The 54768-nt window shown below is 73.4% G+C and carries 58 protein-coding genes (2 of these 58 running past the window's edge); 32 read left to right on the top strand and 26 right to left on the bottom strand.

Annotated features, from left to right (window positions below):
* Positions 1–180: the start of a carboxymuconolactone decarboxylase family protein gene (locus tag MUK52_RS11940; protein WP_114053816.1), read on the bottom strand. Its footprint begins 336 nt before the window's first position; 180 of the gene's 516 nt are visible here — the first part of the coding sequence; the start codon lies at positions 178–180; its stop codon lies beyond the left edge, outside the window.
* 46 nt (positions 181–226) lie between these two features.
* Between MUK52_RS11940 and pdxR the strand changes: the two genes are divergently transcribed.
* On the top strand, positions 227–1636 hold the full coding sequence (gene pdxR / locus MUK52_RS11935; protein WP_284575935.1) for a MocR-like pyridoxine biosynthesis transcription factor PdxR: 1410 nt from the start codon (positions 227–229) through the stop codon (positions 1634–1636).
* 75 nt (positions 1637–1711) lie between these two features.
* Positions 1712–2239, top strand: coding sequence for a MepB family protein (locus tag MUK52_RS11930; protein WP_284575934.1), 528 nt, complete (start codon positions 1712–1714; stop codon positions 2237–2239).
* On the opposite strand, the gene MUK52_RS11925 is transcribed toward MUK52_RS11930, so the two are convergent.
* The gene (locus tag MUK52_RS11925) at positions 2224–3072 is read right to left on the bottom strand and encodes a DMT family protein (protein WP_284581696.1); all 849 of its coding nucleotides are present in this window, start codon (positions 3070–3072) and stop codon (positions 2224–2226) included. The genes MUK52_RS11930 and MUK52_RS11925 overlap by 16 nt on opposite strands.
* Positions 3073–3171: 99 nt before the next feature.
* On the opposite strand from MUK52_RS11925, the gene MUK52_RS11920 reads away from it, so the two are divergent.
* The gene (locus MUK52_RS11920; RefSeq protein WP_114053820.1) at positions 3172–3489 is read left to right on the top strand and encodes a hypothetical protein; all 318 of its coding nucleotides are present in this window, start codon (positions 3172–3174) and stop codon (positions 3487–3489) included.
* 5 nt (positions 3490–3494) lie between these two features.
* Positions 3495–4688 carry a glutathionylspermidine synthase family protein gene (locus MUK52_RS11915; protein ID WP_114053821.1) on the top strand — a complete coding sequence of 398 codons (1194 nt, stop codon included), beginning with the start codon at positions 3495–3497 and terminating at the stop codon, positions 4686–4688.
* 49 nt (positions 4689–4737) lie between these two features.
* Here the strand turns inward: MUK52_RS11915 and rocD are convergent, their stop codons facing one another.
* Positions 4738–5943, bottom strand: a complete 1206-nt coding sequence (gene rocD / locus MUK52_RS11910; RefSeq protein ID WP_114053822.1) for an ornithine--oxo-acid transaminase — start codon at positions 5941–5943, stop codon at positions 4738–4740.
* A gap of 298 nt (positions 5944–6241) precedes the next feature.
* Here rocD and glyA point away from each other — a divergent pair, with 298 nt between their 5' ends.
* From glyA to MUK52_RS11890, 4 genes are all read left to right on the top strand, one after another.
* A complete protein-coding gene (gene glyA / locus MUK52_RS11905; protein ID WP_284575931.1) occupies positions 6242–7510 on the top strand; it encodes a serine hydroxymethyltransferase in 1269 nt (422 codons plus the stop codon).
* A gap of 230 nt (positions 7511–7740) precedes the next feature.
* Positions 7741–8754: a tryptophan--tRNA ligase gene (gene trpS / locus MUK52_RS11900; protein WP_114053824.1), complete on the top strand. Its 1014-nt coding sequence runs from the start codon at positions 7741–7743 to the stop codon at positions 8752–8754.
* A 122-nt stretch (positions 8755–8876) separates the two neighbouring features.
* Entirely contained in the window at positions 8877–9488 is a 612-nt protein-coding gene (locus MUK52_RS11895) for a 2'-5' RNA ligase family protein (protein WP_284575930.1), read from the top strand.
* Positions 9489–9663: 175 nt separating this feature from the next.
* The gene (locus MUK52_RS11890; protein WP_114053826.1) at positions 9664–10557 is read left to right on the top strand and encodes a YihY/virulence factor BrkB family protein; all 894 of its coding nucleotides are present in this window, start codon (positions 9664–9666) and stop codon (positions 10555–10557) included.
* Here MUK52_RS11890 and MUK52_RS11885 read toward each other — a convergent pair.
* Positions 10499–11746, bottom strand: a complete 1248-nt coding sequence (locus MUK52_RS11885; protein WP_342777089.1) for a D-alanyl-D-alanine carboxypeptidase family protein — start codon at positions 11744–11746, stop codon at positions 10499–10501. The two genes, MUK52_RS11890 and MUK52_RS11885, sit on opposite strands and share 59 nt — an antisense overlap.
* 121 nt (positions 11747–11867) lie before the next feature.
* Here MUK52_RS11885 and MUK52_RS11880 point away from each other — a divergent pair, with 121 nt between their 5' ends.
* Both MUK52_RS11880 and MUK52_RS11875 read left to right on the top strand, forming a co-directional pair.
* Positions 11868–12128: an SCO4848 family membrane protein gene (locus MUK52_RS11880; RefSeq protein ID WP_114053828.1), complete on the top strand. Its 261-nt coding sequence runs from the start codon at positions 11868–11870 to the stop codon at positions 12126–12128.
* Positions 12125–13516 (top strand): metallophosphoesterase, encoded by a 1392-nt coding sequence (locus tag MUK52_RS11875; protein ID WP_284575927.1) that lies wholly within the window; start codon positions 12125–12127, stop codon positions 13514–13516. Before MUK52_RS11880 ends, MUK52_RS11875 begins: the two co-directional genes overlap by 4 nt.
* Before the next feature lie 45 nt (positions 13517–13561).
* On the opposite strand, the gene MUK52_RS11870 is transcribed toward MUK52_RS11875, so the two are convergent.
* The gene (locus MUK52_RS11870) at positions 13562–14206 is read right to left on the bottom strand and encodes a TetR/AcrR family transcriptional regulator (protein ID WP_284575926.1); all 645 of its coding nucleotides are present in this window, start codon (positions 14204–14206) and stop codon (positions 13562–13564) included.
* Positions 14207–14298: 92 nt separating this feature from the next.
* Here MUK52_RS11870 and MUK52_RS11865 point away from each other — a divergent pair, with 92 nt between their 5' ends.
* Positions 14299–15330, top strand: a complete 1032-nt coding sequence (locus MUK52_RS11865; RefSeq protein WP_284575924.1) for an NAD(P)-dependent alcohol dehydrogenase — start codon at positions 14299–14301, stop codon at positions 15328–15330.
* Here the strand turns inward: MUK52_RS11865 and MUK52_RS11860 are convergent.
* The 10 genes from MUK52_RS11860 to MUK52_RS11815 all read right to left on the bottom strand — a co-directional run bounded on the left by MUK52_RS11860 (position 15327) and on the right by MUK52_RS11815 (position 22809).
* Positions 15327–16124, bottom strand: a complete 798-nt coding sequence (locus tag MUK52_RS11860) for a TetR family transcriptional regulator (protein WP_162793109.1) — start codon at positions 16122–16124, stop codon at positions 15327–15329. The two genes, MUK52_RS11865 and MUK52_RS11860, sit on opposite strands and share 4 nt — an antisense overlap.
* 11 nt (positions 16125–16135) lie before the next feature.
* Positions 16136–16606, bottom strand: a complete 471-nt coding sequence (locus MUK52_RS11855) for a thiol-disulfide oxidoreductase DCC family protein (protein WP_284575921.1) — start codon at positions 16604–16606, stop codon at positions 16136–16138.
* A 3-nt stretch (positions 16607–16609) separates the two neighbouring features.
* On the bottom strand, positions 16610–17041 hold the full coding sequence (locus MUK52_RS11850; protein WP_114053833.1) for a hypothetical protein: 432 nt from the start codon (positions 17039–17041) through the stop codon (positions 16610–16612).
* A gap of 130 nt (positions 17042–17171) precedes the next feature.
* A complete protein-coding gene (locus tag MUK52_RS11845; RefSeq protein WP_284575918.1) occupies positions 17172–17945 on the bottom strand; it encodes an alpha/beta fold hydrolase in 774 nt (257 codons plus the stop codon).
* A 142-nt stretch (positions 17946–18087) separates the two neighbouring features.
* Complete coding sequence (locus tag MUK52_RS11840) at positions 18088–18639, bottom strand: hypothetical protein (protein ID WP_284575915.1); 552 nt, start codon at positions 18637–18639, stop codon at positions 18088–18090.
* A gap of 139 nt (positions 18640–18778) precedes the next feature.
* On the bottom strand, positions 18779–19543 hold the full coding sequence (locus tag MUK52_RS11835; protein ID WP_114053835.1) for a succinate dehydrogenase iron-sulfur subunit: 765 nt from the start codon (positions 19541–19543) through the stop codon (positions 18779–18781).
* A complete protein-coding gene (gene sdhA, locus MUK52_RS11830) occupies positions 19543–21297 on the bottom strand; it encodes a succinate dehydrogenase flavoprotein subunit (RefSeq protein ID WP_284575912.1) in 1755 nt (584 codons plus the stop codon). Before sdhA ends, MUK52_RS11835 begins: the two co-directional genes overlap by 1 nt.
* A 27-nt stretch (positions 21298–21324) precedes the next feature.
* Entirely contained in the window at positions 21325–21807 is a 483-nt protein-coding gene (locus tag MUK52_RS11825; protein WP_030027687.1) for a succinate dehydrogenase hydrophobic membrane anchor subunit, read from the bottom strand.
* Between the two features lie 5 nt (positions 21808–21812).
* Entirely contained in the window at positions 21813–22193 is a 381-nt protein-coding gene (sdhC, locus tag MUK52_RS11820) for a succinate dehydrogenase, cytochrome b556 subunit (RefSeq protein ID WP_114053837.1), read from the bottom strand.
* A 133-nt stretch (positions 22194–22326) separates the two neighbouring features.
* Positions 22327–22809 carry a 2-oxo-4-hydroxy-4-carboxy-5-ureidoimidazoline decarboxylase gene (locus MUK52_RS11815; RefSeq protein ID WP_428985384.1) on the bottom strand — a complete coding sequence of 161 codons (483 nt, stop codon included), beginning with the start codon at positions 22807–22809 and terminating at the stop codon, positions 22327–22329.
* 513 nt (positions 22810–23322) lie between these two features.
* Here MUK52_RS11815 and MUK52_RS11810 point away from each other — a divergent pair.
* On the top strand, positions 23323–24069 hold the full coding sequence (locus MUK52_RS11810) for an RNA polymerase sigma factor (protein ID WP_114053839.1): 747 nt from the start codon (positions 23323–23325) through the stop codon (positions 24067–24069).
* Positions 24069–25118 carry a hypothetical protein gene (locus MUK52_RS11805; protein ID WP_284575910.1) on the top strand — a complete coding sequence of 350 codons (1050 nt, stop codon included), beginning with the start codon at positions 24069–24071 and terminating at the stop codon, positions 25116–25118. Before MUK52_RS11810 ends, MUK52_RS11805 begins: the two co-directional genes overlap by 1 nt.
* Before the next feature lie 402 nt (positions 25119–25520).
* Here MUK52_RS11805 and MUK52_RS11800 read toward each other — a convergent pair whose 3' ends face one another.
* Positions 25521–26393 carry a L,D-transpeptidase family protein gene (locus MUK52_RS11800; protein ID WP_284575909.1) on the bottom strand — a complete coding sequence of 291 codons (873 nt, stop codon included), beginning with the start codon at positions 26391–26393 and terminating at the stop codon, positions 25521–25523.
* Positions 26394–26575: 182 nt separating this feature from the next.
* Between MUK52_RS11800 and MUK52_RS11795 the strand changes: the two genes are divergently transcribed.
* From MUK52_RS11795 to MUK52_RS11750, 10 genes are all read left to right on the top strand, one after another.
* Positions 26576–28156 carry an acyl-CoA mutase large subunit family protein gene (locus MUK52_RS11795; RefSeq protein ID WP_284575907.1) on the top strand — a complete coding sequence of 527 codons (1581 nt, stop codon included), beginning with the start codon at positions 26576–26578 and terminating at the stop codon, positions 28154–28156.
* Positions 28157–28200: 44 nt separating this feature from the next.
* The gene (gene leuE / locus MUK52_RS11790; RefSeq protein WP_114053843.1) at positions 28201–28863 is read left to right on the top strand and encodes a leucine efflux protein LeuE; all 663 of its coding nucleotides are present in this window, start codon (positions 28201–28203) and stop codon (positions 28861–28863) included.
* A 263-nt stretch (positions 28864–29126) separates the two neighbouring features.
* Positions 29127–30371, top strand: a complete 1245-nt coding sequence (locus MUK52_RS11785; RefSeq protein WP_284581695.1) for an amidohydrolase — start codon at positions 29127–29129, stop codon at positions 30369–30371.
* 219 nt (positions 30372–30590) lie between these two features.
* Positions 30591–31646 carry a BMP family lipoprotein gene (locus MUK52_RS11780; RefSeq protein WP_114053845.1) on the top strand — a complete coding sequence of 352 codons (1056 nt, stop codon included), beginning with the start codon at positions 30591–30593 and terminating at the stop codon, positions 31644–31646.
* Between the two features lie 97 nt (positions 31647–31743).
* The gene (locus MUK52_RS11775; RefSeq protein ID WP_428985385.1) at positions 31744–33462 is read left to right on the top strand and encodes an ABC transporter ATP-binding protein; all 1719 of its coding nucleotides are present in this window, start codon (positions 31744–31746) and stop codon (positions 33460–33462) included.
* Entirely contained in the window at positions 33462–34577 is a 1116-nt protein-coding gene (locus MUK52_RS11770) for an ABC transporter permease (protein WP_284575906.1), read from the top strand. The genes MUK52_RS11775 and MUK52_RS11770 overlap by 1 nt, the downstream gene beginning before the upstream one ends.
* Positions 34574–35839 carry an ABC transporter permease gene (locus MUK52_RS11765; RefSeq protein ID WP_114053847.1) on the top strand — a complete coding sequence of 422 codons (1266 nt, stop codon included), beginning with the start codon at positions 34574–34576 and terminating at the stop codon, positions 35837–35839. The genes MUK52_RS11770 and MUK52_RS11765 overlap by 4 nt, the downstream gene beginning before the upstream one ends.
* Positions 35836–36234 (top strand): cytidine deaminase, encoded by a 399-nt coding sequence (locus MUK52_RS11760; RefSeq protein WP_114053848.1) that lies wholly within the window; start codon positions 35836–35838, stop codon positions 36232–36234. The genes MUK52_RS11765 and MUK52_RS11760 overlap by 4 nt, the downstream gene beginning before the upstream one ends.
* Before the next feature lie 93 nt (positions 36235–36327).
* Positions 36328–37605 carry a thymidine phosphorylase gene (locus MUK52_RS11755; RefSeq protein WP_114053849.1) on the top strand — a complete coding sequence of 426 codons (1278 nt, stop codon included), beginning with the start codon at positions 36328–36330 and terminating at the stop codon, positions 37603–37605.
* 116 nt (positions 37606–37721) lie between these two features.
* Positions 37722–38063: an STAS domain-containing protein gene (locus MUK52_RS11750; protein WP_114053850.1), complete on the top strand. Its 342-nt coding sequence runs from the start codon at positions 37722–37724 to the stop codon at positions 38061–38063.
* Here MUK52_RS11750 and MUK52_RS11745 read toward each other — a convergent pair.
* Both MUK52_RS11745 and MUK52_RS11740 read right to left on the bottom strand, forming a co-directional pair.
* Positions 37977–38981 (bottom strand): sigma-70 family RNA polymerase sigma factor, encoded by a 1005-nt coding sequence (locus MUK52_RS11745; RefSeq protein ID WP_284575905.1) that lies wholly within the window; start codon positions 38979–38981, stop codon positions 37977–37979. The genes MUK52_RS11750 and MUK52_RS11745 overlap by 87 nt on opposite strands.
* Before the next feature lie 177 nt (positions 38982–39158).
* A complete protein-coding gene (locus MUK52_RS11740) occupies positions 39159–40445 on the bottom strand; it encodes an MFS transporter (RefSeq protein WP_114053852.1) in 1287 nt (428 codons plus the stop codon).
* Between the two features lie 63 nt (positions 40446–40508).
* Here MUK52_RS11740 and MUK52_RS11735 point away from each other — a divergent pair, with 63 nt between their 5' ends.
* On the top strand, positions 40509–41549 hold the full coding sequence (locus MUK52_RS11735; RefSeq protein WP_246042768.1) for a LysR family transcriptional regulator: 1041 nt from the start codon (positions 40509–40511) through the stop codon (positions 41547–41549).
* On the opposite strand, the gene MUK52_RS11730 is transcribed toward MUK52_RS11735, so the two are convergent.
* From MUK52_RS11730 to MUK52_RS11720, 3 genes are all read right to left on the bottom strand, one after another.
* Positions 41480–42532, bottom strand: coding sequence for a helix-turn-helix transcriptional regulator (locus MUK52_RS11730; RefSeq protein ID WP_246042305.1), 1053 nt, complete (start codon positions 42530–42532; stop codon positions 41480–41482). The two genes, MUK52_RS11735 and MUK52_RS11730, sit on opposite strands and share 70 nt — an antisense overlap.
* 340 nt (positions 42533–42872) lie before the next feature.
* Positions 42873–43241 carry a cupin domain-containing protein gene (locus MUK52_RS11725; RefSeq protein ID WP_114053853.1) on the bottom strand — a complete coding sequence of 123 codons (369 nt, stop codon included), beginning with the start codon at positions 43239–43241 and terminating at the stop codon, positions 42873–42875.
* 64 nt (positions 43242–43305) lie between these two features.
* The gene (locus MUK52_RS11720; protein WP_114053854.1) at positions 43306–44028 is read right to left on the bottom strand and encodes an alpha/beta hydrolase; all 723 of its coding nucleotides are present in this window, start codon (positions 44026–44028) and stop codon (positions 43306–43308) included.
* A 115-nt stretch (positions 44029–44143) separates the two neighbouring features.
* On the opposite strand from MUK52_RS11720, the gene MUK52_RS11715 reads away from it, so the two are divergent.
* From MUK52_RS11715 to MUK52_RS11705, 3 genes are all read left to right on the top strand, one after another.
* The gene (locus MUK52_RS11715) at positions 44144–45304 is read left to right on the top strand and encodes an adenosine deaminase (RefSeq protein ID WP_284575904.1); all 1161 of its coding nucleotides are present in this window, start codon (positions 44144–44146) and stop codon (positions 45302–45304) included.
* Between the two features lie 126 nt (positions 45305–45430).
* Positions 45431–45703: a hypothetical protein gene (locus tag MUK52_RS11710; RefSeq protein ID WP_114053856.1), complete on the top strand. Its 273-nt coding sequence runs from the start codon at positions 45431–45433 to the stop codon at positions 45701–45703.
* A 173-nt stretch (positions 45704–45876) separates the two neighbouring features.
* Positions 45877–46644, top strand: coding sequence for a hypothetical protein (locus tag MUK52_RS11705; RefSeq protein ID WP_284575903.1), 768 nt, complete (start codon positions 45877–45879; stop codon positions 46642–46644).
* A 60-nt stretch (positions 46645–46704) separates the two neighbouring features.
* Here MUK52_RS11705 and MUK52_RS11700 read toward each other — a convergent pair whose 3' ends face one another.
* Positions 46705–46905 (bottom strand): PspC domain-containing protein, encoded by a 201-nt coding sequence (locus MUK52_RS11700; protein ID WP_114053858.1) that lies wholly within the window; start codon positions 46903–46905, stop codon positions 46705–46707.
* A gap of 42 nt (positions 46906–46947) precedes the next feature.
* Positions 46948–47532 carry a VanZ family protein gene (locus MUK52_RS11695; protein WP_114053859.1) on the bottom strand — a complete coding sequence of 195 codons (585 nt, stop codon included), beginning with the start codon at positions 47530–47532 and terminating at the stop codon, positions 46948–46950.
* Between the two features lie 181 nt (positions 47533–47713).
* Between MUK52_RS11695 and MUK52_RS11690 the strand changes: the two genes are divergently transcribed.
* The gene (locus MUK52_RS11690; RefSeq protein ID WP_284575902.1) at positions 47714–48877 is read left to right on the top strand and encodes a calcium-binding protein; all 1164 of its coding nucleotides are present in this window, start codon (positions 47714–47716) and stop codon (positions 48875–48877) included.
* Between the two features lie 149 nt (positions 48878–49026).
* Entirely contained in the window at positions 49027–49464 is a 438-nt protein-coding gene (locus tag MUK52_RS11685; protein WP_114053861.1) for a DUF7144 family membrane protein, read from the top strand.
* Between the two features lie 6 nt (positions 49465–49470).
* Here MUK52_RS11685 and MUK52_RS11680 read toward each other — a convergent pair whose 3' ends face one another.
* Both MUK52_RS11680 and MUK52_RS11675 read right to left on the bottom strand, forming a co-directional pair.
* A complete protein-coding gene (locus MUK52_RS11680) occupies positions 49471–50133 on the bottom strand; it encodes a PH domain-containing protein (protein ID WP_284575901.1) in 663 nt (220 codons plus the stop codon).
* A gap of 76 nt (positions 50134–50209) precedes the next feature.
* Positions 50210–50905 (bottom strand): hypothetical protein, encoded by a 696-nt coding sequence (locus MUK52_RS11675; protein WP_284575900.1) that lies wholly within the window; start codon positions 50903–50905, stop codon positions 50210–50212.
* Positions 50906–51204: 299 nt separating this feature from the next.
* Here MUK52_RS11675 and deoC point away from each other — a divergent pair, with 299 nt between their 5' ends.
* The 3 genes from deoC to MUK52_RS11660 are packed head-to-tail and all read left to right on the top strand — an operon-like array spanning position 51205 to position 54498.
* Positions 51205–52167, top strand: a complete 963-nt coding sequence (deoC, locus tag MUK52_RS11670; protein ID WP_114058433.1) for a deoxyribose-phosphate aldolase — start codon at positions 51205–51207, stop codon at positions 52165–52167.
* Between the two features lie 5 nt (positions 52168–52172).
* The gene (locus tag MUK52_RS11665) at positions 52173–53609 is read left to right on the top strand and encodes an aldehyde dehydrogenase family protein (protein WP_114053864.1); all 1437 of its coding nucleotides are present in this window, start codon (positions 52173–52175) and stop codon (positions 53607–53609) included.
* On the top strand, positions 53602–54498 hold the full coding sequence (locus MUK52_RS11660; protein WP_114053865.1) for an aldehyde dehydrogenase family protein: 897 nt from the start codon (positions 53602–53604) through the stop codon (positions 54496–54498). Before MUK52_RS11665 ends, MUK52_RS11660 begins: the two co-directional genes overlap by 8 nt.
* Before the next feature lie 85 nt (positions 54499–54583).
* Here the strand turns inward: MUK52_RS11660 and MUK52_RS11655 are convergent, their stop codons facing one another.
* A protein-coding gene (locus MUK52_RS11655; RefSeq protein WP_284575898.1) for a hypothetical protein crosses the window boundary here: on the bottom strand, positions 54584–54768 show its 3' portion. 172 nt of this gene lie beyond the right edge of the window; 185 of the gene's 357 nt are visible here — the last part of the coding sequence; the start codon falls outside the window, past its right edge — the gene reads right to left on this strand; its stop codon occupies positions 54584–54586.

The following is a 54768-nucleotide window of genomic DNA, read 5'->3' as shown; positions in this document are numbered from 1 at the left end:
CTGCGAGGCGCGGATCTTGACGAGTTCGAGGAGGACCGGGTCCATGCCCTTGCGGGTGGCCGTCTCCAGGGCGACGACGGCCTTGTAGATCTCGGGCACGTGGCGGGCCATGTTCATGCGGGGGGTGTGCTCGGCGCACAGGTCGGAAGGGGCCGGGGGCTGCGTCTCGTCGGTGGTCATGGCCTCACCCTACGGAGCAGGCGGACCGCGGATATGGTCCATCTCCATGACGGAATCACGGGCCACTTCCGGAGCCGACCTGCACCTGGAGCTCTCCGCCGGGCGAGGTCTGCGGGCCGGCCTTGCCGAGGCGCTGCGGGAGGCCGCGCGCAGCGGCCGCCTCGCGCCGGGCACCCGGCTGCCGTCCTCCCGCTCGCTCGCCGCGGACCTCGGCGTCGCCCGCAACACCGTCGCCGAGGCGTACGCCGAACTCGTCGCCGAGGGGTGGCTGACGGCCCGCCAGGGCTCGGGTACCCGCGTCGCGGAGCGCGCCCGGCCGCGGCGGCCGGGTCCGGGAGCCGGGGCCGCCGCGCCGCCCCGGCCGCCGGTGCGGCGGGGGCCCGCGTACGACCTGACGGCGGGCAGCCCCGACCTGGGCGGCTTCCCGCGCGCCGCCTGGCTGGCGGCGGCCCGCCGGGCGTTGGCCGCCGCGCCGAACGAGGCCTTCGGGTACGCGGCCGACCCGCGGGGCCGCACCGAGCTCCGGGAGGCCCTCGCGGGCTACCTGGCGCGGGCGCGGGGGGTGTACGCGGACCCGGGGCGGATCGTGCTGTGCGCGGGCTTCACGCACGGCCTGGCCCTGCTGGCGAAGGTGCTGCGGGCCCGCCGCGTCCGCGAGGTCGCCGTGGAGGGGTACGGCCTGGCCGTGCACCGGGGGCTGCTGGAGCGGCGGGGGCTGCGGACGGTGCCGCTCCCGGTGGACGCCGCCGGGGCGTGCACGACCCGGCTGCCGGGCCTCGCCGCAGGGGCGGTGCTGCTGACCCCCGCCCACCAGTTCCCGACGGGGGTCGCGCTGACGCCGGGCCGGCGGGCCGCCGCCGTCGACTGGGCGCGGACCACCGGCGGGCTGGTCGTGGAGGACGACTACGACGGGGAGTTCCGCTACGACCGCCAGCCCGTCGGCGCCCTCCAGGGCCTCGACCCGGACCGGGTGGTCTACCTCGGCACGGCGAGCAAGTCCCTGGCGCCGGGGCTGCGGATGGGCTGGATGGTGGTGCCGGCGGGGGTGCTGGACGAGGTGCTCGCCGCGAAGGGGCCCGCGGAGTTGGCGTCGGGCGTCCTGGACCAGCTCACCCTCGCCGAGTTCATCCGCTCCGGCGCGTACGACCGGCACGTGCGCGGCATGCGGCAGCGCTACCGGCGCCGCCGCGACGAGCTCGTGGCCGCGGTGGCGGGGCGGGTCGCCGTCTCCGGGATCGCGGCCGGCCTGCACGCGGTCCTGGACCTCCCGGAGGGCAGCCAGGAGGGCGTGCTGCGGGCGGCGGCCTGGCACGACCTGGCGCTGGAGCCCCTCTCCCGGCATGCCCACCCGGACGCCGGGCTGCCGCCGCGCGAGGCCCTGGTCGTCGGCTACGGAACCCCGCCGCCGAGTGCCTGGTCGCCGTCGCTCGCGGCGCTGGCGGCGTCCCTGCCGTGACCTCGGAGGGCGGCGGCACGATGGCGGGACGGCCGGCCGGAGCCGCATGTCCGAGGGCGGTGGCAGGATGGGGGGATGGCTGCTGACCCGGCGTGGACGGGATTCCACGAAGAGCTGACGGCGGCGAAGACTGCCGTGTACGACCCGGGCGGCTTCGCCTGCACCCCGCCCGTGCCCGAGCCGGAGAGCGCGGAGTACGCGGCCTGCGCGTTCACGCTCGACGGCCGCGCGGTCCGGTTCCGGGCGGCCAGGACCACCCCGCGGAAGGCGGGCCTGTTCGTGACGGTGTGGCAGCGGTCGGGGGAGGGGCCGATCCGGCCCTTCGACACCGCCGACGGGGTGGACCTCTTCGTCGTCGCCGTCCGCGACGCGGGCGGCCGCGGGCAGTTCGTCTTCCCGACCGGGGTGCTGTGCGATCGGGGCGTCGTCTCCCGCGGCGGCTCCGGCGGGAAGCGGGGCTTCCGGGTCTATCCGCCGTGGGCGCAGACGACGAGCCGTCAGGCCTGCGCCACCCAGGCGTGGCAGACGCAGCATTTCCTCGCCCTCGGGCCCGACGGCCGCTGCGATGCGGCCCGCGCCCGCGCCCTCTACGGGGCCGGCTGAGGGCGGGAGGCGTCCTGCGCGGCGGGGAGTTCGCCGAAGCGGGCCAGGGCGAGCGCCCCGGCCACGGCGACGGCGAAGCCCAGAACGCCCAGCCAGGCCAGGCCCTCGCGGGCGCGGTCGCCGAGCCACACCACGCCGGCCGCGGCCGGGCCGACCGTCTCCCCGAGCACCATGCCCGCCGTGGCGGCGGTGACCGACCCGCGGGCGAGCGCCGACGTCAGCAGCAGGAAGGCCGCGCCGCCGCCCGACAGCAGCGCGTACAGGGCGGGGTTGCGCAGGTCGGCCGCCGAGAAGCCGTCGACGAGCCGCACCGACACCTCGACCACCCCGAACCCGGTCCCCGACGCCAGCCCCAGGGCAGGCGAGCGCGCCCGGTCCGGCAGCCTCCCGCACCCCGCGCCGACCACCAGCACCGCGCCCACGGCCGCGAGCAGCGCCCACCCCAGCCAGGCCGGCCCCGTACCCGACCCCTCCGGGCCCGAGGCCAGACCGAGCATCGCCAGCCCCGCGCACACCGCGGCCACGGCCGTCCACTCGGCGCGGCTCAGGCGCACCCGCAGCAGCCGCGCCGCGGCCACCGCGGTCACGGCCAGGCTCGCCGCGAGGGCCGCGCCCACCGCGTAGATCGGGACGTGCCGCAGCGCCGCCACCTGGAGGACGAAGCCGGCTCCGTCCAGGCACAGACCGGCGAGATATCGCCACTGCCGCACCGCCCGCCACAGCAGCGCCGCGTCGACCCCGGAGCCGGTCCCGGGCTCCGCCGCCCGCGCCGCGACCGCCTGCAGAACGGATGCCGTTCCGTAGCAGACCGCCGCACCCAGCGCGCAAACCATCCCAAGCAGCACGAAAAGCGACTCTAGATCATGGAGGGGCCGCGCAGGTTTCCACGGCCGGATTCCATCCCCTCGACACCGCGTTCTAGTCTGTCGGCCATGGACAGCAGCAGCAGCACCAGCACCCGACGCCGTATGCGCTCCGGCGGCGTCGCCATCGGCGGCATGGGCCTGCTCGCCGCGGCACTCGTCGCCTGCGGCAGCAGCAAGGAGCCGGACAAGCGCTGTGTCGACCGCGTCACCCTGGAGAAGCTCAACAACCGCGAGTGCAAGAGCGGAAGCAGCGGAAGGGGCGGCCACGCCGCGTACTACTACGGCGGCAGCGTCTCCGGCAACAAGGTCAGCGGCGGCAGCTTCGACAAGTCCGCCGTCACCCGCGGCGGCATCGGCGGCCACTCCTCCTCCAGCGGCGGCTGAGCCCCTTGCGGCGCCACACCATCGAACCCCGCCCCGGCTGGCAGCAGACGGTCGAGAAGCAGGGCCTGATCTACCCGCTCACCCGCTACCCCGACGACTCCCTGCGCCCCTACTGGGACGAGAGCGCCTACTACTCCTTCTCGCTCCCCGAGGTGGAGGCGCTGGAGGGGGTCGTCGAGGAGCTGCACGCCATGTGCCTGGCCGCCGCCGAGCACATCGTCGCCGAGGACCGCTTCGCCGACCTCGGCATCACCGACCGCCGACTGGCCTCGCTGATCGCCGAGTCCTGGCGGCGCCGCGCCGAACAGCCCTCGCTCTACGGCCGCTTCGACCTGTGCTACGACGGCACGGGCCCGGCCAAGATGCTGGAGTACAACGCCGACACCCCGACCTCCCTCGTGGAGGCGGCCAGCCCGCAGTGGTTCTGGATGGAGGAGCGCTTCCCCGGCGCCGACCAGTGGAACTCCCTGCACGAGCGGCTCGTCGACGCCTGGCGGCGGCAGGCCGAACTGCTGCCGCCCGGACCGGTGCACTTCGCGCACTCGGAGACCGACGAGATCGGCGAGGACCTGATGACGGTGGTCTACCTGGAGGAGACCGCCCAGCAGGCCGGCCTGGAGACCGAGGCGCTCGCCGTCGAGAAGATCGGCTGGGACAGCCTGTCGGGCCGCTTCGTGGACCAGAACCTGCGCTTCATCCGCAGCTGCTTCAAGCTCTACCCGTGGGAGTGGCTGGCCACCGACGCGTTCGGCCCGCACGTCCTCGACACGTACGACCACGGCGGCGGCGACGGCACCACCTGCTGGATCGAGCCGCTGTGGAAGATGCTGCTCTCCAACAAGGCGCTGCTGGCGGTCCTGTGGGAGCTCTTCCCCGACCACCCCAACCTGCTGCCCGCCTACCTCGACGGGCCGCGCGAGCTCGCCGGCACGACCGGCTTCGCCGCGAAGCCGCTGCTCGGCCGCGAGGGCGCCGGCGTGGCCCTGCACCCGGCGGGCCCCGACGCCCGGCCCTTCACCCCGGCCGAGGGCGAGAACTACGTCTACCAGGCCCTCTCCCCGCTGCCCGACTTCGACGGCAACCGCGTCGTGCTCGGCGCCTGGGTCGTCGAGGAGGAGGCGGCGGGCCTCGGCATCCGCGAGTCCGCGGGGCCGGTCACCGACGAGTACGCCCGCTTCCTGCCCCACGTCATCCTCTAGGACACGGCCCTCCGGGACCCCGCTGCGACGGGGCCCGGGGGCCGCGCGGTCAGGTCGCCAGCACCGCGCGCAGCTGGTCCAGGCCCCAGTCGAGGTCCTCCTTGCCGATCACCAGCGGCGGCGCGATCCGGATCGTCGCGCCGTGCGTGTCCTTCACGAGCACGCCGCGCTCCATCAGCCGCTGCGACACCTCCCGGCCCGTGCCGTGCGCCGGGTCGATGTCGACGCCCGCCCACAGGCCGCGCCCGCGCACCGCGGTCACCGCGCCGCCGCCGACCAGCAGGTTCAGCTCCCGGTGCAGGTGGTCGCCGAGTTCGGCCGCCCGCTGCTGGAACTCGCCGGTGCGCAGCATCGCCACCACCTCCAGGCCCACCGCGCAGGCCAGCGGGTTGCCGCCGAAGGTCGAGCCGTGCTCGCCCGGCTTGAACACCCCGAGGACGTCCCGGTCGGCGACGACCGCCGAGACCGGGACGACGCCGCCGCCGAGCGCCTTGCCGAGCAGGTACACGTCCGGGACGACGTCCTCGTGCTCGCAGGCGAACGTCCGGCCCGTCCGGCCCAGGCCCGACTGGATCTCGTCCGCCATGAACAGCACGTTCCGCTCGCGCGTCAGCTCCCGTACGCCTCTGAGGTAGCCGGCCGGCGGCACCAGCACCCCCGCCTCGCCCTGGATCGGCTCCAGCAGTACGGCCACCGTGTTCGGGGTGACCGCGTGGGCCAGCGCGGTCAGGTCGCCGTACGGGACGATCTCGAAGCCGGGCGTGTACGGGCCGAAGTGGTCGCGGGCCTCGTGGTCGGTGGAGAAGCTGACGATCGTGGTGGTCCGGCCGTGGAAGTTGTCCGCGGCGACGACGATCTTGGCGTGGCCGTCCGGGACGCCCTTGACCTCGTAGCCCCACTTGCGGGCCGTCTTCACGCCCGTCTCGACGGCCTCCGCACCGGTGTTCATCGGCAGGACCATGTCCTTGCCGCACAGCGCGGCGAGCTCGGTGCAGAAGTCCGCGAAGCGGTCGTGGTGGAAGGCCCGCGAGGTGAGGGTGACGCGGTCCAGCTGCTTCCGCGCCGCGGCCAGCAGGCGGGGGTTGCAGTGGCCGAAGTTGAGCGCGGAGTAGCCCGCGAGCATGTCGAGGTAGCGGCGGCCCTCCACGTCGGTCATCCAGGCGCCCTCCGCCGTCGCCACGACGACGGGCAGCGGGTGGTAGTTGTGCGCGCTGTGCGCCTCGGCGGACGCGATGGCATCTGCGGTGGTCGACACGGGGTCTCCGATCGTCGGTCACGGGCGGGGCGGGCGGGGCGGCCGGGGGGAGGGCCGCGGGGTGCCGGCCCCGAACCCGTACCTCCTGTACCGCTATACGTCCTACACCGCTATACGTCGCTCGTATACCGGACGCGGAAACATCCCGGCGGGAGCGGCGGCTAAGGTGGGCGGTACGCACGGCGACTGGCGCACGGGGAACGGACTCCGGGGGAGTCGTGCGCGCACGACCGCACACAGGGCCGCCCGCCTGGGCCTCGCGGGGACGAGATACGACATCGACCCCGGAGGAGCCGCCGTGACCGCGCCCCGCCATCCCGCCCTGACCGCGACCGACCCCGAGCTGGCCTCGCTCGTCGCCGCCGAGGAAGACCTCCAGGCGCGGACCCTGCGCCTGATCCCCAGCGAGAACTACGTGTCGGCGGCCGTGCTGGAGGCCTCCGGCACCGTGCTGCAGAACAAGTACAGCGAGGGCTACCCGGGCCGCCGCTACTACGAGGGCCAGCAGAACATCGACCGCGTCGAGGCGCTGGCCGTCGAGCGGGCGAAGGGCCTGTTCGGCGTCGACCACGCCAACGTCCAGCCGTACTCCGGTTCGCCCGCCAACCTGGCCGTGTACCTGGCCTTCGCCAAGCCGGGCGACACGGTGATGGGCATGGCGCTGCCGATGGGCGGCCACCTGACGCACGGCTGGGGGGTCTCCGCCACCGGCTCCTGGTTCCGCGGGGTGCAGTACGGCGTGTCCGCGGACACCGGCCTGATCGACTACGACGCCGTCCGCGACCTCGCCCTCGCCGAACGCCCGAAGATCATCTTCTGCGGCGGCACCGCCCTGCCCCGCACCATCGACTTCGCGGCCTTCGCCTCGATCGCCAAGGAGGCCGGCTCCGTCCTCGTCGCGGACGTCGCCCACATCGCCGGCCTCATCGCCGGCGGCGCCCACCCCTCCCCGGTGGGCCACGTCGACGTGGTCTCCACCACCACGCACAAGACGCTGCGCGGCCCGCGCGGCGCGATGCTGATGTGCCGCGAGGAGCATGCCAAGGCCATCGACAAGGCCGTCTTCCCCGGCCTCCAGGGCGGCCCCCACAACCAGACCACCGCCGGCATCGCCGTCGCCCTGCACGAGGCGGCCCAGTCCGCCTTCACCCGATACGCGCACGCGGTCGTCGCCAACGCCAAGGCCCTCGCGCAGGCCCTGCTGGAGCGGGGCTTCGACCTCGTCTCCGGCGGCACCGACAACCACCTGGTGCTGATCGACCTCACCGGCAAGGGGGTCCCCGGCAAGACCGCCGCCAAGGCCCTCGACCGGGCCGGGATCGTCGTGAACTACAACACGGTGCCCTTCGACCCGCGCAAGCCGTTCGACCCCTCCGGCATCCGCATCGGCACCCCCTCGCTGACCTCCCGCGGCCTGGGCACCGCGCACATGTCGCAGGTCGCCGAGTGGATCTCCCGAGCGGTCGACGCCGCCGCGGCCGGGGACGAGCCGGCGCTCGCCGCGATCCGCGCCGAGGTCGCGGACCTCATGGCCGCCCACCCCGCCCCCGGCCTTCCGCTGGCCTGACCGCCCGGGGAGCCCCGCCGCCGGCCGCGCGGCCTGCCCCGGGGCTCCCCGGCCGAAACCGGTCGCCCGGCCGGGCCGGTATCCGGCCACCCGGCTGCGCCCGGCAGCCGCGCCGCGGCGGGGCCCCCGGCGCCACCGCCGCCGGAGGCCCCGCCCGGCCCCCGCCCGAACCGGCGGCTTCCGGCCGCCGAACGGCCGGAGCCGGCCCCCGCACCTGAGAGAATGGGCCCATGGCTTCTGACCGTCCCCGCGCGCTCTCCGGCATCCAGCCCACCTCCGGCTCGTTCCACCTCGGGAACTACCTCGGAGCGATCCGCCAGTACGTCGCCCTCCAGGAGACGCACGACGCGTTCTACATGGTGGTCGACCTGCACGCGATCACCATGCCGCAGGACCCGAAGGAACTCCGCGCGAACACCCGGCTCTCCGCCGCGCAGCTGCTCGCCGCCGGCCTGGACCCCGAGCGCTGCACCCTCTTCGTCCAGAGCCACGTCCCCGAGCACGCGCAGCTCGGCTGGGTCATGAACTGCATCACCGGCTTCGGAGAGGCCAGCCGGATGACGCAGTTCAAGGACAAGTCCGCCAAGGGCGGCGTCAACAACGCCAGCGTCGGCCTGTTCACGTACCCGATCCTCCAGGTCGCCGACATCCTGCTCTACCAGGCGAACGCCGTCCCGGTCGGCGAGGACCAGCGCCAGCACATCGAGCTGACCCGCGACCTCGCCGAGCGCTTCAACCAGCGCTTCGGGCAGACCTTCACCATCCCCTCCGCGCACATCGTCAAGGAGGTCGCCAAGATCTACGACCTCCAGGACCCCGCGATCAAGATGTCGAAGTCGGCGTCCTCGCCCAAGGGCCTGATCAACCTCCTCGACGAGCCCAAGGCCACCGAGAAGAAGATCAAGAGCGCGGTCACCGACACGGGCACCGAGATCCGGTTCGACGCGGAGAAGAAGCCCGGCGTCAGCAACCTGCTCACCATCTACTCCACCCTCACGGGGGAGTCGATCCCGGCCCTGGAGGCCCGCTACGAGGGCAAGGGCTACGGTGCCCTGAAGACCGACCTGGCCGCCGTGATGGTCGACTTCGTCACACCCTTCCGCAAGCGCACCCAGGAATTCCTGGACGACCCCGAGACGTTGGACGCGATCCTGGCCAAGGGTGCCGAGAAGGCCCGCGCCGTCGCCTCCGAGACCCTCGCCCAGGCCTACGACCGGCTCGGATTCCTCCCCGCCAAGCACTGACGCGGGCCGCCGGGCCCTCCGGCGGGACGGAAGGGCCTGGCCATCCGGGGGACCCTGGCCCCACACTGGGGCCGGGCGGCACAGCACGCAGCCGGCAGCAGCAGACGACCAAGGAGAGATACGTGGGGACCGTAACGCTCGGCGTTTCGATCGCGGTCCCGGAGCCGTACGGCAGCCAGCTCCAGCAGCTGCGCGCCGGCTTCGGGGACGCTGCCGCGCACGGCATCCCCACGCACATCACGCTGGTCCCGCCGACCGAGGTCGAGGCGGAGCGGCTGCCGGGGATCAGGGCCCACCTCGCGCAGGTCGCGGAGGCCTTCGCGGCGTTCCCGATGCGCCTGGAGGGCACCGGAACCTTCCGCCCGCTCTCCCCGGTCGTCTTCGTCCGGGTCGTGGAGGGCGGCGAGGGCTGCACCCGTCTCCAGGGGCTCGTCCGCGACCCGGACGGGCCGCTCGACCGGGAGCTCGCGTTCCCGTACCACCCGCACGTCACGGTCGCCCACGGCATCCCGGACGAGGCCATGGACCGGGCCTTCGCCGAGCTCGCCGACTACCGGGCCGCGTGGGACTGCACCGGCTTCGCGCTCTACGAGCAGGGCTCCGACGGCGTCTGGCGCAAACTGCGCGAGTACCCCTTCGGGCACGCCGCCGCCGGCGCCGTCCCGGCGCAGCCGGGCTCGCCCGTCGACGAGGCGGCCGGGACGGCGGCCGACGCGGCCCCCCGGCAGTCCTGACGCCGCCGCGCCTCCCGGCGCAGCGGGCGCAGGGCCCGGCGGGTGCGGAACAGCACGGCGCGCAGGACCAGGCGCGGGAACGGGTGAAGGCCCGGGCGAAAAGTCACAAACGACGACCGTAGTGCGCGAAAGCGGCAATCGCGGCTATTTCCGTCGGCTCCTTTACGGTGACCTCATGGAATGGCTGACGAAACTCCCCGTGGTCGGCCCGGCGGCCGCCCGGCTCATGCAGACCCGCGCCTGGCACTCGTACCAGCGCCTGGAGCGCGTCCACTGGAGCCGGCTCGCCGCCGCGATCACCTTCATCAGCTTCCTCGCCCTCTTCCCCCTGATCACCGTCGCCGCCGCCATCGGCGCGGCCACCCTCGGCGAGGACGAGCTGGACACGCTCCAGCAGCGCCTCGCCGAGCAGGTGCCCGGCATCTCCGACCAGCTGGACCTGCCCGGACTCGTCGCGAACGCCGCCACCATCGGCGTCGTCGCCGGCGCGCTGCTGCTGTTCACCGGCGTCGGCTGGGTCGGCTCCATGCGGGAGTGCCTGCGCGCGGTGTGGGAGAAGGACGACGACGAGGGGGAGAACCCGGTCGTCCGCAAGGGCAAGGACGCACTCGTCCTGCTCGGCCTCGGCGCGGCCGTCCTCGCCTCGGCCGCCGCCTCGGTCATCGGCTCCAGCGCCGTCGGACGCGCCGGCTCCTCGCTGGGCATCCCGCAGGACGGCGCGGGCGGACTGCTGCTGCGCGGCGGCGCGTTCTGCGTCGGCGTCCTCGCCGCGTTCCTGCTCCTGCTGTACCTGCTGACCCTCCTCCCCGGCGTCGAGCCGCCGCGCCGCGCGCTGGTCCAGGCGGCGCTGATCGGCGCGGTCGGCTTCGAGCTGCTGAAGCTGCTGATCGGCGGCTACATCCGGGGCGTGGCCGCCAAGAGCATGTACGGCGCCTTCGGCGTGCCCGTCGCCCTCCTGCTGTGGATCAACTTCACGGCGAGGCTCCTGCTGCTCTGCGCGGCGTGGACGGCTACGGCAAAAGCTCCTCCTCCGGACGGCGGCGACGGCCCGCCGGGAAGCGCCGGTTGAAGGCGTACGACCCGGCCGCCACCACGGCCAGCGCACCGGCGGCGACCGCGAGGGCGGCGCCGCGCCCACCGCCCTCCCCGGCGCCCGCCGCGGCCGGGGCCGCCTCACGGTCGTGGGTCTGGGCGGGGGAGCCGAAGGAGGAGGTGTCCGCGCTCTTCGGCGGGACCAGCTCGCCGACCGGCTTGACCTTGCCGGCCGCGGCGAAGCCCCAGTCGAGGAGGTCCGCGGTCTCCTGGTACACGGAGTTCAGCCCGCCCGACGGGTTCATCACCGTGACGATGAGCTGCCGGTCGCCGCGCTGCGCCGTGCCGGTGAAGGTCGAGCCGGCCATCGTGGTGTTGCCGTTCTTCACCCCCGCGATGCCCTTGTAGGGGGAGAGCCCGCTCGCGCCCGTCATCAGCCGGTTGGTGTTCTGGATCTCGAAGTACTCGCGCGTCCCGCCGTACTGGAGGCCGGGGAACTTCGCGCTGGCCGTGCCGCAGTACTCGCGGAAGTCCGCCTTCTGCAGCCCGGAGCGGGCGATGAGGGTGAGGTCGTACGCGCTCGACACCTGCCCCGCGGCGTCGTACCCGTCGGGCGAGACCACGTGCGTGTCGAGGGCCTGGAGCTCCTCGGCGTGCGCCTGCATGTCCCGGACGGTCTTCTCGATGCCGCCGTTCATCGCGGACAGCACGTGCACGGCGTCGTTCCCGGACCGCAGGAACACCCCCAGCCACAGGTCGTGCACCGAGTACTCCAGGTCCTCCTTCACCCCGACCAGGCTGGAGCCGGAGCCGACCTCCGACAGCTCCTCCGAGGTGACCCGGTGGACCTGGTCCTTGGGGAGCTTCGGCAGCAGGGTGTCGGCGAAGAGCATCTTCATGGTGGAGGCCGGCGGCAGCCGCCAGTGCGCGTTGTTCGCAGCGAGGACCTCGCCGGTGCGGGCGTCCGCGACGATCCACGACCGCCCGGTAAGCGTCGCCGGCAGGGCCGGCGCCCCCGCCAGCGGGCTCACCTGCACGCCCGGCTTGCCGAGCAGCGCGCCGCCCACGGTGGACATCGACTCCGGGGGCGCGGCGGGCGCCCGGTGCGGCTGCCCCTTGCCGTCGGCCGGCGGGGCGGGCGGCGAGGCGTGGGCGGGGACCGTCAGGAGCGAGGGGACGAGCAGCGCGGCGGACAGGACCGCGAGCGCGGTCTTCTTTGCAGACACGCAGGTGAACGTACATCCCGATCGGCTCCCCGCCCTCGGGGACCGGCCAAGTCGGGCGAACCAACGCCGGGACAGCCCACCCCGGCGCGTCCGTCCTGGGGACCGAACCGATACTGGGTGCATGAAACTCAGCCGCGCCGCCTCCTGGTTCCTGCTCGCGTTCGGAGTGTGGAGCTGGTTCATCTGGGTGTCTTTCGTCCGGAACCTGTGGCGGAACGGCAGCGGCCTGGCCTTCGACGCCGCCGGCGAGCCGACGGCGTACTTCTGGGTACACCTTCTCCTGGCGGTGTCGTCCTTTCTCCTGGGGACGGCCGTTGGGGTGATCGGGTTGCGCGGCGTACTCGCCCTGCGGCGCGAGGCGCGCGGGGAGCGGCCGGAATGAGCGCGGCCCTGGCCGTCGCGGCCGTCCTGCTGGTCCTGTCCGTGCTGGCACTGGTCCACCGGTGGCTGTGGGTCCGCCTGGTGCGCGACACGACGCGTCCGGGCGGGGCGGCCCGCCGGGTGGGCACCGTGCTCGCCTTCACCCTGCCGCTCCTCTCCCTGGCCGCCCTCACCGCGGGGCGCGCCGGTGCGCCCTTCCCCGTCCAACAGGCGGTGGCCTGGCCGGGTTACCTCTGGCTGGCCGTCCTGCTGTACCTGAGCATGGCCGTCCTCGTGACGGAGCCGGTGCGCGCGGTCCTGCTCCGGCGCGGCTCCGGCCGCGGCGCGGCCGCGCGGCCGGAGCCCCGGACCGAGGACCCGCAGCCGCAGCCGCAGCCGGACCCGGAGCCGCAGCCCGCGTCCGCCGGCGCGGCGGCCTCCGCCGCGGCGCCTCCGCGGCCGGCTCCGGCGGGCGGGCCGCCCCCGGAGCGCCCGCGCGACCCGGCGCAGCCCGACGCCGACACGGCCCCCGGGGCCGGAGCCGCTCCCGCCGCCGACCCGGACGCGGGGGCGGAGGCCGCCGGCCTGAGCCGGCGGGTGTTCGTCGCCCGCGCCCTCGCCGGCGCCGCGGCCGCCGCCGCGGCGGGGACCGTCGGGTACGGGACGTACGGGGTGCTGCGCGGGCCGAGCGTGAAGCGGGTGCGGGTGCCGCTGGCCAAGCTGCCCCGCGCGGCGCACGGCTTCCGGATAGCCGTCGTCAGCGACGTCCACATCGGCCCGGTCCTGGGCCGGGCGCACACCGCCCGCGTCGTCGAGGCCGTCAACGGCACCCAGCCCGACCTGATCGCGATCGTCGGCGACCTCGTCGACGGGGACGTGGCCGACCTCGGTCCCGCGGCCGAGCCGCTCGCCCGGCTCCGCGCCCGGCACGGCGCCTTCTTCGTCACCGGCAACCACGAGTACTTCTCCGGCGCGCAGCAGTGGATCGACCACGTCCGCGAACTGGGCGTGACCCCGCTGGAGAACGCGCGCCGCATGCTGCCGTACTTCGACCTGGCGGGCGTCAACGACGTCCAGGGGGAGCGGGAGGGCGCCGGCCCGGACTTCCGTGCCGCCCTCGGGGACCGCGACCGCGGGCGCGCAGCCGTCCTGATGGCCCACCAGCCGGTCGTGATCCACGAAGCGGTCCGGCACGGGGTCGACCTCCAGCTGTCGGGCCACACGCACGGCGGCCAGCTCTGGCCGGGCGAGTACCTGGCCGACCTCGCGAACCCGACCGTGGCCGGCCTGGAGCGCTACGGCGACACCCAGCTGTACGTGTCGCGGGGCGCGGGCGCCTGGGGCCCGCCGGTCCGGGTCGGCGCCCCGTCCGACATCACGGTCGTCGAACTGGCCTCGTACCAGGCCTGACCCCGCGCCCCCGCAGGGCCCCGCCGCCCGCCCGCTCCGGCCGCATCAGGGGGCGAGGCGGCGTTCGAGGCCGTCGAGGATGAGGTCCAGCCCGTAGTCGAACTCGGCGCCGTGGTCGTAGCCGGGCTGCATGACGTGCTCCCGGGCGAACTCCGCGAGATGCGGGTACGCCTGCGCGGGGAACTGCCCGAGGAAGTCCGCGACGGCCCCTTCCACCTCCCCGGGCTCGAACGGCAGGGCCGCCTCGGTCAGTGCGAAGCCGTAGACGTAGCTGTCCAGCAGCGAGAACGCGTGCGCGGCGAGCGCGAAGGGGAAGCCGCCCCGCCGCAGCGTGGCGATCACCGCGTCGTGGTGGCGCAGGGTGGCCGGGCCGGGGTGGGACCGCGAGTCCATGACCGCGGTCGCCCAGGGGTGGCGGCGCAGTACGGCGCGGGCCGAGTGGGCGCGGTGGTGCAGCGCGCTGCGCCAGTCCGCGTCGGCGGGCGGCAGGTCGATCTCGGCGAAGACGGCGTCGACGATGCCGTCGACGATCGCCTCCTTGTTCGACACATGGTGGTACAGCGACATCGGCCTGACGCCGAGCTCCTGCGCCAGGGACCTGATCGTCAGGGCGGCGATGCCGCCCTCGTCCGCGACGCGGACCGCCGCGGCGAGCACCCGCTCCCGGGTGAGCGGAGCGTGCTTGGCCATCTCGCCTTCCGTGGGCAACTCGTGGGTTGACTGCTGCCCGAAGGGTACCGTACTAAGTAAGTCGTACTTAGTACGGGAGAGAGGCGGACGGCATGGAACCCACCGGACGGGCGGCAGCGGCCCCCACGCGGGCCGGAGTGATGAAGGCGGTCGTCCAGGAGGGCTACGGGCCCCCCGAGGTGCTGCGCCTGGCCGAGGTGCCCCGGCCGTCGCCCGGGAAGGGCGAGGTGCTGCTGCGGGTCCGCGCGGCCGGGGTCGACCGGGGCGTCTGGCACCTCATGGCCGGCCTGCCCTACGTGGTGCGGCCGGTCCTCGGGCTGCGACGGCCGCGGAACCCGGCCGTCGGGCAGGACGTCGCGGGCACCGTCGAGGACGCGGGTCCCGGGGTGACGGCGTTCGCGCCCGGCGACGAGGTCTGGGGCGTTGCGTCCGGCTCCTTCGCCGAGTACGCGGTGGCCCGCGCCGACCGGATCTGCCGCAAGCCGGCCCGGCTGGGCTTCGAGGAGGCGGGCGTGCTGGCGGTGTCCGGGCTCACGGCGCTCCAGGGCCTGCGGGACGCGGGACGGGTCCGGCCGGGGCAGCACGTCCTGGTGGTCGGGGCCTCGGGGGGCGTCGGGACGTACGCCGTGCAGGTGGCCAAGGCGCTGGGCGCCGAGGTGACCGGCGTGTGCAGTACCGCCAAGGCCGACCTGGTCCGCGCGATCGGCGCGGACCACGTGGTCGACTACACCCGCACCGACTTCGCGGCCGCCGGCCGCCGCTACGACGTGGTCCTGGACATCGGCGGGAGCAGCCGGCTGTCCCGGCTGAGGGCGGTGCTGGCACCGCGCGGGACGCTCGTCATCGCGGGCGGCGAGGACGCCGGCGACTGGCTCGGCCTGCGGCGGCAGTTCGCCGCGCTGGCGCTCGCGCCGTTCGTGCGGCAGCGGTTGGCGGTGTTCGTGGCCAAGACGCGCCGCGCCGACCTGGAGGCGCTGGCCGATCTCGTCGAGGCCGGCCGCCTCACACCCGTCGTGGGTGCCCGGTTCGCGCTGGCCGACGTACCGGAGGCGCTGCGCCTGCTGGCGGCCGGCGGGGTGCGGGGCAAGGCCGCCGTCGTGGTCGGCGAGGAGGGCCGGGCCTAGCGCCGCGTCCGGCGGGGCTTCGCGGGCTCCGGGGCGGCCGCCTCGGCCTCCGCCTCGGCGTCCGGCTGGGGGTCCGGGTCGGGGTCCGAGGCGCGCTTGCCCCGGGAGACGGCCGTCTGCGCCATGCCGGGCAGGAAGTCCGCGAACAGCTCGTGCACTTCCCGTACGAGCGGGCGCAGCACCCGGAACCGGGCCAGCACGATGCCGCGCGTCGTGAGCTGCGCGCCGCGCTCCGCGAGCCGCCGGGTCTTGACGCTGCCGGGCGAGCGGTCGAAGACCCAGTACAGGACGAGCCCCATCTGCGAGAGCCACATCAGCTCGGGCAGGACGTCGGCCAGTTCGTCCGGGACCTTGGTCTTCGCTCCGGCCAGCACCTCGCGGTGCATGTCGATCGCGGCCTTGCGGGCGGGCTCCGACTCGGGGGAGAAGGGGCTGAGCGGGCTCTCCGGGTCCGCCGCGTTCTTGAAGAACTGGGAGGCGAACTCGTGGTAGGGCTCGGCGACGTCGAGCCAGCTCGTCAGTACGCCTGCGAGCCGCTTCTGCAGGTCGGTCTCCCGGTCCAGGACGGGCCGGACCGCCGCCTGGTGGGCGGCGCCGATCCGGTCGTAGAAGCCCTGGACCAGGTGTTCCTTCGACTCGTAGTAGTAGTAGGCGTTGCCGACCGATACTCCCGCCTCCTTGGCGATGGCCCGCATGGTCGTCTTGTCGAACCCGCGCTCCTGGAAGAGGCGGAGTGCGGTTTCGAGGATGAGCGTGCGGGTCTGCTCGCTCTTGGGAGCCTTCTGATCAGTCACGGTGTACGAGCCTATCGGGGCGGCGGGCAGTGGTCTCCACAGGCGGCCTCCTGCGCATCCTCCGCCTCCTCCCCGGCCGTATCCGCCGCGGACGGCCCGCCGGGTCCGGTCCGCACGGCCTGCCGCCAGGCGGAGGCCGTGTACATGGCACCCCGGGCGAAGGGGCGGCCTGCCGGGGTGGCGAGCCACTCGGCCTTGGGCCGGTGCTCGGCCAGCGCCCACAGGCAGACGATGAAGGCGTCGGTGCCGGTCCACAGCTGTCCGGAGTCGCCGACGACGGTGATCTCGCGGAGCGTTGCCGCGTGGTCGAGCCCGGGGTAGAGCCGCCGGGCCTCGTCGGACCCGGCGGGGACGAGCCGCAGGGGGACGAGCAGGTGCTGTTCGAGGAGCCAGTGCCGGATGTGCACGCACAGCGGGCAGTCGGCGTCGTAAAGGACCGTCAGCTGCCTGACGGGCGGGGCGCCCTGCGTCTCGGGGGCCATCGGTCAGGCCCCGGCCGGCTCGGTCCAGCCCTGGGGCGCGGGGGGCGCTGTCCAGCCCTGGGGGGCGACGGGCGGGACCTGGCGGCGCTCCATGATGCCGCGGCGCCGCATCTTGTTCAGCACCCACACGTTGCCCAGGTGCATCACGCCGAGGACCAGCAGGACCACGCCGAGCTTGACCGAGAGGGCCTCGAAGAGGGTGCGGGCGGTGTCGATGGTGTCGGCCGAGCGCAGGTAGAGCGTCACGAAGCCGATGTTGACGAGGTAGAAGCCGACGACCAGCAGGTGGTTCACGGCGTCGGCGAGCTTCTCGTTGCCGTGCAGGACGTCCGCGATGAAGATCCGCCCGTTGCGGCTGAGGGTGCGGGCGACCCAGATGGTGAGGCCGATGCTGATGAGCAGGTAGATGACGTACGCGACGACGGTGAGGTCCATGCCTCGCCCCCCTTGAACGTGTTCAACTCGTTGGCAGGACTGACTGTAGGCCTCTTTTTGAACAGGTTCAAGCAAACGGCGCGAGAGGGTGCGGGTGCGCGCGGCGGGCTCCCGGAGTCCGCCGCGGCCCTCAGCGCCCGCGCCCGCCGAGGAACTCCAGCAGCAGGGCGGTGGCCTCCTGCGGGCGCTCCAGCGACGGAAGGTGCCCCGCCCACGGCAGCTCCACGTGGCGGGCGCCGGGGATGCGGCCCGGGAGGGAGGCCGCGATCTCGCGGAAGTCCGGCAGGTCGTGCGCGCCGCCGACCGCGAGGGTCCGGGCGGTGACCGCGCCGAGGTCGGCCTCGCGCGGGGGCAGCTCGTGGTCCTCCGCCGCCGACAGCGCGGCCTCGAAGCCGCGGCGCTGCATGGCGCGGACCAGGTCGCGGGTGCGGTCGTCGGCGGACGGGCCGAGCCAGGTGCGCACCATGAGCTCCACCGCCCCGTCGATGTCGCCCGCCTCCAACAGCGCGTCCTCCAGGTCGCCGACCTCGCGCAGCTCAGGGCCCGGTACGTGGCCGTCGACGGCGGGGCACAGCAGCGCCAGGTCGGACACCCGGTCCGGGTGCAGGGCGGCGACCTGCAGGGCGACCCGGCCGCCGTACGAGGAGCCGACCAGGGCGGCGCGCCCGGTGCCGAGGGCGTCGAGCAGGGCGAGGACGTCGTCCTCGTCGCGGTAGGGGGCGGTCGCGGGCGGCGAGTCGCCGCAGGTGCGGAAGTCCATCCGGACGACCCGGAACCCGGCGGCGGCGAGGGGCTCCCACTGCGGCTGCCACATCCGGCGGTCGCAGACGGAGGAGTGCAGCAGCACCAGCGGGGGGCCGTCGGCCGGACCTGCGGTGTCATGGGCGGGAAGAGTATTGATCACGGCCTCATCCTGGCGGACCGCGGCCGCCCCGCGCCCCCGGTTTCCTCGCCCCCGGCACCGGCCCGCCCCCGACACCGGAGCCGCCCCCGGCACCGGCCCGCCCCCGCCCGCGGAGCCGCCCGCGGGTCCGCCCGCCGGGCCGTCAGATGCTGAGCGAACGGGCCTGGTTCACCATGCTCATCACCCAGTGGAAGGTGTTCTGGTCCGTCGCCGGGATCATCGTGGAGTGGTGGCGGCCGCCGCTGGTGACGGTGACCTGGATGAACCCGGTGGTGACCTTCTCCTTCATCAGCAGGAACAGCAGCCCCAGCAGGCAGAAGAGGAAGAACACGATGGCCAGGACGATGGCGTGCGTCGGCATCTTCGTCTCGGTGCGGGAGAAGTCCGTCGCGTTCCACATCGCGCCCCGCAGCGGCATCGTGCCCGAGGGGGTGATGATCTGGTCGCCCGCGATGGTGATGTCCCCGATCGTCAGGCCCGCACCGCCCGCGCCCGCCCCCGCGACGGGCGCGGACGGGTAGCCCGGGACGGGGCCCGGCGGCATCGCCGGGGGCTGGGCGGGCGAGGGGATGCCCGCCCCGCCGACGGTCGGCTGGTAGGCCGGCGGCGCCGGGTACGGCTGCGGGTACCCGTAACTCGGGCTGCCGGGGCTTCCGTTGCCGCTCGGGTAGGGATTCGGCTGCTGGTCACTCATGCGGCCGATCCTCGCACAGAAGCGGCCGCCCGCCCCCGGGCCCGGCGCAATCGCCCCTCCTCCGGGAACACGCCGCGGGGCGCCGCTCCGGTCGTCGACCGGGGCGGCGCCCCGCGGGTGGTGCGTACGGCCCGAGGGCTCAGAAGCGGCGCGTGATCAGGGCGCGCTTGACCTCCTGGATCGCCTTCGTGACCTCGATGCCGCGCGGGCAGGCGTCCGTGCAGTTGAACGTGGTGCGGCAGCGCCACACGCCGTCCTTGTCGTTCAGGATCTCCAGCCGCTGCTCGCCGGCCTCGTCACGCGAGTCGAAGATGAAGCGGTGCGCGTTGACGATCGCCGCCGGGCCGAAGTACTGGCCGTCGTTCCAGAACACCGGGCAGGAGGACGTGCACGCGGCGCACAGGATGCACTTGGTGGTGTCGTCGAAGCGCTCGCGGTCCTCGGCGGACTGCAGGCGCTCACGGGTCGGCTCGTTGCCCGTGGTGACCAGGAACGGCATGACGTCCCGGTACGCCTGGAAGAAGGGCTCCATGTCGACCACGAGGTCCTTCATCACGGTCAGGCCCTTGATGGCCTCGACGGTGATGGGCTTCTCCGGGTTGATGTCCTTGATCAGCGTCTTGCAGGCGAGCCTGTTCTTGCCGTTGATCCGCATCGCGTCGGAGCCGCAGATGCCGTGCGCGCAGGAGCGGCGGAAGGTGAGCGTGCCGTCCAGGTTCCACTTGATCTTGTGGAGGCCGTCGAGCACGCGCTCCTTCGGGTCGATCTCGATCTGGAAGTCCTGCCACTCCGCCTGGTCGGAGACCTCGGGGTTGAATCGGCGGATCCGGAACGTGACCGTGATGTACGGGGAGTCGGCGGCCGGCGCCGCGTCGTCCTTCTTCACGAGGGTCGGGGTGGCCATCAGTACTTACGCTCCATCGGCTGGTAGCGGGTGGTGACGACGGGCTTGTAGTCGAGCCGGACGGAGTCCTTGCCGTCGGCCGCCACCTCGCGGTACGCCATGGTGTGGCGCATGAAGTTGACGTCGTCGCGGTTCGGGTAGTCCTCGCGGTAGTGGCCGCCGCGGGACTCCTTGCGGGCCAGGGCCGAGACGGCCATGACCTCGGCCAGGTCGAGCAGGTTGCCCAGCTCGATGGCCTCCAGCAGGTCCGTGTTGAACCGCTTGCCCTTGTCCTGGATCGAGACGTTCTTGTAGCGCTCGCGCAGCTCCGCGATCTTCTCGACCGCCGTCTTGATGGTCTGCTCCGTGCGGAACACCGACACGTTGGCGTCCATCGTCTCCTGGAGCTCGTTGCGCAGGTCCGCGACCCGCTCCGTGCCCGTGGAGTTCCGCAGCCGCTCGACGAGGTCGACCACCAGCTCGGCCGGGTTCTCCGGCAGCTCGACGTAGTCGTTCTCGGCGGCGTACCTCGCCGCGGCGATGCCGGACCGCTTGCCGAAGACGTTGATGTCCAGCAGCGAGTTGGTGCCCAGGCGGTTCGCGCCGTGCACCGACACGCACGCGACCTCGCCGGCCGCGTACAGGCCGGGGACGACGGTGGTGTTGTCCGCCAGGACCTCGCCCTCGACGTTGGTCGGGATGCCGCCCATGGCGTAGTGCGCGGTCGGCTGGATCGGGATCGGGTCCGTGTAGGGCTCGATGCCGAGGTACGTGCGCGCGAACTCGGTGATGTCGGGCAGCTTGGCGTCCAGCTGCTCCGGCGGGAGGTGCGTCAGGTCCAGGTACACGTGGTCGCCCTCGGGACCGCAGCCGCGGCCCTCGCGGATCTCCGTGTAGATGGAGCGGGAGACGACGTCACGGGACGCGAGGTCCTTCATGACCGGCGCGTACTTCTCCATGAAGCGCTCGCCGTCCTTGTTGCGGAGGATGCCGCCCTCGCCGCGGGCGCCCTCCGTCAGCAGGATGCCCATGCGCCAGATGCCCGTCGGGTGGAACTGGAAGAACTCCATGTCCTCCAGCGGCAGGCCGCGCCGGTAGCAGGCCGCCTGGCCGTCACCGGTGAGGGTGTGCGCGTTGGAGGTCACCTTGAAGAACTTGCCGTTGCCGCCGGAGGCGTAGATGACGGCCTTCGCCTGGAAGATGTGGATCTCGCCGGTGGCCAGCTCGTACGCGACGACGCCGGCGGACTTCTTGACGCCGTCGACCTCGGTGATCAGCTGGTCCAGGACGTAGAACTCGTTGAAGAACTCCACGCCCTCCTTGACGCAGTTCTGGTACAGCGTCTGGAGGATCATGTGGCCGGTGCGGTCCGCGGCGTAGCAGGACCGGCGGACCGGCGCCTCGCCGTGGTTGCGGGAGTGGCCGCCGAAGCGGCGCTGGTCGATGGTGCCGTCCGGGGTGCGGTTGAACGGCAGGCCCATCTTCTCCAGGTCGAGGACGGCGTCGATGGCCTCCTTCGCCAGGATCTCGGCGGCGTCCTGGTCGACCAGGTAGTCACCGCCCTTGACGGTGTCGAAGGTGTGCCACTCCCAGTTGTCCTCCTCCACGTTCGCCAGCGCGGCGGCCATGCCGCCCTGCGCGGCGCCCGTGTGGGAGCGGGTGGGGTAGAGCTTCGTCAGGACCGCGGTGCGGCTGCGCTTCGTCGCCTCGATGGCGGCGCGCATGCCCGCGCCGCCGGCGCCGACGATGACGGTGTCGTACTTGTGGATCTTCATGGGATGTTGTCGCCTCAGCCCCGTTGCCTAGCGGATGTTCGGGTCGAAGGTGAAGATCACCAGCGTGCCCAGGAGGATGGTGAACACCGTGGCGGTGTACAGCAGGCCCTTCAGCCACAGGCGCGTGTTCGCGCGCTCCGCGTAGTCGTTGATCACGGTACGCAGGCCGTTGGCGCCGTGCAGCATGGCCAGCCACAGCATCAGCAGGTCCCAGACCTGCCAGAACGGGGACGCCCAGCGGCCCGCCACGAAGGCGAAGCCGATCTTGGACACGCCGCCGTCCAGCACCAGCTGGATCAGGAGGTGGCCGATGACCAGGACGACGAGGACGATGCCCGAGAGGCGCATGAAGAGCCACGCGGCCATCTCGAAGTTGCCGCGCGTCGAGCGCGGCGTCTTCCCGGTGCGCTTGCGCGGGGCCTCGATGTACGGAGCCGGGTTGTCGACGTCGTAGAGGCTCACGCCCTCCACGTCGCCGATGGCCTTGGCGGAAGAAGTGTCAGAGGACATGCGCGTCACTTCCCGAACAGTTCAGCGGCTGCGTGGCCGAGCACGGGGTACAGGGCCCCGACCATCAGCACGAACCAGATGCCCATGACCCACCAGAGCATCGCCTTCTGGTGGCGGGGCCCCTTGGACCAGAAGTCCACGGCGATGACACGGAGACCGTTGAGCGCGTGGAAGAGGATGGCGGCGACGAGGCCGTACTCCAGCAGCGCGACGATCGGGGTCTTGTAAGTCGCCACGACGTCGTCGTACGCCTCGGGGGAGACGCGGACGAGAGCGGTGTCGAGGACGTGTACGAACAGGAAGAAGAAGATGAGGACGCCGGTGACTCGGTGAGCCACCCAGGACCACATTCCTTCCCGGCCGCGGTACAGCGTTCCAGCCGGCACGGAAAACCCTCCGGAAGCGGGGCGGGGGCCAGCCGGCTTCGTTGTCGGTCGGGCCCGGCCGGGTACGGTCCACCGGCCCCGGACATCGTAGCGACGCTTTGTCGGTTCCTTCGCGCGGGGTCCGCCGGTGTGATCAAACAGGCACGGACGGCCTATCCCGCACGGGCGAATCGCCCCGTTTAGGCGCTGATACCCCTTCGCGGGAAGCGAGCCGGTCCGTCAGGTCGGCGAGCCGGGCCAGCGCGAGCCGGCGCAGCTCCTCCGCGGAGATCGCCCGCTCCTCCTCCACCTCCAGGCCCATCCGGCGGCGGATCGCCGCCATCAGCTGCCCGGCCCGCTCCTCCGGCGGATGCCCGTCGAGGCAGATCACGAAGGAATGCCCGAACGTGCGCTCGTACTCCGCCCGGGCGGCGTCCAGCGCGAGCCGGGCCGCGTACGGCGCGCCGTCGGCCAGCTCCGCCGGCGGCTCGACGGCCAGCGCCCCGACGAGATCGGAGTCGGACAGGTCGTACGACGCCTCGTCGGCCGCGGCGCGCAGAGCGCCCGCGTCCGGGTACGGTCGGTGCGCGGCCACCTGCTGCGCCCACCGCGGGCTGCCGCAGCACTGCAGCAGCACGGCTTCGGCGAGCTCGGCGGGCAGGGCGTTGAACCGCGCCAGGCCGCGGTCGCCGGAGAGGGCGGAGCTGCCGCGGGCCTGCGCCGGAAGGTGGCTCGACAGCGGGGGCTCCTCGGGGCGCGGTGCGGGTGTGCCGCAACGCTAGCGACGCCGGACGCGGTCCGCTGTACCGATTCGGGGTTTTCACCCGGAAGTAAGCCGAAAGGATGAGCGGGATGTCCGGCTGCGCGCACACCAGGGGTGCCGGGAGGCGGGGAGAGGGTCGCGGAAGCGCGCCGGAGGGGGTGGAAGACGACCGAGGCCGCCACCCCCCACAGGAGAGGCCCCGGTCGCCGTCCGTACGGGCTCGTGCGACAAGCCCGTACCCTCCTCAGCGCCGCGCGTGCGTTTTGTGTCACACCCCGCTTCGCGCACGCTTGATTGCAGGCCGTACAACTCGTGGACGAAGGTACTTGAAAGCCGTAACGTGCTGATTTGCGCCACACGTACAGGACAGTGAACGGGTTGGGGACTTTGCTGGGGGACGACGCGGAGCTGACCGCCGCCGTGCTCGCGGCACAGGACGGCGACGAGAACGCGTTCCGTGCTGTGTACCGCGCCGTGCACCCGCGGCTGCTGGGGTACGTCCGCACCCTCGTCGGGGACTCCGACGCGGAGGACGTGGCCTCCGAGGCGTGGCTGCAGATCGCCCGCGACCTCGGGACCTTCACCGGCGACGCCGACCGCTTCCGCGGCTGGGCGGCCCGGGTGGCCCGCAACCGGGCGCTGGACCACATCCGCATGCGCGGACGCCGCCCCGCCGTCGGCGGGGACGAGACGGAGCTGACGGGCCGGGCCGCCGACAGCGACACCGCGGCCCTGGCGATGGAGGCGCTGTCCACCGGCCGCACCATGGAGCTGATCGCGCGGCTTCCGCAGGACCAGGCCGAGGCCGTCGTGCTGCGTGTCGTGGTCGGCCTGGACGCCAAGAGCGCCGCCGAGACCCTCGGGAAGCGCCCGGGGGCCGTGCGGACCGCCGCCCACCGCGGGCTGAAGAAGCTGGCGGAGCTGCTCGGGGCCGAGGGCTCTCCCGCGCCGGAGGCGGAGGCCGGCTCCAGGGCGGCCGCGGCCGTCGGCCATAATGCCGGTGGCCAGGGCCGGGACACCGCGGGCGAGCGGGACCTCGACGCGGTTCCCGCACAGCGAGGCGGCCGGGGCGGCGGCCTCGTGGAACAAACCGGTGTGACGCATTCACGTTGGCGGACGCAGAAGGACATGTGATGGCCGACGAGCGCAACAGGTGGCTGGACCGGGCTGCCTCGGAACGAGTGCTGCGCGGCGCACCTGCCTCCGACGGCGCGGATCCGCGCGACCCGGAGGCCGAGGCGCGCCTGCGGGCCGCCCTCGACATGCTGGTGCCGCCGCCGGCGCCCCCGGATGCGGAACTCCCCGGCGAGGCCGCCGCGGTGGCAGCCTTCCGCGCCGCGCGCGCCGCGGCGGGAGCCGCCGGCGAGGCGGAGCCCTCCGGTGCGGACGGTGCGGCCGTCCCCCTGGTGGAACTCGGCAGGGCGCCCTCCGCGGGTATCCCGGCGCAGGCGCATGGCTCCGCCGGCGGCCGGCGCGGCAGCCGCCCGGCGCGCTTCGCGCTGGCCGCGGCGCTGGCCGGGGTCGCCGTCGGCGGGCTGGCCGCGGCCGCGGGCGCCGGGCTGCTCGACCGGATCACCCACGACACCGCGGGCCCCGCCCCGGCGGTGTCGCTCAGCGCCGACGAGGACCCCGCGCAGCCGGGCCAGACCGTACGCCCCTCCTCCCCGCCGCAGCTCGTGCCCTCGCCGTTCCGCGGCGACGGCGCCGTGCCGCCCTCGGGCACCCCGGCCACCCCCGGCGGGGAGACGGGCGCGGGCCAGGGCCGCGGCGGCGGCGGCGAGCCGGGCCTCGGCGCGGGCGGCACCGGCACGGCCCCGGACACGGCGACCGACGGCGGCAGCACCCGCGGCACCGGCAAGGAGACCCTGGGCGGCGCCACGCTGCTCGAACGGGAGCGGGAGACGCGCCGCAAGGCGGTCGACCTCTGCGAGGCGTACCGCTCGGGCCAGATGAACCCCGACCGCCGCGACCGGCTCTCCCGGCTGGCCCAGGGCATCGCGAAGATCCCGCACTACTGCGAGATGCTGCTCGACGGCCCCCGCGAGTCCGGCGGCTCCACGGCCCCCCGCGACCGCGCCGAACCGGGTGCTGTCCTGAAAACGCCCCGGCTGGGCCAGGCGCCCGCGGACCGGCCGGCCCTCCCGGGCCCGACGGCGTCCGCCCCCGTCCCCGTCTTCCGCTGACCCCCCGCCCCCCGCGCGTCCGCGGCGGGGCGCGTTCGGAGGGAAACACGAGGTGGGCGCGGAGCCGCTGTAACACTTTTCGAACCCGCGGCGCAGTACAGAACGAGCCGACTGGTCATCGGCCGCGCAAGAGCCGGGGTTCCCCCCGTACCCCTGGGCTCTGCGCACACGGCGCGGGCGGGGTTCGTTCCCCCGGCCCTGCCCGCGCCCCCCTTCCCTCCCCCTCCCCGCGGTACGGCGCCCTGCGCGCACCGAAGCGCCCCGCCACCTCGCCCCGCCCCCTGCTGGCCGCCCCCTGCGGGCCGCCCGCGGGCAGCAGAAAGCCCGGGCGCCGGCAGGGCCGGGCACCCGGGCTCGTGTCGGCGGGGCCCCTGGGCGGGGGCTCCGGCGCCGGCCTGCGGGTCACCAGTAGACGACGACCTTGTCGCCGACCTTCACCTGGTCGAACAGCGCGGCGATCTTGCCCTTGTCGCGGACGTTCACACAGCCGTGCGAGGCGCCGTTGTAGCCGCGCGCCGCGAAGTCCGCCGAGTAGTGCACCGCCTGGCCGCCGCTGAAGAACATCGCGTACGGCATCGGCGTGTGGTAGATCGTCGACGTCCAGTCCTTGGCCTTCCAGCCCACGCTGAACTCGCCCTCGCGGGTCGGCGTGTTCTCGGAGCCGAAGCGGACGTCCATCGTCGAGATGATCTTTCCGTCGATCATCCAGGCGAGGGTGCGGCTCTCCTTGCTGATGCACATGACCCGGCCCTGCATGCAGCGCGGGTCCGGCGCGTCCGCCTCGTTGACCGCGGGCGGGCGCAGCTCGTCGGCGGTGGGCTTCTTGCTCATGGCCTGGATCTTCTTCCAGGTGGCCGCGTCGACCGCACCCGTGGCGGGCAGGCCGTTCTTGGCCTGGAAGGACTTGACGGCGGAGGTCGTCTTGGAGCCGTAGAAGCCGGTGGGCTTCACCGACATGAGCTTCAGCTGCTTCAGGCGGGCCTGGAGCTCGCGGACCTGCTCGCTGTCGTCGCCGTTCGCCATGATCGCCTTGACCGTCGGGGACGGCGAGGCCGAGGCGGACGGGGACGCCGACTGCGACGCGGACGGCGAGGGCGAGGCCGCCTTGCCGTCGTCGGACGGCGACGCGGAGGGCGAAGGTTGCGCCGCGGACGCCGAGGGCACCGCCGACGCGGCGCCGGCCGGCGCCGACTCCGACGGTCCGCACGCCGTCGCGGCGAGCGCGACGGCGACGGCCGCTCCGAGCGCGCGGACTATGGCTTTCTGGCGGTGCATGGCTGTCCCCCCGGGATTTCTGCTTCGTGTACCTAGGTGATGCCTGGCGGGCGTGGAGAGTTGCACACGCGGACGGGATGTTGCGCCATTGTGACCAGCGGCCGTCAGGGGACGGCCCGCAGCCGTCGCGGGGAAGGTTGTATCAGCCCCGGGGCCCTTTGCTCTACGGAGGGTTTGGTCACATGGCGAGCACCGAGAGCGGAAACCCCATCGAACCGGTCTACGGGCCGCGGGACCTGACGGGATGGGACCCGGAGGTCAAACTGGGCGAACCGGGAGCGTATCCGTACACAAGAGGGATTTACCCGACGATGTACACCGGCAAGCCGTGGACGATGCGGCAGTACGCCGGCTTCGGAACGGCCGCCGAGTCCAACGCCCGCTACCGCCGGCTCATCGACGCGGGCGGCACCGGCCTGTCCGTCGCGTTCGACCTGCCCACCCAGATGGGCCACGACTCCGACGCCCCGCTCGCCCACGGCGAGGTCGGCAAGGTCGGCGTGGCGGTCGACTCCCTCGACGACATGCGGGCCCTCTTCGCCGGGATCCCCCTCGACCGCGTCTCCACGTCGATGACCATCAACGCGCCCGCAGCCCTGCTGCTGCTCCTGTACCAGCTCGTCGCCGAGGAGCAGGGCATCGCCGGCGACCGGCTCACCGGCACCGTCCAGAACGACATCCTCAAGGAGTACATCGCCCGCGGCACCTACATCTTCCCGCCCGGGCCCTCGCTGCGGCTGACCGCGGACACCTTCCGGTACTGCCGCGCCGAGATCCCCCGCTGGAACACCATCTCCATCTCCGGCTACCACATGGCCGAGGCCGGGGCCTCGCCCGCGCAGGAGGTCGCCTTCACCCTCGCCGACGGCATCGCCTACGTGCGGACCGCGCTGGCCGCCGGGATGCACGTCGACGAGTTCGCCCCCCGGCTGTCGTTCTTCTTCGTCGCCCGCACCACCCTGCTGGAGGAGGTCGCCAAGTTCCGGGCCGCCCGGCGCATCTGGGCGCGCGTCATGCGCGAGGAGTTCGGGGCCCGCGACCCGAAGTCGCAGATGCTGCGGTTCCACACCCAGACGGCGGGCGTCCAGCTGACGGCGCAGCAGCCCGAGCTGAACCTCGTGCGGGTGGCCGTCCAGGCCCTGGCGGCCGTCCTCGGCGGGACGCAGTCGCTGCACACCAACTCCTTCGACGAGGCGATCGCCCTGCCCACGGAGAAGGCGGCCCGGCTGGCGCTGCGCACGCAGCAGGTCCTCGCGCACGAGACCGACGTCCCGCACACCGCCGACCCGTTCGCCGGGTCCTACGCGGTGGAGCGGATGACGGACGGGGTCGAGGAGGCGGCCCTCGCTCTGATGCGGCGCGTGGAGGACCTCGGCGGGGCGGTCGCCGCGATCGAGGCCGGCTTCCAGAAGGCGGAGATCGAGCGGAACGCCTACCGCATCGCCCGCGAGACCGACGCCGGCGAGCGGGTCGTCGTCGGCGTCAACCGCTTCGCCCTCGACGAGGAGGAGCCGTACGAGCCGCTGCGCGTCGACCCCGCCATCGAGGAGCGGCAGCGGGAGGCCCTCGCCCGGCTGCGGGCGGAGCGCGACGGCGCGGCCGTGGCGGCGGCGCTCGGCGCGCTGCGCCGGGCGGCCGAGGGCGCGGACAACGTCCTGTACCCGATGAAGGAGGCGCTCCGCGCCCGCGCGACGGTGGGGGAGGTGTGCACGACCCTGCGCGGGGTCTGGGGGGCGTACGAGCCTGCCGGTTCCACATGGTGAAACACCTGGCGCGACAGCAGCAACCCTGTGGAACACTCCTGCCCATGCTGGGCGTCACCGATCTGCCGACCTACCTGGCCGGCCTCCTCCTGATCATCCTGCTGCCGGGGCCGAACTCCCTCTACGTGCTCTCCGTCGCCGCACGGCGCGGCGTGCGCACCGGGTACAAGGCCGCCGCCGGCGTCTTCACCGGCGATGCCGTCCTCATGACACTGGCGGCCGCGGGCGCCGGGGCGCTGCTCCAGACCAGCCCCCTGCTCTTCGGCGTCGTCAAACTGCTCGGCGCCGGCTACCTGACCTGGCTCGCCGTCGGGATGCTCCGCGGGGCCTGGACGCTGTGGCGGTCGCGGGCCGGGCGGGACGAGCCCGGCGCGGCGGAGCCGCAGCCGGCCGGGGAGGCCGCCGCCGAGCGGGAGCGGCCGTACCGGCGGGCCGTCGTGATCAGCCTGCTCAACCCGAAGGCGATCCTCTTCCTGGTCTCCTTCTTCGTGCAGTTCGTGGACCCCGGCTACGCCTACCCGGCGCTGTCCTTCCTGCTGCTGGGCGCCCTGCTCCAGCTGGGCAGCTTCCTCTACCTGACGCTGCTGATATTCGGCGGCACCCGCCTGTCGGCCGCCTTCCGCCGCCGCCGGCGGCTGAGCGCCGGGGCGACCTCCGCCGCGGGCGTCCTCTTCCTCGGGTTCGCGGCCAAGCTCGCCACGGGGTGACATCAGGGGGCGCGCACGCTGCTCGGCGCGCCGTGCGATGGGCCGAGGCGCCGTCAGCTCCCCGTCCACGCCCGTCCACACGCCCCCGTACGCAACGGCGGTCCGGGCGGCCACGGGGCCGGATGAGCGCGCGAGTTTACCCCTGGGTGCAACCGGTCATGCGTCCAGAGGCTTGGTTTTTTTCCCCTGACGGCATGAACTTTTGCTGATCTCCATCCAGTTGGACCATTCGTGCGCCTACCCTTCAACGGGTGAACCAGTTGATGTCCCGCGAGTCCCAGACCGTCCTGCCCGGTGTGCCCTCCCAGCCCGAGCTGCCGGGGAAGCTGCCGGACCACCTGCGTGCCGAACTGATCGCCTTCCGCCGGGACTTGCACATGCACCCCGAGCTAGGACACCAGGAGTTCCGCACCACGGCGGCCATCAAGGCCCGACTGGAGGAAGCCGGCCTGCGCCCACGCGTGCTGAAGTCCGGCACCGGGCTGGTGTGCGACGTGGGCACCTGGGACGGCGGCCGGCCGATGCTGGCCCTGCGTGCGGACATCGACGCCCTTCCCATCCCCGACGCCAAGACCCACGTCCCCTACCGCTCGACGGTCCCCGACCGGGCCCACGCCTGCGGCCACGACGTCCACACGGCAGTCGTCCTCGGCGCCGGGCTGGTGCTCGCCGAGCTCGACCGGCAGGGCCTGCTGCCCCGCCCGGTGCGGCTGCTGTTCCAGCCGGCGGAGGAGGTGCTGCCGGGCGGGGCGACCGACGCCATCGCCGCCGGCGTCCTCGACGGCGTCGGCAAGATCATCGCGGTGCACTGCGACCCCCGCGTCGACGCCGGGAAGATCGGCCTGCGGACCGGCGCGATCACCTCGGCCTGCGACCGGCTGGAGGTCACCCTGGAGGGGCCCGGCGGCCACACCGCCCGGCCGCACCTGACCACCGACCTGGTGACGGCCGCGGCGCGGGTCGCGGTGGACCTGCCGGCCGTGGTGGGCCGCCGCATGGACGCCCGCTCCGGCATGTCGATCACCTGGGGGAGGATCGAGACCGGCCACGCCTGCAACGTCATCCCCATGCGCGCGGAGCTGTCCGGGACCATCCGCTGCCTCGACATCAACGCCTGGCACGAGGCCCCCGACCAGATCCACGCCGCGATCGACGAGATCGCCTCGCTGCACCGCGCGAAGTCGGAGATCACGTACGTGCGCGGCGTCCCGCCGGTCGTGAACGACCCGGCCGTCACCGAGCTGCTGCGCGAGTCCATGACCGCCCGCTGCGGGGCGGCGTCCGTGGAGGGCACCGAGCAGAGCCTCGGCGGAGAGGACTTCTCCTGGTACCTGGAGCACGTCCCGGGCGCGATGGCCCGCCTCGGCGTCCACCCTCCGGGCGTCTCCGTCAAGAAGGACCTGCACCGGGGCGACTTCGACGTCGACGAGGACGCGATCGCCGTCGGAGTGGAGTTCTTCACGGCCGCGGCCCTGCTCGACGGCCGCCGTGGAAGCCCGGTCGGGTAAAAATCTTCACCTCATCTGAGCGGCGCCCGGCACAGCTGTCCAGCCCTTGATACACAAGGGCTGGACGCCTCGGCAGTCACCAACCGGTCACTGTCCGGTTCGCGACGATCCGATAACGACTCCTGAACGGGCTCTTAACTGACATCTACGCGCGTTACGATCGCCGCGAAACCAGCGCCGGTCATGGCGCTTTCGGTCAGGTTTTGAAGGAGCCTCCCCTTGCGCCGGATCACCAGGATCGCCACCGTGGGCATCGCGTCCGCGGCGCTGGCCCTCTCGGCCACCGCCTGTGGCGGAAAGAACTCGTCCGACTCCGCCTCCTCCACGGAGACGGGGCAGAAGTCCGCAGCCATCGCCTACGACATCGGCGGCCGCGGCGACCAGTCCTTCAACGACGCCGCGTACGCGGGTCTGGAGAAGGCCGAGAAGGAACTGCAGGTCAAGGGCGCGGAAGCCGAGCCCACCGAGGGTGAGAGCGAGGCCGACAAGGTCCAGCGCCTCACCGAGCTCGCGCGCAAGGGCCACAACCCGGTCATCGGTGTCGGCTTCGCGTACGGCGCCGCGATCGAGAAGGTCGCCCCGAAGTTCCCGAAGACCACCTTCGGCCTCATCGACGACGCGTCGAAGACCGGCCCGAACATCGCCAACCTGGTCTTCAACGAGGAGCAGGGCTCCTACCTGGCCGGCGTCGCCGCCGCCAAGGCCTCGAAGACCGGCACCGTCGGCTTCATCGGCGGCGTCGAGGTTCCGCTGATCAAGAAGTTCGAGGCGGGCTTCACCCAGGGCGTCAAGGACACCAACCCCAACGCCAAGGTGCTGTCGACCTACCTGAGCCAGCCGCCGGACTTCTCCGGCTTCGCCAAGCCCGACCTGGGCAAGGCCGCTGCCAAGGGCCAGCTGGACAACGGCGCCGACGTGATCTACGCCGCCGCGGGCCTCGCGGGCTCGGGTGCGATCGAGGCCGCCGCCACCGCCGGCAAGTGGGCCATCGGCGTCGACTCCGACCAGTACAACCAGGCCGGCCTGGCCAAGTACAAGGACAAGATCCTGACCTCGGTCACCAAGGACGTGTCCGGCTCCGTGTACAACCTGATCAAGTCCGTCCAGGACGGTTCGCCGCAGTCCGGCGAGATCCGCTACGGCCTCGACAAGAACGGTGTCGGCCTGGCCGACTCCAACCCGGAGTACAAGAACATGGCCGAGCTGCAGGCCGCGGTGGAGAAGGCCAAGGCCGACATCATCGCCAAGAAGATCAACGTCAAGACCGCGCCGTAAGGCCTACCCTGACGTGAGGTAGAACGGTCTCCGGGGTCCGGGAAGCGGTCTCACCGCTCCCGGGCCCCGGGCCGCGTTCCGTGTTCCTTGTGGCCGCATGGTCGCAAGTTTTCACTTCCGACAGTGCTACGCGCGTAGAGGCATCGTGGACGCGATACCTTCTCCCCCCGCCCTGTCCCCCCGCCACACCGGCTTCCAGCTCCTTCCGCGCCAAGGAGAGTGCGTCATCAACGCGTCCAGCCCCCCTGCCGTAGAACTGCACGGCATCACGAAGCGTTTCCCCGGCGTCGTCGCCAACAAGGACATCGCCATCACCGTCCGCAAGGGCACGGTCCACGCCCTCATCGGTGAGAACGGTGCCGGCAAGTCGACCCTGATGAAGATCCTCTACGGCATGCAGAAGCCGGACGAGGGCACCATCGCCGTCGACGGGGAGCAGGTCTCCTTCAACAACCCGGGCGACGCCATCGCCCGCGGCATCGGCATGGTCCACCAGCACTTCATGCTCGCCGACAACCTCACCGTCCTGGAGAACGTGGTCCTCGGCGGCGAGAAGCTGTACGGCATCGGCGCCAAGGCCCGCAAGAAGATCCAGGAGATCTCGGACGCGTACGGCCTCGGCGTGCGCCCCGACGCGCTCGTCGAGGACCTCGGCGTCGCCGACCGCCAGCGCGTGGAGATCCTCAAGGTCCTCTACCGCGGCGCCCGCACCCTCATCCTCGACGAGCCCACCGCGGTGCTCGTGCCGCAGGAGGTCGACGCGCTCTTCGACAACCTGCGCGAGCTCAAGGCCGAGGGCCTGACCGTCATCTTCATCTCGCACAAGCTGGGCGAGGTGCTGAAGGTCGCCGACGACATCACCGTCATCCGCCGGGGCACCACCGTCGGCACCGCCGACCCCAAGACCGCCACGACCAAGCAGCTCGCCGAGCTGATGGTCGGCAGCGAGCTGCCCTCGCCGGAGACCCGCGAGTCGACGGTCACCGACGTCCCCATGCTGAAGGTCTCCGACCTGCGGCTGGCCGCCACCGACCCCGACGGCGTCGTCCGCGAGGTCCTCGCCGGGATCGACTTCACCATCCACAAGGGCGAGGTCCTCGGCATCGCCGGTGTCGAGGGCAACGGCCAGACGGAGCTCATCGAGGCCCTCATGGGCATGCTCCACCCGGACGGCGGCACCGTCACCCTCGACGGCGAGGACATCTCGGCCAAGCCGACGCGCAAGCGGCGCGAGGGCGGCATCGGCTACATCCCCGAGGACCGCCACCGCCACGGCCTGCTGCTGGAGTCCCCGCTGTGGGAGAACCGCATCCTCGGCCACGTCACCGAGCAGCCCAACTCCAAGCGCGGCATCCTCGACCCGAAGGCGGCCCGCAAGGACACCGAGCGGATCGTGCGCGAGTACGACGTGCGCACCCCCGGCATCGACGTGACCGCGGCCTCGCTCTCCGGCGGCAACCAGCAGAAGCTGATCGTCGGCCGCGAGATGAGCCACAACCCGAAGTTCCTCATCGCCGCCCACCCCACCCGCGGTGTGGACGTCGGCGCGCAGGCGCAGATCTGGGACGCGATCCGCGAGGCCCGCCACGAGGGCCTGGCCGTGCTCCTGATCTCCGCCGACCTGGACGAGCTGATCGGCCTGTCCGACACCCTGCGCGTCATCTACCGCGGCCGCCTGGTCGCGGACGCCGACCCGGCGACGATCACGCCCGAGGAGCTCGGCACCGCCATGACGGGTGCCGCCCGCGGCCACCTGGAAGCCACCGACAACCCTTCCGCCGCTGCCGACGGTGACACGACGGAGGACGAGGCCTGATGAAGAAAATCGACAAGGACCGGCTGCTGCTCGCGGCCGCCGGCCCGGCGCTCGCTCTGGTCAGCGCCTTCGCCCTGACCATGATCGTGCTGGCGGCCTCGGGCGTGAACCCGGTCGAGCCGCTGCAGATCATGGTGGAGCAGGCGAGCTACGAGGACGTCCAGATCCTGATCCTCAACCAGGCGGGCATCTACTACCTGGCAGCCCTGGCCGTGGCCATCGGCTTCCGGATGAACCTCTTCAACATCGGTGTCGACGGCCAGTACCGCCTCGCCGCGATGGTCTCGGCCGTCATCGGCGCCGCCGTCACGCTGCCCGGTCCGCTGCACATCCTGATGATCGTGGCCGTGGCCATGCTCACCGGTGCCTTCTGGGCCGGCATCGCGGGCGTCCTGAAGGCCAAGCGAGGCGTCAGCGAGGTCGTCTCGACGATCATGCTGAACGCCATCGCCACCGCCCTGATCGCCTGGCTGCTCCTCCCGACGAACCTGGGCGTCCAGGAGGAGGGGTCCAACGACCTCACCACCGGCAAGATCGCCGAGTCCGGCTGGTTCCCGGCGCTGACCGTCGGCGACGGCCTGGAGATCTACGGCTTCACCTTCGTCGCCTTCGCCCTGGGCATCGTCTACTGGTTCGTCCTCAACCGGACCCGCTTCGGCTTCGACCTGCGCGCCACCGGCGCCAGCGAGTCCGCCGCGCAGGCGTCCGGCGTCGACGCCAAGAAGATGATCATGACGTCGATGCTCATCTCCGGCGCGGTCGCCGGCCTCACCGGCATGCCGCTCCTGCTCGGCGAGTCGCACACGTACAACCTGTCCTTCCCCCTCGGTGTCGGCTTCACGGGCATCACCATCGCCCTGCTCGGCCGCAACCACCCGGTGGGCATCTTCTTCTCCGCCCTCCTGATCGCCTTCATCGACAAGGCCTCCGCCGGCCTCGACACCGCCGGCTACGCCAGGGAGATCGGCACGATCATGCAGGGCCTGATCGTGATCGCGGTCGTCGTCAGCTACGAGCTCGTGCGCCGCTACGGCATCCGCCGCCAGCAGCAGAAGGTCGGCGAGGAGCTCGCCGCCGGGCACGCCATCAAGACCGACAAGGAGGTCAAGGCGTGAGCACCAGCACCGTTTCCGCGACGAGCGCCGCGCCCAAGAAGGGCGGCGGACGCCGCAAGCTCACCCTCCCCTGGATCCTGCTGATCATCGCGGGCGGCCTCGCCCTGATCTCGCTGGTCCGGGTCATCTCCGGCGCCGACGACCTGACGTCCGTCGGCCAGATCTCCGGCGCCCTCCAGCTCGCCGTGCCGATCGCCCTCGCGGGCCTCGGCGGCCTGTGGGCCGAGCGCGCGGGCGTGGTCAACATCGGCCTCGAAGGCATGATGGTCCTCGGCACCTGGTTCGGCGCCTGGGCCGGCTACCAGTGGGGCCCCTGGACCGGTGTCGTCATGGGCCTCGTCGGCGGCGCCCTCGGAGGCCTGCTGCACGCGATCATCACCGTGACGTTCAACGTCAACCACATCGTCTCCGGTGTGGCGGTCAACATCCTGGCCATCGGCTTCACCCAGTACCTGTCGAACTTCACCTTCGGCGAGGCCCCCGGCGGCTCCTCCAAGCAGTCCCCGCGCATCGAGCCCATCACGGAGATCACCATCCCAGGGCTCTCCGACTGGCTGGCCACCCTCCAGGCCAAGCACTGGTTCTTCGTCTCCGACGTCGCCGGCGTCGTCGGCGGCCTGGTCACCAACCTCTCGCTGCTGACCGTCGTCGCGGTGCTCCTCATCCCCGCCACCTGGTGGGTGCTGTGGCGCACGGCCTTCGGCCTGCGGCTGCGCTCCTGCGGTGAGAACCCGGTCGCCGCCGAGTCCCTCGGCGTCAACGTCTACAAGTACAAGTACATCGCCGTGATCGTCTCGGGTGCGATGGCCGGCCTCGGCGGCGCGTTCCTCGCGATCGTCTCCACCGGCATCTACCAGGAGGGCCAGACCGGCGGCCGCGGCTACATCGGCCTCGCCGCGATGATCTTCGGCAACTGGATGCCGGGCGGCATGTCCCTGGGCGCGGGCCTCTTCGGCTTCACCTACAGCCTCAAGCTGCGCGGCGGTGCCGAGAACGTCCACGCGATGCTGCTGCTGCTCGCGATCCTCCTCGTGGCCGTCGTCGTCTGGCAGCTGTACAAGAAGAAGCACGTCCAGGCGGCCATCTCCGCGGCCTGCGCGGCCGGCCTGTTCGTCTGGTACACCCTGACCGACGCCGTCCCGAGCCAGTTCGTCGACGCGGCCCCGTACGTGACGACGCTGCTGGTCCTGGCGCTCTCGGCACAGCGCCTGAGAATGCCGAAGGCGGACGGCATGCCGTACCGCAAGGGCCAGGGCAAGTGACGACGGCGACCCACGCCGACTGGGAGGCCCTGCGGGCGGCCGCCCGGGACGCCATGTCCCGGGCCTACGCCCCCTACTCCGGCTTCCCGGTCGGCGCCGCCGCCCTCACGGACGACGGCCGCACCGTGACCGGCTGCAACGTGGAGAACGCCAGCTACGGGCTCGGCCTGTGCGCCGAGTGCGGCCTGGTCTCCGCGCTGCAGGCCACGGGCGGGGGCCGCCTGACGCACTTCACCTGCGCCGACGGCAACGGCGACGTGCTCGTCCCGTGCGGCCGGTGCCGCCAGCTGCTCTTCGAGTTCGGCGGCCCCGAGCTGCTGGTGGACACCCCGAAGGGGATCCTCCCGCTTGCGGAGATGCTGCCCCAGGCCTTCGGGCCCGACCACCTGAGATAACCGTGCCGACGGCCCTTCGCCCTGCGGGGCGGAGGGCCGTCGCAGTCCCGCGGACCACCCACACCCCTCTATGCGCGTAGAAGGAAGCACCACATGGACGTCATCTCCGTCATCCGCACCAAGCGGGACCGCGGCGAGCTGAGCCCCGAGCAGATCGACTGGGTCATCGACGCGTACACCCGCGGTGTCGTCGCCGACGAGCAGATGTCGGCGCTGGCCATGGCCATCCTGCTCAACGGCATGAACCGGTCCGAGATCGCCCGCTGGACCGCCGCGATGATCGCCTCCGGCGAGCGGATGAACTTCGACTCCCTCTCCCGCCCGACCGCCGACAAGCACTCCACCGGCGGCGTCGGCGACAAGATCACCCTGCCGCTCGCCCCGCTCGTCGCCGCCTGCGGCGCGGCCGTCCCGCAGCTCTCCGGCCGCGGCCTCGGCCACACCGGCGGCACCCTCGACAAGCTGGAGTCCATCCCCGGCTGGCGCGCCCTGCTCTCCAACGAGGAGATGCTGCACGTCCTGGACACCACCGGCGCCGTCATCTGCGCCGCCGGCGACGGCCTGGCCCCCGCCGACAAGAAGCTGTACGCCCTGCGCGACGTCACCGGCACCGTCGAGGCCATCCCGCTGATCGCCTCCTCGATCATGTCCAAGAAGATCGCCGAGGGCACCGGCTCGCTCGTCCTCGACGTGAAGGTCGGCTCCGGCGCCTTCATGAAGAACATCGAGGACGCCCGCGAGCTGGCCTCCACCATGGTGGCCCTCGGCACCGACAGCGGCGTGAAGACCATCGCCCTGCTCACCGACATGTCCACCCCGCTCGGCCTGACCGCCGGCAACGCGCTGGAGGTCCGCGAGTCCGTCGAGGTCCTCGCCGGCGGCGGCCCCGCCGACGTCGTCGAGCTGACCATCGCCCTGGCCAAGGAGATGCTGGACGCCGCGGGCATCAAGGACGCCGACCCGGCCAAGGCCCTCGCCGACGGCTCCGCCATGGACGTCTGGCGCCGCATGATCCAGGCCCAGGGCGGCGACCCGGACGCGGCCCTGCCCGTCGCCCGCGAGCAGCACACCGTCACCGCCCCGGAGTCCGGCGTGCTGACCCGCCTCGACGCGTACGCCGTCGGCGTCGGCGCCTGGCGCCTGGGTGCGGGCCGCGCCCGCAAGGAGGACCCGGTGCAGGCCGGCGCCGGCATCGAGCTGCACGCCAAGCCGGGCGAGCAGGTCACCGCGGGCCAGCCGCTGATGACGCTGCACACCGACACCCCGGAGAAGTTCGACTACGCCCTCGCGTCGCTGGAGGGCTCGTACGACATCGCCCCGGCGGGCACCGCGTTCACCGCGAACCCGATCGTCCTGGACCGCATCGCCTGATCCCGGACCGCCCGCCGCGGAGCGGGCGGGGCAGGCGCCGCGCGCGCCCGCCCCGCCCGCTCCCGTGTGTGCGGGGCCGTGCGATGAGTTCCGGCGGCCCCTGCGGTCCTACCGGCATGACGAAACCGACGCTGGCCCTGACCGGGCCCGACGTGGCGGCGGGCGGCGCGCCCGCCGCCTGCCTCCGGCTGGCGGAGCTGTACGCGGCCGGGGCCGCCGCCGTGGTGTGCGACCTCGGCGGGATCGGGCCGCCGGGCCTCGGGGCCGTGGACACCCTGGCCCGGCTGCGGCTGACCGCCCGCCGCCTCGGGTGCAGCCTGACGGTGACCGGCGCCGGGCCCGAGCTGCGGGCGCTGCTCGCCTTCGCCGGGTTAGGGGAGCTCCTCCGGGAGCCCGAACAGGGGGAACCACCGGTCGGTGTCGAGGAAGGCGTTGAGCCCGGCGATCCGGCCCCCTGACACCTCCAGCACCTGGAGCGCCCACGGGACGTGGCCCGGCCGGCCGTCCTGCCGCGGCCGGTACTGGGCGAAGGCGGGCAGCCCGTTCGCGGTCGTCGGGACGAGGCGGGAGCCCTTGCAGCCGATGCCCTGGTTCAGGTGCCAGGCCGCGATGTCCGCGGGGCCCTGGAGCCACAGGTCGTACGGCGGCATGGACAGCACAGCGTCCTCGTGGAGCAGCGCGGTCAGCCCGGTGATGTCGTACGCCTCGAACGCGGACAGGTACCGCTCCAGCAGCTGCACCTGCCCGGCGTCCAGCGGGTCCGCGGCCTCGCTGTCGCGGACCGGCCGGGCGGAGAGCGTGGCCCGCGCCCGCTGGAGCGCGCTGTTCACGGAGGCGGTGGTGGTCTCCAGCAGCGCCGCGACCTCGTCCGCCTTCCAGGCCAGCACCTCCCGCAGGATCAGCACGGCCCGCTGCCGGGGCGGCAGGTGCTGGAGCGCCGCCATGAACGCGAGCCGGACCGACTCCCGGGCCAGCGCCGCCTCCGCCGGGTCGGCGGTCTGCGGCAGCACCCGGGCGTCGGGGACCGGCTCCAGCCAGGTCACCTCCGGCCGCTCGTTCAGCACCGCCGAGGCCTGGTGCTGCGGCGAGGTCAGGTCCATCGGGCGGGCCCGCCTGCTGCCCGCGCTGAGCAGGTCCATGCAGACGTTGGTGGCGATCCGGTAGAGCCAGGAGCGCAGCGAGGAGCGGCCCTCGAACTTCGCGTAGCCGCGCCAGGCCCGTACGTACGTGTCCTGCACCGCGTCCTCCGCGTCGAACGCGGAGCCCAGCATGCGGTAGCAGTAGCCGGTGAGCTCGACCCGGTAGCGGTCCAGGGCCGCGTCCAGGTCCTCGCGTGCGCCCGCCGAGGCGGTGCCGAGGCTGCCGGTGTCCGTCATGTGTGCCGCTCCCCCTGGTCGGTCCCGATGGACTGGAACCTACCCGAGGGGTCCGACAGCCGCAGGGCGAGCGGTGCCGGGCGCCGCCGGCCGGCCCCGGAGAAGAGGAGGCGGGCCCCGGGGATCGCCCGGGGCCCGCCGCGCGTCCCCGCACGGACGCGTTCGCCGGAAGGTCTGTCAGCGGGCGGCGGCCGCCCGCACCGGCAGGCGCCGCTCCGCGCGGGCGGCGTGCGAGCCGTACAGGGTGATCGAGACGACGCCCAGCACCGCCAGCAGCGCGATCCCGGCCGTCGCCGCCCAGCCGCCCGTGTGGTAGGCGAGGGCGCCGAGGGTGCCGCCCGCGCTGGAGCCGAGGTAGTACGCGGACTGGTACAGGGCGGAGGCCTGTGCCCGGCCCGTGGCGGCGGTGCGGCTGACCGCCGCCGACGCCACGGCGTGGCCCGCGAAGAAGCCCGCGGTGATCAGCACCAGCCCGGCCAGCACCGCGGCCAGCGCGTCGGCGAGCGAGAGCAGCAGGCCGAGCGCGGTGGTGGCCACGGCCAGGTACAGGGCCCCGCGCCGCCCGACCCGCGCCACCAGGGCTCCCGCGGCCGCGGAGGACGCCGTACCGACCAGGTAGATCAGGAAGACGGAGCCGACGACGCCCTGCCCGAGGGAGAACGGCTCCTCGACGAGCCGGTAGCCGATCACCGTGTACACGGCCCCGAAGACGGTCATGAACAGCGCGCCGATCCCGTACAGCCGCAGCAGCAGCGGGTCGCGCAGGTGCCGGGCGACGGCGGCGCCCACCGCGCGCGGGGCGAGCGGCGCCGGGCGGAAGAACCGGGCCCGCGGCAGCAGCACCCGGTAGGCGGCGGCGCAGGCCAGCGCCAGCACGCCCACGGTCAGCAGGCCGGCCCGCCAGCCCCACGCCTGGGCCGCCCAGCCGGTGGCGATGCGGCCGCTCATCCCGCCGATGGAGTTGCCCGCCACGAACAGGCCGATCGCGCCGACCAGCGCCTTCGGCTCGACCTCCTCCGCCAGGTACGCCATCGCCGAGGCGGGGACGCCGGCGATCGCCGCGCCCTGGACGGCCCGCAGCACGACCAGCCACTCCAGGTCGGGGGCGAACGGCACCAGCAGTCCGACGCCGACGGCGACCGCGAGGGAGACCGTCATCAGCCGGGTCCGCCCGAAGCGCTCGGACAGCGCGCTCAGCGGCAGCACGAACAGGGCGAGTGCGCCGGTCGCGGCGGAGACGGTCCAGCTGGCCTGACCCGCCGTCACCCCGAAGCCGTCCGAGATCGCCGGCAGCAGCGCCTGGGTGGAGTAGAGGAGGGCGAACGTCGCGAGTCCGGCGGCGAAGAGCGCGAGGCTCATCCGGCGGTAGCCGGGGCGGCCGGGGGAGTGGGCGCGGAGGGGCTTCGGGGACGACGGGGTGGAGGCACCCGTGCGGACGGGTGCCCCGGTATGAGCGGGAGGCATGCAACGACCGTAGACCCGGCCCGTTTCATGCGTCCAATGCACAGAATCGCGATAATCGATCCACTGGTGCATCAGCGCTGTTCAGGAGGGCGCATGTCAGCGAACCGTTACGAAGAAGACATGGCCGTGACAAGTCTGCTGGCGCCGCGGCTGGCGTACTTCGCCGCGGTCGCCCGCCACGAGCACGTCACGCGCGCCGCCCACGAGCTCGGCGTCCCGCAGTCCACCCTCTCCCGCGCCATGGTCCGCCTCGAACAGGACCTGGGCGTCTCCCTGTTCGCGCGCCGCGGCCGCACCGTCGCGCTGACCACGGCCGGGCGGACCTTCCTCGCCTCCGCCGAGAAGGCGCTCGCCGAGATCGCCCGGGCCGCCGGATCCGTCCAGCAGGACGCCGACCCGGCCCACGGCAAGGTGGCGTTCGGCTTCCTGCACACCCTCGGCCCCGAGACCGTACCCGGCCTGATCCGCGCCTTCCGCGCCGACCACCCCGGCGTCCGCTTCTCCCTGGTCCAGAACTACGGCGAGGCCATGCTGGAGCGGCTGCGCGCCGGCGAGCTCGACCTGTGCCTGACGTCGCCGCTCCCCGACGCCCCCGACCTGGTGGCCCGCCGCCTCGACGAGCAGCGCCTGCGCCTGGTCGTCCCCGACGACCACCGCCTCGCCGTCCGCAAGCGCATCCGCCTCGCCGAGGCCGCCGAAGAGGTGTTCGTGACCCTGGAGCCGGGCTACGGCCTGCGCCGCATCACCGACGACCTGTGCGCGGAGGCCGGGTTCGCCCCGCGCGTGGCGTTCGAGGGGGAGGAGGCCGAGACGCTGCGCGGCCTGGTCGCCGCCGGCCTCGGGGTGGCCCTGCTGCCGCCTCCCGCGGTCCCCCGGCCGGGTGTGGTCGAGCTGACGGTGACCGCGCCCCGGGCCGTCCGCGAGATCGGCGTCGCCTGGCTCGACGGCCATCCCGACACCCCGCCGGTCGCGCAGTTCAAGCGGTTCCTGCTGTCCCGCCGCGGCCGGCTGATCCCGGAGTGGCACGCCCCGGTTCAGGAGCCGGCCGCCGGCCCCTCCGCGGCCTCCGCCGCGGAGGCGGGCCCGGCCGCCGAGAGCAGGTAGCCCGCCTGGAAGCGGGACTTGGCGCCGACCGCCCGCATGATTCCGGCGATGTGGCGCTGGCAGGTCCGCTCCGACATGCCGAGCCGGCGCGCGATGACCTTGTCCTCCAGCCCCTCCGACAGCAGCCGGACGATCGTCTGGCGCAGCTCGTCCGAGAGCGTCCGTGCGGCCTCCGGGCTGACCGTGGTCGGGAACGGCTCCGCCTTCAGCCAGGACCGCTCGAAGGCGGAGGCCATGAAGTGCACGACGCTCGGCTCGCGCACCACCAGGGCGGCCCCGGTGCGGTCGGGCACCGCCATCAGCCCCGTGTGCCCGTCGAAGATCAGCATCCGCATCAGCCCGTCGCCGAGGGTCCGCACCTGCGCGCCGAGCGCCGTCACCCGCTCCACGTACGCGGCCGTGGGCCGGGAGTAGCGCGCCGTGTGCTGGTAGATCGTCCGCATCCGCACCCCGCGCGCCAGCAGCGACTCGTCCCGCCCGATCGCCTCCTGGAGGGTCTCCTGCGGGCGGGCGCCGCCCGGCTGCGAGGTCAGCAGCTCGCGCTCGCATCCCGCGGCCAGCTCGGTGATCAGCGCCCGCACCGCCCCGAGGTCGGTGACCGTCTCCAGCTCGCAGCTCCCCGGCCCGGTGCGCTCGCGCAGGGCCGCCCCGGCCTCGTACGCCGGCACCAGCGCCTCCAGTCGGCCGCGCAGCCGGTCCATCTCGTCGTGGGTCTCGCGGACGAGCAGCGCCAGCGGGGCCAGTGCCCGGGCGGCCGCCGCACGCGGGGCGACGGCGCACCACCGCTCGCCGCCGCTGCCGGGGGCCCGCTGGAGCAGGTGGGCGGCGGCCAGCTCCGCGATGGCCGCCGCGGCCCTGGCCCCGAGAGCGGCGGTGGCCTCGGCGGGGGCGAAGGAGTGCCGCTCGACGGCGTACGCGTAAAGGCGCCGGGCCGCGGGGCTCAGTTCGCCTCCGGCGGCAGGTGCGGGTTCCTCGGCGGGCATGTGCGTATTCGTCCCGGATTGCGGTTGTTCGTAAACCCCTCGTGTTCCCGCAAGGCGGCAAGACGACCCCCGGCCCGGCGGATCCCAGGCGTCCGGAACCGGCAGAGTGGGGGCACCGGGAGGGGGAAGCGCGGATCGGCGGGATGGTGCGCGGACGGCCGACGACCACGGCTGCCCGCATCCTGCCAGGCCGCGTCCCGCCGTACGGCGGCCGCCCGGTGCGCAGATGCGCGTACGGCGGTGGCCGCACCCGGCAGCCCGGGGCCGTCCGACCGAGAGGGGGCGGAACGGCCGGCCCGCGGTGGACCGGTGCGGCCGCCGCCGCCCCAGAACGCGGGCCTCAGCCTTCGGTCGGCTTCGCGTAGCCGGCGAAGCCGGTCCAGTCGATGACCAGGCAGGGCTCGTCGCCGAGGACCCAGGCGTCGTGGCCCGGCGTGACCTGCATGAAGTCGCCCGCCCCGTAGTCGTCCGACTCGCCGTCGTCCATGACGACGTGCATCCGCCCGCTCACCACGTACCCGGTGTGCGCGGACTGGCAGCTGTCGGTGCCGGCCAGCGGCTTGATGTGCTCCGACCAGCGCCAGCCCGGCTCGAAGACGGCGCGGCCGACGGCTCCGCCCTCCACCTGGATCAGGTCGAGCCGACCCGTGCCGTCCACGAAGGGCCGTGTCTCGTCGGCCTTGTCGAAGTTCCTGCGGACCATGGCCATGGCCATCGCCTCCCGGAGCGCGCTGCCCCCGAGTCCTCTTCCACTCTACGCCGCAGGCCCCTGCTCAGCCGCGCAGCGAACGGCCGAACCCCGAGGCCAGCGGCATGCGCAGGCCGATCGGCGGCGGGGCGGCCAGGGCGTCGGCCACCGGGCGGGAGAAGCGGGCGCACAGCACCGCCCCGAGGACGAAGTCCACGGCCAGGGAGACCACTTCGGACCGGTGCTCGCGTAACCGGTGGCCGTCGGAGTGCACCTCGAAGCGGCAGGTCGCCCGGTTCGCCTTCTTCGCGCGCTCGGCGAGCCGGAAGGAGGACTCCGGATCGCTGCGGGAGTCGTTCGTCCCGTGCACGAGGAGCACCTGCCGGCCGGAGAGCTGCTTCACCGGTTCGGGCGAGTCCGGGTCGGCGGCCGCGCCGAGCGAAGGGGCCAGTGCGACGACGCAGTTGACGGCCTCGTGGTCCGCGGCGAGCAGGGCCGCCCGCCCGCCGGCGCCGTGCCCGGCGAGGCAGACCGGGACGTCCCCGTAGCGGCGCACGGCCTCGTCCGCCGCCCAGCGCGCGTCCTGCTCGGGGGAGCCGCGGCCGCCGTACGCGAGCGTGTGCACCACCAGGCCGTCCGCCCCGCCCGCCCGGGCCAGGGCCCGCGCGAGCGGGCGCACCGGGCCGGGCGCCCACCGGGACCCGCCCGGGAGGAGGAGCACCACGCCGTTGACCGTCGAGACCGAGCCGTTCGCGCCGGACGCCCGCCCCAGGCGGGCCCCGCGCGCCGGCGGCGCAAGATGTGACATGGCGGAACAGTCTCAGACTGACAGGTGTACGCGACCCCCTCCGTACGGTCTCTGTTGGATATCGGAGCCTCACGCCGCCGACGCGCTCTACGCGCGTAGGAGTTACAGTGCGCAGATGACGAGCGAGACCTCCAACCCGCCCACTCCGGACCAGATCCGCCGTGCCCCGAAGGTGCTGCTCCACGACCACCTCGACGGCGGACTGCGCCCCGGCACGATCATCGAGCTGGCCCGCGCGACCGGCTACGACAAGCTGCCCGAGACCGACGCCGACAAGCTGGGCACCTGGTTCCGGGACGCCGCCGACTCCGGCTCCCTGCCCCGCTACCTGGAGACGTTCGCGCACACCTGCGCCGTCATGCAGACGAAGGAGGCGCTCTTCCGGGTCGCCGCCGAGTGCGCCGAGGACCTCGCCGAGGACGGCGTCGTCTACGCCGAGGTGCGCTACGCCCCCGAGCAGCACCTGGAGGCGGGCCTGACCCTCGAAGAGGTCGTCGAGGCCGTGAACGACGGCTTCCGCGAGGGCGAGCGCCGCGCGAAGGCCGCCGGGCACCGCATCCGCGTCGGCGCCCTGCTCACCGCGATGCGCCACGCCGCCCGCGCGCTGGAGATCGCCGAGCTCGCCAACCGCTACCGCGACAGCGGCGTCGTCGGCTTCGACATCGCCGGCGCGGAGGCGGGCTTCCCGCCCACCCGCCACCTCGACGCGTTCGAGTACCTCAAGCGCGAGAACAACCACTTCACGATCCACGCGGGCGAGGCGTTCGGCCTGCCGTCGATCTGGCAGGCCCTCCAGTGGTGCGGCGCCGACCGCCTGGGCCACGGCGTGCGGATCATCGACGACATCGAGGTCGCCGAGGACGGCTCCGTCACGCTGGGCCGCCTCGCCTCGTACGTCCGCGACAAGCGCATCCCCCTGGAGATGTGCCCGACGTCGAACCTCCAGACCGCCGCGGCGGCCTCGTACGCCGAACACCCGATCGGCCTGCTGCGCAAGCTGCACTTCCGCCTGACGGTCAACACCGACAACCGGCTGATGAGCGGCACCAGCATGAGCCGCGAGTTCGAGCACCTGATCGACGCCTTCGGCTACACGCTCGACGACATGCAGTGGTTCACCGTCAATGCGATGAAGTCCGCGTTCATTCCTTTCGATGAACGACTCGCGATGATCAACGACGTCATCAAGCCGGGTTACGCCGAGCTGAAGTCGGAATGGCTGTTCCGGCAGACCGCCTCCACCAGCGGTTCTGTGGGGACCCAGGCCACGGCCTGACGAAAGGGGGGCGCCCGGGAAGAGCAATTCCCGGGCGCTTCTTCGTATTTCCCGATGTTTGCGGGCGCCGGTTTGCAGTGGCTAGGTTGCGGAGCCGCCCAGTTCCCCGTCGCAAGGACATCCTTCATGAAGAAGTCAGCTGCCAAGATGCTCGGTGCCGCCGCCATGGGTGCCGCCTTCGCCGCCGCCGCTGCCGGAACCGCCTCGGCGACCCCCGCCGTCGGCCTCACCGACGCGCTCGGCACCGCCACCGGCGCCCTCCAGGGACTCACCAGCCAGCAGCAGGTCAACGCCGACGGCCAGGAGTCCAGCGACCCGGCGGCCCCGGTCGGCGAGCTGGCCAACGCGCTCGGCCCCACCCTCGGCGGCCTCCCGCTGAACGGCGCCCTCGGCGGCTGACCCACCCCGGATCCGTCCCCGGATCCCCTTCGATTCGCAAGCGTGCCCGCGCGGCGCACGCCGGTTCGACCAGGTGTGCGCCGCGCGGCGCCGTGTGCCAGGATCCCCGCCAACCGCCCGCCGAGGCCCGGGCGGGACGCGCCCGGCAACCGCCGGGGGAGAGGTCGCCGGTCATGCGTACGAAGCCACGAACCACCACCGGAGCGGTCGCCGCCACCCTGCTGCCCGCCCTCGTCCTGGGGGCCACCGCCTGCGGCAGCGGCCCCGGCAGCGGGAAGGCGCCGGACCAGAAGGGCTCCGCCCCCGTCACCGCACCCGCCGGCACGCCCTCCGCGGGCACCTCCCCGGCCCCGGCCGCACCGCCGTCCGGCGGCAGCAGGCTGGAGCGCTCCGCCCTGGCCCCGGGCGACCTGCCCGGCTACCAGGTCTCCGCCCAGGGCAAGAACCCGGCCGCGCCCGACGGCCAGCCCCAGGCCGACCGCAGGACCTGCCAGCCCCTCGCCGACATCATGGGCGACAAGCCGGACCCGGCCGCCCGCGAGACGGTCAACCGCGGCATCGGCTCCCAGAAGGAGGTCGGCCTCGCGGTCTCCGCCTCCGTCAGCTCCTACGCCGAGCGGGACGCCAAGGCGCTCGTCTCCCGGCTGAAGGACGCCGTCGCCGCCTGCGGCACCGGCTTCACCGCCACCGTCCAGAACCAGAGCGGCAGCTACCGCGACGTCCGCGCCGCCGGATACCGCACGGCGGGCGACGACACCGTCAGCTGGACCACCACCGCCGCCGCGCAGGGCGTCTCCGCCCACGTCCACGTGGTCGTCGTCCGCGAGGGCGACACGATCGTGCGCCTGATGGCCCTCAACGTGGCGGCCGCCGGGCAGCAGGCGCAGGTGCCGCAGGAGGTCGCCGACAAGCAGCTGGAGAAGGTCCGCCGCGCGGCCTGAACCGCAGGCCGCGGACGCCGCACGGGCCGGGCCGCCGCAACCCGGGCGGCGGCCCGCCCGTCACCAGGCGGCGGCGGACGGCTTCTCGTTCGGCAGGAGCAGCCACAGCGCCAGGTAGATCAGGAACTGCGGCCCGGGCAGCAGGCACGAGACGGCGAATATCAGCCGCATCGTGTTCGCGGACATTCCGAACCGGCGCGCCAGTCCGGCGCAGACGCCGCCGATCCAGCGGCCGTCACGGGGGCGAACAAGGGCGCTCATGGGATCTCCTCCGTAGATATTCACGGGGTTTTCCGTGATGCCTCAATACTCGCGCGGCACCGCAGACAGAACGTCGGTCCAAGGGCCGAGCCCGACCCTGGCAATTCTCGGGGTGGACCCCTGAGAGGCCTCGGCCCGCGCCGCGCGCGTACGCCGCATCCGCGCCCGCGCCGCCGGGACCACCGCGACGTGCGCCAGCACCACGCCCGCCGTGTTCAGCAGCACCGAGTCCACGTCCACGACCCGCCCCGGAACCGAGCTCTGCAGCATCTCGATGCCGATCGAGACGAGCACCCCCGCGGCCGCGGTCCGCACCAGCGACGACCAGGCCGCCAGCGGCGACGGCGCCAGGCTCCCGCCGGCCAGCGGCAGCAGCACCCCGAGCGGGGCCAGCAGCGCCAGGCCCTCGCCGATCCGGCGGGCCGCCGCCACGGGTCCGTTCTCCAGGTCGGCGCGGATGCCCTCGAACGGCGTCAGGTTCGCGGCCGCCGCCCACGGCACGTCCAGCGGGCGCAGGGTGAGCCAGCCGACGAGGAGCAGGTGGGCGACCAGCAGGGCCCCGCCGAGGAGCCGGAGCCGCAGGTGTAGGGCGGTGGCGGCGCAGTGGCCGGCCTCATGACGCTGCACACCTGCGTGGACGCAGCCTGTGGCGGCTTCGGTTCCGTATGCCTCCGGCAAGGTGAGTCGTACGAGAAGCCGATCGGATGAAAATACGGCGGCTGTGGACGCGCCCCTCCCGGGCACCGGCCTGCGCCACGCACAGTGAGCGCCACGCGACGCATACCGGATGCCGCGGAAGGAGAGCGCCATGCCCGGACCCCGAAGAGACCTCCGCGGCCCCGCCCGGCCCGCCCGGCCCGCCCGCAGGATCGCCGCCCTCGTCGGGGCGCAGGTCCTGGCGGCCGCCCTCGCCGGGCTCGGCGCGCTCCCGGCCCACGCGGCGGACACGGCGGGCGCGGCCGCGACCTGCTTCGGAGCGGCCGCCACCGGTACGCGCGGCACGCCCGGCGACGACGTCCTCATCGGCACGCCCGGGCGCGACGTCCTCGACGGCGGCGACGGCAACGACCTGATCTGCGGCCTCGGCGAGGGCGACGTCCTGCTCGGCGGCGCGGGCGACGACAGGATCGCGGGCGGGGCGGGCGACGACCAGGCCGACGGCGGCCCGGGCGCCGACCTCCTCGTCGGCGACGACGCCGCCTGGACCGGCGGGGCCTCCGGCCCGACGGGCCGGGACCACCTCGTCGGCGGCGGCGGGGCCGACACCCTGGTCGGCGACCACTTCGCCGTGCAGGGCACGGCCGACGGCGCCTCCGCCGACCTGCTCTTCGGCGGCGACGGCGAGGACTCCCTGATCGGCGACAGCGCGGGCGACCGCGCGACCGGCGGGGCGGACGACCGCCTCGACGGCGGCCGCGACAGCGACAGCCTGACCGGCGACTCCAGCGGCTTCCGGGGTGCGACCGGCGCCGGCGACGACGTCCTGCTGGAGGGCGAGGGCGAGACCGGCCAGGCGGTCGGCGACAGCGCCTCCGTCCTCGGCGACACCGCCGGCAGCGGCGGCGACGACCTGATCGACCTCGGCGCGGACGGCGGGTACGGCGCCTGGGGCGACCACCGGGCCTACTCCGGCAAGGCCGTCGGCTCCGGCAACGACCGCATCATGGGCGGCAGCGCGGACGAGACCGTCCTCGCCGGCGACAGCGGCGTCGGCGACCCCTCCGGCGCGACCGCCGGCAACGACGTGATCGACGGCCGCGGCGGCAACGACCTCATCGTCGGCGACAACACCGACTCCCGGTTCGCCCGGGACTCCGTCGGCACGGCGGGCGGCATCGACTTCCTCACCGGCGGATCCGGCGACGACCTGCTGCGCGGCGGCCCGGCCAACGACACCCTGAACGGCCTCACCGGCACGGACGACTGCGACGGCGAGTCCGGCACGAACGTCCGCATCGACTGCGAACTCTGACGGCGCGGGCCGGGCACCGGGCAGCCGGGCAGGCAGGCGCGGAGACCGGGCGCCCGTCACCCGTTCGGCCCACGGCAGCTCGCCCGGGCGGCCCGGCCCCCGCACGCTCGAATGGCCCCACCCGTTCGAGCGAGAGGCCAGGTGGCGCGATGGCGACCACACCCACTCAGACACCCGCGGGCCGCCCCGGCGGCACCGGCGACTGGGCGACCGGCGGCACCGTGTTCGCCGGCGTCATGCTCGCCGTCATCGGCGTGCTCGCGATCTTCGAGGGCATCGCCGCGATCGCCGAGGACGAGGTCTACCAGCGCATCGGCAACTACACCTTCAAGCTGGACCTGACCGGCTGGGGCTGGATCCACCTGATCCTCGGCATCCTGGCCCTGGCGGCAGGCCTGGCCCTGCTCAAGAACGGCGCCCTGTGGGCGCGCATCGCCGGCATCGCACTGGCCTGCCTGTCGCTGATCGCGCACTTCCTGTGGCTGCCGTACCAGCCCTGGTGGTCGGTGATCGCCATCGCCATCGCGATCTTCGTCATCTGGGCCCTGTGCAAGGACCCCGGGTACCCGCCGGACGCCCGCGTCTGACGACCCTCAGCGCAGCGCGAACAGCACGACCAGCGACACGGCGCCCAGGGCGGCCGGTGCGATGACCTCGTAGGACCAGCGCACCCGTACGCCGCCCTGGGCGCCCGCGCGCGAGGCCCCGCGCTCGGCGAGCTCCCGCAGCTCGTCGACGACCCGGTCCGCGGACGCCCGCTGCGGCTCGGCGGCGGAGCCGTCCGCGGCGCCGCCCCCGGCCTCCGGCCCGGACGGCTTCACGGTCAGGCCGCGCCCGGTCAGCCCGCCGCGGCGGCTGAGCCGCCCGCGCTGCGCCCTCTTCCGCTCGCGCAGCGAGACGGGGACGGACCACAGCTGGTAGGTGGAGCCCTCGGCCAGCACCTCGGCGGAGTACCCGGCGCGCACCGTGTCCACGGCCGCCCAGGGCAGCTCGATCACGCGGAACGGGTTGCGGACCCGCATCCGGTCCTCGTTGGCGAAGACGGCCGGGCGCATCGTGAACGCCACGATCATCGGCACCGCGAAGAGGGCGGCGGCGGCCCCGAACCAGCGGGCCGAACCCTCACCCCGGACGATCGCGTCGCCGCAGAGCCATGCGATCAGCGCCAGCAGCAGGACCCCGGTGACGACGGCCATGGGGGAGCGGTAGACCCGGTCGTCGTAGACCGGCTCGTCAGGAGGCTGCTGGCTGCTCATGCGCCCGATTCTGCCTCACCCGCCCCCGGACGACGACCCCCTGCGCGGCCCCCGTCCCGGCCGCCCGACGGGCGGGTCAGGCGCCGCCGCGGCGCGCGCGCAGCAGCCGGGCCGCGGCCGTCGCGCCCGTGATCGCGACCAGCCCGGCGCCCGCCGCGACCGCGACCGCGCCGTCCTCCGCCGCGGTTGCGGCGGACGCCGTCGTGACGAGCGCCGCGGGCGCGGCCGCCGCCCCCGCCTGCACGGCCGGGGCCGCGGCCTCCTCCGCAGGCGCCGACGCAGGCGCCGAGGCGGACGCCGCCGCGGGCCGGGCGGCGGCCGGCTTCACGGCCGCGCCCTTCGCCGGCAGCGGGTAGGAGGCCGTCGCCCCGTCCTGCGTGACGACGAGCACCGGCGCACCGGTGTCCGCCTTGGCCAGCCGCAGCCCGAGCCCGTTCACGGTGTCCCCGGGGTGGCTCCGGTCCAGCAGCGCGAGCACCCGCACCATGTACGGGTCGCCGGGCTTCCACTGGGTGCCGACGGCGCGGATCCAGGCTTCCGGGCCCTCCGGCCCGTTCCGCAGCACCGCGACGAGCCCCTCGCCGATGTACACCGGCTCGCCCGCGTACCGGTCGGCGCCGTCCGACGCGGCATCCCCGCCGTACGCCGCGGACGCGCCCTGCGGGGCCTGCGCGGCGACGGCCGTGTACACCCCGCTCGCGGCGGGCCAGAGCAGCGCGCCCGCGAGGGCGGCGGTGACGAGCGGGGTGCGGAGGGCGGGGGCGGTACGCATCACGGCTCCTGGAGCTGTGTCGAGGATAGGCGGGAGAGTCGCATGCCGCGCGTTCTCGGGCGGGGCGGGCGGTCGCCGGGTCGGGCCGTGGTCCGTGGTCCGGGAGGTCTGGCGGGCTGCTGGGAAAAATCTATGCGCGGGTTTCGGCCGGACCGTCGGATTCCCGTCATGGCCGTGTAACGGCGGTGACCAGCGCCTTTGCACACCCCTCACAGCACGGATGCGGCCGACCCCGCACAGATGTGCAGCCTTGGGGGGTGACAGGCCGCTACGCGCGTAGATATGCTCGTCTGGTGACCATGCCCACCACCCTCACCGCATTCGCCGACGTGACGACGTCCGACAGTGCGCTGCGCCGCTTCCTGCACGGGCTGCCCGGCGTGGACGCCGTCGGCCTGGAGGCCCGCGCGGCCGCGCTCGGGACCCGTTCGATCAAGACGACGGCCAAGGCGTACGCCATCGACCTCGCCATCTCGATGATCGACCTGACCACGCTTGAGGGTGCCGACACCCCGGGCAAGGTCCGTGCGCTCGCCGCGAAGGCCGTCCACCCCGACCCGACCGACCGTACGACGCCCATGACCGCAGCGGTCTGCGTCTACCCGGACATGGTGGCCACCGCGAAGGCCGCCCTGAACGGCGCCGACGTCAAGGTGGCGTCCGTCGCGACCGCCTTCCCGGCCGGCCGCGCCGCGCTGCCCGTCAAGCTCGCCGACACCCGCGACGCCGTCGCCGCCGGCGCCGACGAGATCGACATGGTCATCGACCGTGGCGCCTTCCTCGCCGGCCGCTACCTGGAGACGTACGAGCTGATCAGGTCCGTGAAGGAGGCGTGTGTCCGCGAGGACGGCACCGCCGCCCGCCTGAAGGTCATCTTCGAGACCGGCGAGCTGTCGACGTACGACAACATCCGCCGCGCCTCCTGGATCGGCATGCTCGCCGGCGCCGACTTCATCAAGACCTCGACCGGCAAGGTGGGCACCAACGCCACCCCGGCCAACACCCTCCTGATGCTGGAGGCCGTCCGCGACTTCCGGGCGCAGACCGGCATCCAGATCGGCGTGAAGCCGGCCGGCGGCATCCGCACGACCAAGGACGCGATCAAGTTCCTGGTCCTGGTCAACGAGACCGCGGGCGAGGACTGGCTGACCAGCGAGTGGTTCCGCTTCGGCGCCTCCAGCCTGCTCAACGACCTGCTGATGCAGCGCCAGAAGCTGACGACCGGCCGTTACTCCGGTCCCGACTACGTGACGGTGGACTGATCACCATGGCATCTGCATTCGAGTACGCACCGGCTCCCGAGTCCCGCTCGGTCGTCGACATCGCCCCCTCCTACGGCCTCTTCATCGACGGCGAGTTCACCGACGCGGCCGACGGCAAGGTCTTCAAGACCGTCTCGCCGTCCACCGAGGAGGTCCTCTCCGAGGTCGCCCAGGCCGGCGCCGCCGACGTCGACCGCGCCGTGAAGGCCGCCCGCAAGGCCTTCGAGAAGTGGTCCGCCCTGCCCGGCGCCGAGCGCGCCAAGTACCTCTTCCGCATCGCCCGGATCATCCAGGAGCGCAGCCGCGAGCTGGCCGTCCTGGAGACCCTCGACAACGGCAAGCCGATCAAGGAGACCCGCGACGCGGACCTCCCGCTGGTCGCCGCGCACTTCTTCTACTACGCGGGCTGGGCCGACAAGCTCGGCCACGCCGGCTACGGCGCCGACCCGCGCCCGCTCGGCGTCGCCGGCCAGGTCATCCCGTGGAACTTCCCGCTGCTGATGCTGGCGTGGAAGATCGCCCCGGCGCTCGCCGCGGGCAACACCGTCGTCCTCAAGCCCGCCGAGACGACCCCGCTGTCGGCCCTGTTCTTCGCGGACATCTGCCGCCAGGCCGGGCTGCCCAAGGGCGTCGTCAACATCATTCCCGGCTACGGGGACGCGGGCGCCGAGCTCGTCGCGCACCCGGACGTCAACAAGGTCGCCTTCACCGGCTCCACCGCGGTCGGCAAGGCCATCGCCCGCCAGGTCGCCGGCACCGGCAAGAAGCTCACCCTGGAGCTGGGCGGCAAGGGCGCCAACATCGTCTTCGACGACGCGCCGATCGACCAGGCCGTCGAGGGCATCGTCGGCGGCATCTTCTTCAACCAGGGCCAGGTCTGCTGCGCCGGGTCCCGCCTGCTCGTCCAGGAGTCGATCCACGACGAGCTGCTGGACTCCCTCAAGCGCCGCCTGTCCACCCTGCGCCTCGGCGACCCGCTCGACAAGAACACCGACATCGGCGCGATCAACTCCGCGGAGCAGCTTGCCCGGATCACGGCGCTCGCCGAGACCGGCGAGGCCGAGGGCGCCGAGCGCTGGTCCCCGGCGTGCGAGATGCCGTCCTCCGGCTACTGGTTTGCCCCGACGCTGTTCACGAACGTCACCCAGGCGCACACCATCGCCCGCGACGAGATCTTCGGCCCGGTGCTGTCGGTGCTGACCTTCCGCACGCCCGACGAGGCCGTGGCGAAGGCCAACAACAGCCAGTACGGCCTGTCCGCGGGCATCTGGACGGAGAAGGGCTCGCGCATCCTGGCCGTCGCGAACAAGCTCCGCGCGGGTGTCGTCTGGGCCAACACGTTCAACAAGTTCGACCCGACCTCGCCCTTCGGCGGCTACAAGGAGTCGGGCTTCGGCCGCGAGGGCGGTCGCCACGGTCTGGAGGCCTACCTCGATGTCTGAGTCGACCACGCGACTGAACGTCTTCAAGACCTACAAGCTGTACGTCGGCGGGAAGTTCCCGCGTTCCGAGAGCGGCCGGGTGTACGAGGTGACGGACTCGAAGGGCAAGTGGCTGGCCAACGCCCCCCTCTCCTCCCGCAAGGACGCCCGCGACGCGGTCGTCGCCGCCCGCAAGGCGTTCGGCGGCTGGTCGGGCGCGACCGCGTACAACCGCGGCCAGATCCTCTACCGCATCGCCGAGATGCTGGAGGGCCGCCGCGAGCAGTTCGTCCGCGAGGTCGGCGAGGCGGAGGGGCTGTCGAAGTCCAAGGCGGCCGCCGTCGTGGACGCCGCGATCGACCGCTGGGTCTGGTACGCGGGCTGGACCGACAAGATCGGCCAGGTCGTGGGCGGCGCCAACCCGGTCGCGGGCCCGTACTTCAACCTGTCGACGCCCGAGCCGACCGGTGTCGTCGCGGTCGTCGCCCCGCAGGAGTCGTCCTTCCTCGGCCTGGTCTCGGTGATCGCCCCGGTGATCGCGACGGGCAACACCGCCGTCGTCATCGCCTCCGAGAAGGCCCCGCTGCCGGCGCTGTCCCTCGGCGAGGTGCTCGCCACGTCCGACCTGCCCGGCGGCGTGGTGAACGTCCTCTCCGGCAAGGCCTCCGAGATGGGCCCGCACCTGGCGGCCCACCAGGACGTCAACGCGATCGACCTGGCGGGCGCCGGCGAGGCGCTGGCCAAGGAGCTGGAGACCGCGGCGGCCGACAACCTCAAGCGCGTCCTGCGTCCACAGCCTGTGGACGACTGGAGCGCCGACCCGGGCACGTCGCGCATGACGGCGTTCCTGGAGACCAAGACGGTCTGGCACCCGACCGGCTCCCTCGGCGCCTCCGGCTCCAGCTACTAGCCGGACCGCGCCCCGCGCGGAACGCGGGAAGGGCCGTCGGCGGCACACCTGTGCCGCCGACGGCCCTTCTGCTGCCCGGGGCCGCCTACTGCGGGAGGACGGGCCCCAGGAGCGACGACACGGCCGCCGTCGGCAGCTCCCTGACCGAAGGGCCCTGGGTGAGCGCGCCGGTGACCATGCCGGTGCCGACCGCCGGGAAGTCCGCGACCTTCGTGGCGATGCCGTTGTCCAGGGGGTCCACCCCGGTTTTGGCGAGCGGGTTCACCTTCA

Origin of the sequence: Streptomyces sp. 2P-4 (assembly GCF_030167965.1) — a bacterium.
Taxonomy (GTDB): Bacteria; Actinomycetota; Actinomycetes; order Streptomycetales; family Streptomycetaceae; genus Streptomyces; species Streptomyces globosus_A.
Note: the sequence above shows the minus strand (reverse complement) of the source record. Positions and strands in the feature narration are given on the sequence as shown.

Bases quoted from the DNA above. Each gene is read 5' to 3' on its own strand.
- MUK52_RS11675 (WP_284575900.1), bottom strand. From the start codon at position 50,905: ATGCGTACCGCCCCCGCCCTCCGCACCCCGCTCGTCACCGCCGCCCTC.
- MUK52_RS11865 (WP_284575924.1), top strand. From the start codon at position 14,299: ATGGAACCCACCGGACGGGCGGCAGCGGCCCCCACGCGGGCCGGAGTG.
- MUK52_RS11715 (WP_284575904.1), top strand. From the start codon at position 44,144: ATGACGAGCGAGACCTCCAACCCGCCCACTCCGGACCAGATCCGCCGT.
- MUK52_RS11850 (WP_114053833.1), bottom strand. From the start codon at position 17,041: ATGGACCTCACCGTCGTCGCGTACGTCATCTACCTGCTCATCAGCATC.
- MUK52_RS11745 (WP_284575905.1), bottom strand. From the start codon at position 38,981: ATGACGGACACCGGCAGCCTCGGCACCGCCTCGGCGGGCGCACGCGAG.
- MUK52_RS11880 (WP_114053828.1), top strand. From the start codon at position 11,868: ATGAAACTCAGCCGCGCCGCCTCCTGGTTCCTGCTCGCGTTCGGAGTG.
- MUK52_RS11725 (WP_114053853.1), bottom strand. From the start codon at position 43,241: ATGGCCATGGTCCGCAGGAACTTCGACAAGGCCGACGAGACACGGCCC.
- MUK52_RS11740 (WP_114053852.1), bottom strand. From the start codon at position 40,445: ATGCCTCCCGCTCATACCGGGGCACCCGTCCGCACGGGTGCCTCCACC.
- MUK52_RS11825 (WP_030027687.1), bottom strand. From the start codon at position 21,807: ATGTCCTCTGACACTTCTTCCGCCAAGGCCATCGGCGACGTGGAGGGC.
- MUK52_RS11930 (WP_284575934.1), top strand. From the start codon at position 1,712: ATGGCTGCTGACCCGGCGTGGACGGGATTCCACGAAGAGCTGACGGCG.
- MUK52_RS11685 (WP_114053861.1), top strand. From the start codon at position 49,027: ATGGCGACCACACCCACTCAGACACCCGCGGGCCGCCCCGGCGGCACC.
- MUK52_RS11755 (WP_114053849.1), top strand. From the start codon at position 36,328: ATGGACGTCATCTCCGTCATCCGCACCAAGCGGGACCGCGGCGAGCTG.
- MUK52_RS11700 (WP_114053858.1), bottom strand. From the start codon at position 46,905: ATGAGCGCCCTTGTTCGCCCCCGTGACGGCCGCTGGATCGGCGGCGTC.
- MUK52_RS11840 (WP_284575915.1), bottom strand. From the start codon at position 18,639: ATGAGTGACCAGCAGCCGAATCCCTACCCGAGCGGCAACGGAAGCCCC.
- leuE (WP_114053843.1), top strand. From the start codon at position 28,201: ATGCTGGGCGTCACCGATCTGCCGACCTACCTGGCCGGCCTCCTCCTG.
- MUK52_RS11800 (WP_284575909.1), bottom strand. From the start codon at position 26,393: ATGCACCGCCAGAAAGCCATAGTCCGCGCGCTCGGAGCGGCCGTCGCC.
- MUK52_RS11690 (WP_284575902.1), top strand. From the start codon at position 47,714: ATGCCCGGACCCCGAAGAGACCTCCGCGGCCCCGCCCGGCCCGCCCGG.
- MUK52_RS11720 (WP_114053854.1), bottom strand. From the start codon at position 44,028: ATGTCACATCTTGCGCCGCCGGCGCGCGGGGCCCGCCTGGGGCGGGCG.
- MUK52_RS11870 (WP_284575926.1), bottom strand. From the start codon at position 14,206: ATGGCCAAGCACGCTCCGCTCACCCGGGAGCGGGTGCTCGCCGCGGCG.
- MUK52_RS11665 (WP_114053864.1), top strand. From the start codon at position 52,173: ATGGCATCTGCATTCGAGTACGCACCGGCTCCCGAGTCCCGCTCGGTC.
- MUK52_RS11705 (WP_284575903.1), top strand. From the start codon at position 45,877: ATGCGTACGAAGCCACGAACCACCACCGGAGCGGTCGCCGCCACCCTG.
- trpS (WP_114053824.1), top strand. From the start codon at position 7,741: ATGGCTTCTGACCGTCCCCGCGCGCTCTCCGGCATCCAGCCCACCTCC.
- pdxR (WP_284575935.1), top strand. From the start codon at position 227: ATGACGGAATCACGGGCCACTTCCGGAGCCGACCTGCACCTGGAGCTC.
- MUK52_RS11805 (WP_284575910.1), top strand. From the start codon at position 24,069: ATGGCCGACGAGCGCAACAGGTGGCTGGACCGGGCTGCCTCGGAACGA.
- sdhA (WP_284575912.1), bottom strand. From the start codon at position 21,297: ATGAAGATCCACAAGTACGACACCGTCATCGTCGGCGCCGGCGGCGCG.
- MUK52_RS11785 (WP_284581695.1), top strand. From the start codon at position 29,127: ATGTCCCGCGAGTCCCAGACCGTCCTGCCCGGTGTGCCCTCCCAGCCC.
- MUK52_RS11680 (WP_284575901.1), bottom strand. From the start codon at position 50,133: ATGAGCAGCCAGCAGCCTCCTGACGAGCCGGTCTACGACGACCGGGTC.
- MUK52_RS11795 (WP_284575907.1), top strand. From the start codon at position 26,576: ATGGCGAGCACCGAGAGCGGAAACCCCATCGAACCGGTCTACGGGCCG.
- MUK52_RS11835 (WP_114053835.1), bottom strand. From the start codon at position 19,543: ATGGCCACCCCGACCCTCGTGAAGAAGGACGACGCGGCGCCGGCCGCC.
- MUK52_RS11770 (WP_284575906.1), top strand. From the start codon at position 33,462: ATGAAGAAAATCGACAAGGACCGGCTGCTGCTCGCGGCCGCCGGCCCG.
- MUK52_RS11710 (WP_114053856.1), top strand. From the start codon at position 45,431: ATGAAGAAGTCAGCTGCCAAGATGCTCGGTGCCGCCGCCATGGGTGCC.
- MUK52_RS11925 (WP_284581696.1), bottom strand. From the start codon at position 3,072: ATGGTTTGCGCGCTGGGTGCGGCGGTCTGCTACGGAACGGCATCCGTT.
- deoC (WP_114058433.1), top strand. From the start codon at position 51,205: ATGCCCACCACCCTCACCGCATTCGCCGACGTGACGACGTCCGACAGT.
- MUK52_RS11660 (WP_114053865.1), top strand. From the start codon at position 53,602: ATGTCTGAGTCGACCACGCGACTGAACGTCTTCAAGACCTACAAGCTG.
- MUK52_RS11775 (WP_428985385.1), top strand. From the start codon at position 31,744: ATGGTCGCAAGTTTTCACTTCCGACAGTGCTACGCGCGTAGAGGCATC.
- MUK52_RS11890 (WP_114053826.1), top strand. From the start codon at position 9,664: ATGGAATGGCTGACGAAACTCCCCGTGGTCGGCCCGGCGGCCGCCCGG.
- MUK52_RS11875 (WP_284575927.1), top strand. From the start codon at position 12,125: ATGAGCGCGGCCCTGGCCGTCGCGGCCGTCCTGCTGGTCCTGTCCGTG.
- MUK52_RS11750 (WP_114053850.1), top strand. From the start codon at position 37,722: ATGACGAAACCGACGCTGGCCCTGACCGGGCCCGACGTGGCGGCGGGC.
- MUK52_RS11920 (WP_114053820.1), top strand. From the start codon at position 3,172: ATGGACAGCAGCAGCAGCACCAGCACCCGACGCCGTATGCGCTCCGGC.
- MUK52_RS11855 (WP_284575921.1), bottom strand. From the start codon at position 16,606: ATGGCCCCCGAGACGCAGGGCGCCCCGCCCGTCAGGCAGCTGACGGTC.
- MUK52_RS11730 (WP_246042305.1), bottom strand. From the start codon at position 42,532: ATGCCCGCCGAGGAACCCGCACCTGCCGCCGGAGGCGAACTGAGCCCC.